Raw genomic sequence first — 50,574 nt, 5'->3', positions numbered from 1 at the left:
GCAGTCATCCGCGGTTCGAATCCGTGCGCCGCCACCAAAAAGAAAGCAAGGCTCCTGAAGAAAAGGGAGTCTTTTTTGTATGCTCAGTTGGCGACAAAGGCATTAGAGGCGCTGGATAACAAGGAACAGCGAGGCTTGCGAAGCGAAGGCGTACTGGAAGTACGTCGAGCAAGCAAACGAAGCTGCGACGCAGGAAGACAGCGTCAATAATGACTTTGAGAGCATGCGGTTTATACCCGCAGTCATCCGCGGTTCGAATCCGTGCGCCGCCACCAAAAAGAAAGCAAGGCTCCCAATTTTGCTGAAGATAATGTAAATAATAGAACCGTAAACCAAAAGCGCAGGCCGCGAAGCCTGCGCTTTTAATGATTTTATTTTTAGTTTTAGAATGTTACCGGCGTGCCGTAATAAGCGCACAGCAGTACCTGCTTCATTTGTTCTTTATCGATGGGACGCGGGTTGGAGCTGGTGCAGGGGTCGAGTACCGCATTGGCGGCGATAGCGTCGGCGTTTTCCAGCAGCAGCTCTTCGCTGACGCCGTTGTCCTTATAGGTTTGAGCGATTCCCAGCTTTTTGTTGAGCCCTTTGATAGAATCTACCAACGCGGCGGTCAGCTGCTCGTCCGTAGCGCTGGGCAGGCCGATGCGGCGGGCAATTTCTGCATAGCGTGCGCCGCAGGTCTTGGCGTTATATTCGATAACCGACGGCAGCAGGATGGCGTTGCAGCAGCCGTGCGGGATATGGAAAACTGCGCCTGTTTTGTGCGCCAGGCTGTGGGCGATACCCAGCAAAGCGTTGGAGAAGGCCATGCCAGCCAGACATTGAGCGATATGCATCTTATCGCGGGCCGCTTTATCGCCGTGGTAGCTGGCTACCAGACTGTCATAAATATCGCTGATGGCCTGCAGCGCCAGCGCGTCCGAGAATTTGCTGCGGGCGGTAGCCACATAGGCTTCTATTGCGTGGGTTAAAGCGTCCATGCCGGTGTGAGCCGTCAGCATCTTGGGCATGGTCAGCGGGATATCCGTATCCAAAATGGCGATGTCAGGTGTAATTTCAAAATCTGCCAGCGGATATTTGATGTTGGATTTATAATCGGTAATTACCGAGAAGGCTGTAACCTCCGTAGCAGTGCCGCTGGTGGAGGGAATAGCTACAAAAATCGCTTTCTTGCGCAGCTTGGGAATGGTGAAGGGGTCTTTAATATCGTCAAAGGTTTTGTCCGGATGCTCGTAAAATACCCACATAGCTTTCGCTGCGTCGATGGGCGAGCCGCCGCCGATGGCGATAATTACGTCGGGCTCAAAGGCACGCATGGCTGCCGCGCCCTTAAAAACGGTTTCAATGGATGGATCAGGCTCAATGCCGTCAAAAAGTTGGGTTTCTATGCCGATGCCATGCAGTACGTCGGCTACCTTTTGCAAAAAGCCGCCGCGTTTCATTGAGCTGCCGCCGGTCAGAATCATCGCTTTTTTGTGTCCTGCCAAAACCTTCAGCTCGGCAATAGCGCCGGGTCCGTAATAAATATCACGTGGTAAAGTAAATCTAGCCATGGTGCACCTCCTAAAATATGCTGATAAGAAAAATTGTTTCTTATAAACATATTGTAACATCTTTAAAGCTTTTTAGGAAGAGAGTGCATCTGAAAATCTTTACGCAAAAGTGATATTATTAAGACTTTTTAGTGAACTGTACGCGTTGATAAAGAGGTTTGTTTTACAGTGCTGCGTATTGCACCGCATATCCGCATTGTGCCAGCAGCTTTTCTAAAGCGTCGCAGGGCAGCCAAACGGTTTGCGTATTGCCGTCCAAGGGTATGGCTACGGTTCTTCCTTGCAGAGCTGCGTCGAATACTACGGCGACAGGCTGGCTGCTGCCAAGCAAGGCAAGGGGCGTTACTGCTCCCGGCGTTACGTCCAGCATAGCTTGTACGTCCTGCGCCGCCGCCATCGTCAGGCGGCGTGAATGCAGCAGCGCACGCAGCTGCTTTAAATCAAGGCGCTTATCCAGGGGCAGTACCGCTAAATAAAAGCTTTGACGCTTATCGTCAGTGATAAAAAGGCTTTTGGCTGCCGCTTCTATTTCCGGCAGGCCAAGGGACAAGCCTTCGGCCACCGTATAAATAGGCTGATGCCGGCGCACTGTGCAGGGAATATGCTGCCGCTCTAAAAGCTCCAGCAGCTGATTGGCGTTCATTTTCATAAAGACCTCCGTATAAGAAAAAGGTTAGGCGCACCGCCGGGCGGCGTTCCTAACCTTTTGTTAATCAATGCTGCGGTTCATATGGTTGATGCATCAGCTCTTCATCCTCGAAGTAGTTGATGCGCATAGCGGCGCGCACGTCGTGCAAAGTAGCCGCCGCGGCTGCCGCCGCTACCTCGCTGCCCTTGCGTAAAATTTCGTAAACTTCGGGGATGCGCTGCTCCCACATATGACGGCGTTCGCGGATGGGCTCCAGCTCTTCCTCCAAGACCTTGTTGAGGAATTTTTTGACCTTAACGTCGCCTAAGCCGCCGCGTTGGTAATGGGCTTTGAGCTCGTCCAGGCTTTGGTAATCGGGCAGATATTTGGCGAAATGCTCTGGGCGGCAGAAAGCGTCCAGATAAGTAAAGACGCAGTTGCCTTCAATCTTGCCGGGGTCTTCTACGCGGATATGGTCGGGGTCGGTGTACATGGACATGATTTTTTTCTTGACCTCGGCGGGAGAATCGCTTAAATAGATGCAGTTGCCCAGGGATTTGCTCATCTTGGCCTTGCCGTCGATGCCGGGAAGACGCATGCAGGCGTCGTTGCCGGGCAGCGCGATTTCCGGCATGGTCAAGGTTTCACCGTAAACGGAATTAAATTTATGCACAATTTCCTTGCATTGCTCCAGCATGGGCATTTGGTCCTCGCCCACGGGAACGGTAGTGGCGCGGAAAGCGGTGATGTCTGCCGCCTGGCTGATGGGATAAACGAAGAAGCCTACGGGAATGCTGGCTTCAAAATTGCGCATTTTGATTTCTGTTTTAACGGTCGGGTTACGCTGTACGCGGGACACAGTGACTAAATTCATGTAGTAGAAGGTCAGCTCCGTCAGCTGGGGCACCATGGACTGTACGAAAATCGTAGTCTTGGCAGGGTCCAGGCCGCAGGCCAAGTAGTCCAGCGCTACCTCGATAATATTTTTGCGGACCTTTTCCGGATGCTCCGCATTGTCCGTCAATGCCTGGGCGTCGGCTATCATAATATATACTTTATCAAATTCGCCGGAATTTTGCAGGCGCACGCGCTCGCGCAAAGAGCCTACATAGTGGCCTACATGCAATCGCCCGGTGGGGCGGTCGCCGGTCAGGATAATTTTTTCTGCCATATCTCTATACCTCCAGGTGCTGTGAAGCTGGCGGCAGCTTGCCGTCAGCAAAATAATCTACTTTTAATTATACCTTTACTGGCGTGGGCTGTCAATGTAAGCTACTGCTGTCGGAGCGAAAGAAAAAGACCGTCCCCAAATAAGCGGGGACGGCCGTAGCTTATTTTGTAAATAAGGCGTAATAGCCGTTGGCGAAGATGTAGAGTACTACCAGGGGCAGGATATAGGTCGCATAAAAGCGAATCCATTTGGGGAAGCGCACGCCTTCGCCGGTATCCGCTTCGGTGATGAATTTATCCCAGCCCCAGCCGTAGCGGCTGGTACAGAAAGTGAGGTACACTAAGCTACCCAAGGGCAGCAGATTGTTGCTGACTAAAAAATCTTCCAAGTCCAGCACGCAGCTGCCCTCGCCCAAAGGTTGAAATTTGCTCCATTCGTTGAAGCCCAGCACGCAGGGTAGGGACAGCAGAATAATAGCGACGATATTATAGCGGATAACGCGCTTGCGCTCCCAACCAGTCAGGTCGCAAATGCAGGAGGTTATGTTTTCAAAAACTGCGATAACCGTGGACATGGCCGCAAAGAGCATGAAGAGGAAAAAGAGCGTACCCCAGACGCGACCGCCGCTCATGGCGTTGAACACATTGGGCAGCGTTACAAAAAGCAGGTTGGGACCGCTGCCGGGATTGATGCCAAAGCTAAAGCAGGCCGGGAAAATTATCAGGCCGGAAATAATAGCGACAAGAGTATCCAGCGCCATAATCCACATGGCTTCGCCTGTCAGGCGCTGCTCCTTGCCGATGTAGCTGCCGAAAATTGCCAGCGCGCCGATGCCTAGGCTGAGGGTAAAGAAGGATTGGCCCATGGCGGCGAAAACGACCTCGCGGACGCCATGCTCCATAACTTTATTGAAATCGGGGTAAAGATAATATTTTAAGCCTTCGGCGCTGTTAGGCAGGGTAATAGAATTGACGGCTAAAATAATCATGAGGATGAGCAGGCAGGCCATCATATTTTTGGTGATGCGCTCTACGCCTGCCTTGACGCCTAAGTAGCACACGCCGAAGCACAGCAGTACGATAATTACCATGTTGAGGGCCATGGTCAACGGGTCGTTCAGCAGCGCGCCGAAAATCTGGCCTACGCCGTCGGCGTCCAGACCGACAAAGCCGCCCACCGCCATTTTATAGAAATAATACAGCATCCAGCCGGAAACGGTGGTATAGAACATCATCAGAATGATGTTGCCTGCGATAGCGCCGTATTTATACCAATGCCATTTGCTGCCGGGCGGTTCCAGCACGTCGAAGGATTTGGCGGCGCTGCGCACGCTGGCGCGGCCTACGGCAAATTCGGCTACCATAATGGGCAGGCCCAACATCAGCAAGAAGCACAGGTAAATAAGCACGAAGGAGGCGCCGCCGTAAAGCCCGGTAATGTAAGGAAAACGCCACACATTACCTAAGCCGATGGCGCAGCCGGCAGAGATCAGGATAAAGCTGATTCTGGAAGAAAAATTTTCACGTTCCACAACAGTCACCCGTTATTTCTTTTCTTCCTGAGCGGAAGCCTGTGCCGGAGCTTTGTAGGGAGCCAGCGTCAGGTCGGTCATTTTGTTTTTCTTATCAAAAATGAATTGCATGGTTACGACGTTTTCTTTGCTGAAGGAGCCGATATAAGTAATACTGTCGGCTTGGTCAAAGCGTTGGAAGGCGAAGAATTTGGCTTCCTTCAAGATGCCGAAGCGGTCCTGGACTGCTTTTTGCAGCGCGGCAAAGCCCTTTTCACCCATATTTTGATCCAGGGATTTGCTGATTAAGGGCAGCAGAGAGGAATATGCCGGAATAGGCTCGCCGTCCAGCGCGTCGATAACTACTTCCACGGCTTTTTGCTGTTTGTTTAAATCGCCGCCGTCGGCAGCTAAGCACAGGCTGCTGCCTGCTAAAGTGAGCAGAGTGGTAAGCAGTATAACAAATTTTTTCATAAGTAAGCACCTCTTTCAGAAATGTTTTAAGCTATTTACTCTATCATAAGCTTTTTTGCAGCAATAGTAAAGCGGACGCCGGATTTTTTTAGCGGAAAGTTGCCATGGGCGTGCGTTATTGCTTTTAAATATGACTTTTTTGTGTTTTTTCGCTTTGCGGCGCTTTCGTATGCTATACTAAAGACAACGCAAACAGAGCCGTTGGGCTTTGTCTGAAGTTTATACGAGGAGGTTTTAGTATGTATCGATTGCGTCGTTTATGTATGGCTCTATTAGTGATGTGCCTGACAATGCTGGGGAGCGCGGCTGTCTTCGCGGCGGAAAACATTGACCGTGTGACGGTCAACGCCAGCGCGACGATGGAGGTAGCGCCGGATACCGCGTATTTGTATTTTGCGGTTGAAGGGCGCGGCGATAAGGCGGCGGACGCCGTGGCGGAAGCGGCTAATAAGATGGAAGCGGTTCGGCGTTCACTCTTAGGCTTAAATATTGTGGGCGACAGCGTGAGCACCACCAGTTACAGCCTGAACCGCAGCTATGACAATAAGGGTCGCGCCGACGGGTACGTAGCCCGCAACGCCGTGCGCGTCAAGGTTACGGACGTCGCCAAGGTGGGCGGCGTTATCGATAAAATCAGCGGCGCAGGCGTGGACAATATCAGCAATATCAACTTTACTGTCAGCGAAAGCAAGGGATATCGCAACCAGCTGTTAGCGCAAGCCGTAGAAAACGCACGCCAGCAGGCTGCGGTGCTAGCTAACGCCGGCGGCAGAAGCTTAGGGCGTCTGGTGAGCGCCTCAGTCCACAATATTAACGGCTTTGAAAGAAGCTATCCCATAGCCGGAAATATGATGCTGAAAACTGCGGATATGAGCGCAGGCGAAGCGACGCGCATTGAAACGCAAAATATTAAGCTGACCGCGTCCGTGGAAACTGTTTTTGCAATGCAGTAACGCGTTCGCGCTTAGCTTTTAGGCAGCTTGTAGGCGCGCAGGGCTTCCAGCAGCTCTGCGCTGCCTGCGGGATGGGCGGCGCACAAATCTTTAAGGGCGGCGAAATTTTTCAGCTCCACGCCCCACAGGAAGCAGTCGGCGTCGTCATAGGCGGCCGCGACGATAAAGCCTTTTTCATTGACCGGGGTTTTGCCCAAATCGTCGGTTAGCATAACATAAGCGTCATCGAAATCCATTCCGTAAACGGTAATATTTTCTTCGGGAGTAACGTCCTCCCAAAAGCCCAATTTGTCAAAATCAGCAGCAGTAAGCATGATGCACCAGCCTTTCTGTAATAATGCTTTGCTACTATTATACTCGTTTCTGGGATTACAGACAAATTCTTTAGCGTGAAAACGGAATTTTGTTCAAAAGCAGCTCTTGCCGGAAGCTTTTCTTGCAAGGGCTGCTTTTCTTTTAACGCTTTGTATGCTGCCTGCCTTTGCCAAGCAAATTATTTGTGCTATAATAGTTCTGTATTTACAGGGGGGTGGCGCCATGAAAAATAAAGAACGGGGACCGCTGCAAATCGAGTTTATCTGCCCAAAATGCGGCAAGCGGTTGGCCTGGGCGCTGCCAAACTCTGCAATGAACTGTCCTGCCTGCGGCACGTGGGTAACGCAGAAAAACCGCCGCAAAAATCAGGGCGAGGTATTTCTGCCCTTGGACAGCGACCAAACTGTACTTTTTTGAATGGGGGAATATATTGTGGCAAGTATCTGGGAGCAGGCTCAAGCCTTGCGTGAAGAAATGACGGCAAGAAGGCGCAATCTGCACCGGCATCCGGAAACGGGCTGGACGGAATTCCGCACGGCCGGCATGGTTATTAAGGAACTGCGTCGGCTGGGCTACGAGGTAAGCTTCGGCGCCGAGGTGGTGGACGAGGCTTCCATGATGGGCGTACCGTCGGCGGCGGAGCTGGAGCAATACATGGCTCGCGCTGTCAGCGAGGGCGCGGACCCGGAGCTGGTTAAGCAAATGGCAGGGGGCAAAACCGGTGTGGTAGCCGTGCTGCGCAGCGGCAAGCCCGGCAAGACGGTAGCCTTCCGCTTTGATATGGACTGCAACGATGTGGAAGAAGAACGTGGAGCCGGGCACCGTCCGGCGCAGGAGGGCTTTGCCTCCTGCCATACCAGGGCTATGCACGCCTGCGGTCACGACGGCCACGTTACTATCGGCCTGGCCGCGGCCAAGCTTATCGCCGCTAACAGGGAGCAGCTGGCCGGTACCGTTAAGCTGATTTTCCAACCGGCGGAGGAGGGTGTGCGCGGCGCTTACGCTATGGTCAACGCCGGCGTTGTGGACGATGTGGATTACCTTTTCGGCGGGCATATCGGTTTTAAGGCTACTGCCGACAACGCTTTGATTACTATGACCGACGGCTTTTTGGCTACGACCAAGCTGGACGCTGTGTTCAAGGGCGTGTCCGCTCACGCAGGAGCTGCGCCGGAGCAGGGCAGGAACGCTTTGCTGGCCGCCGCGCAGGCTGCCATTTCCCTGAACACTATTTCCCGCCACAGCCAGGGCTCCAGCCGCATTAACGTAGGCGTGCTGAACGCCGGTACGGGGCGCAACGTCGTGCCGGACATCGCTTCCTTGAAGCTGGAAACCAGGGGCGCTACTACGGAGATCAATAATTTTATGGTCAGCGAAGCCCGCCGTATGCTGGAGGCCTGCGCCGCTATGTACGACGTACAGCTGCAGGTTAGTATGGCCGGCGCTGCTCCCGCTTGTCTGGCGGATAAGGAGCTGGGCCACGAGGTTGCGGAGCTTGTGAAGGCTAAGTGCGGCTACGAGCAGGTGTTGGAATATGTGGATATGGGCGGCAGCGAGGACTGCGGCTACTTTATGGAGCGCGTACAGCAAAGGGGCGGTCAGGCTTTGTATATGATGTACGGTACGCAGATTGCCGCCGGGCATCATAACAGCCGTTTCGATTTTCATGAGGACTGCCTGTGGAAGGCTGCCGCTACGCTGACGGAAATCGCCGTGCATTTCACTAATAAATAAGACGCAATAAAGATTCCTTTTCGTTATACTTTCGCCATATTATTCTGTTATAGTGATAGACAAGATATTTCACGGAGGTATGAGCTATGAAAATGATGTGTAAGGCTGCCGCTGTTATGGGCTGTTTGCTGGCTTTAGGTGTGGGTTCGGCGTTGACCGAGGCTCACGGCCATTGGGGGCGCGGCCATGGCGGCTGCGGCGGATATTACTGCGAGCCGCGCGGTTATGGATACGAGCGGCAGGGGGAGCTGTCGCCTGACCCGGAGGTAATGCGCGCGCCCGCTATGCAGCGGTTAAACGGCGTTATCGTTGCTATTGAGGGCCGCAGCGTAGAGGTAAAGGGTGACGATGGTCGCAGCGTAATCGGTTTGCTGAACCGCGACACCTATATTATCGACGGCGCGAAGGGTAATTTGCGCTTGCCGGGCGTATTGCAGGAGGGGCAAAAGATCAGCTTGTATTATTCCAGCCGCATGACGCGCAGCCTGCCGCCCCAGGCAGCAGCTTACGCCATAATTTTGGGCGCTGCGCAGGAGACGCCTTTGTTCTTCCCGGTGGCTCAGGCGCAGCTGGCGGAGGATGGCAAAGCCGTGCGCGTTTTGAACGACAATAACGATATTATAGCTACTATCGACAGTGCGGCCTGTCCGGACTACGAGCAGATTTTGCCGGGCGATATACTTCTGGTGTGGACGAAGGCAATGACAATGAGCCTGCCAGCGCAAATTAACGCCGATAAGGCGGTAATTTTGCCGTAAGCTTACAATAATAGTAAAAGAGGTTGTGTGTATGAAAATTTTTATGGATACTGCTAATGTTGAAGAAATCGCCAAATTCGTCGATTGGGGCGTAGTGTACGGCGTTACGACTAACCCCAGCCTGATCGCTAAAAGCGGACGCACTCAGGCCGAGGTAATTCCTGAGATTGCCGCTTTAGTCAGCGGCCCGGTCAGCGCCGAGGTCATCAGCACCGAATGCGCAGGCATGGTGGAGGAAGCGCGTAAGCTGGCTAAGATTGCCGGTAACGTGGTCGTCAAGATTCCCTGCATTCCCGAAGGCTTAAAGGCTGTAAAGATTTTGAGCGCCGAAGGCATTAAGACTAACGTAACGCTGGTGTTCAGCATGTCCCAGGCCTTGATGGCCGCCCGCGCAGGCGCTACCTATGTAAGCCCCTTTATCGGCCGTCTGGACGATATTGGCGAAAACGGCGTACAGCTGGTGGAAAATATCGTTAAGGCCTTCAAGCTGTACGGCATTGAAACCGAGGTTATTGCCGCCAGCATACGCAATTTGGAGCATGTGGAGAAGGTAATGCTGACGGGCTGTCAGATTGCTACCATCCCTACCAAAGTGTTGGAGCAGATGATTAAGCATCCTTTGACGGATAAGGGCTTGGCGCAGTTTATGCTGGATTACCAAAATTCTTTAAAATAAGGCTTGGCTCCCCCATATGCGGGGAGCTTTTGCTTTGATATGGAGCAGGGTGAATAGAATGAATTGCAGGAACTTACTGCTGGGCGCGGCTTTGTGGCTGGCCTGCGGCGTATTTAACACAGTGGCGGCGCAGTCTGCCGTTACAATTCCGGAGGATTATGCAGCGCGGGAGGTTAAGGCCGATTTTGTTGCCAACGGGCCTAGGCTGCTGTTTTCCGACAGCCCGGAGATGGTTTATCAAACGGGCATTTTGTATCGTGATAAGGTGCAGGGCGCGGTACGCATCTTTTTCCATCATGTCAACGCTATGAACAGTCCTAAGAAGCTGGCGCTGCTACTGCGCAACGAGGACCAGCTGCGCCCGGTGGCTTATACCGTTAAACGCAGGGGAGTCAGCCAGCCGGATTATAATTATATGAACGCCGGTAAAAAAGCGGAACTGGATTATTTTACCGAAGAACAGCGGCAGGAAGGCGGACGGCTGGGCTTTGGTTCCAGCTGCGAGCTGCTGGGCGGGAGCGGCGTTGTGCTGTCGCCTGACGAAATAGTAACGGGAATGATAGATTTGGAGCTGACGCGCCCGGCGCAGATCAGCGTATTGCTGTGCGAGCCGCAGACGGATCTTGAAATCTTTAACGACAGCGCGGCTATTCTGCCCATGGACGAGCATCCGCTGCGGGGAAGCTTTGCTGGCGGCGATTGGCATTATACTCTAAAAAATCCGGTGCAGCGCGACGGTACGCCTTATAAGCTGAAGCTGGCGGGAGCGGACGCGGGCTACGCTAAGGGCGTGGACGCTACCACGGGGCTGGCGGCAGAAAACTACGGCAATTATGGCGTCGTTTATCAGGTGAATTTTACGGTAGCAGGCGATAAGCCGGTAAGCTTGGTGCTGAACCCCATTGGCGGCGCTTTTGCAGGCTACGGCGTACTGCAAAGCGAGAAGGGAAGAAGGTTGCTGGCGCTGCCGGATTATGCTTTATGCTTTGGAGAGCGTTTGGAGGACGCCGTGGATTTAGGCAGGCTGAAGCCGGGGAATTACAGCTTTATCTGGTCGCCGCCGGGAGCTTCCAACCTGCCGGTGGAGCTGATTTGGCGCTAAGCGGCTGCAGCTGCGTTTTTAAGTAATAATCTTAAATAAAAAATAAGCGTGAGGGCTAGGGCAAGGCTTTCACGCTTTGGCTTTTTAGACGGCTTTTTCGCTTGACGGCAGGGTGTTTTGTGCAAGGCAGACAATTATGTATTGTTTGTAAACTGTTGACTATTATCTTTTTAGCGAAATAAGAATTTCTCAATAACATACCGGACAGTTCTTGAAAATTGTACATTTTATTTGTGATATTAGTGTAGCTTGTGCTAAAAAGCACTTGACAAATTCAGTACAAAATGTATAATTCTAATTGAGAATAATTTTTGATAAAAGGATGATGACATGGCTAAAAGAAATACTATCCAAAGGCAACTCGTTATTGCAGCCGTACGTTTTTTAGCAGATCACCCTACTGCTGAAGAAGTGTATGACCGCATCACTATGGAATACCCAGACATCAGCAAAGGTACCGTTTACCGCAATCTGAACAGCTTGGTGGAAAGCGGCCTGCTGGGCAAGGTTTCCGTTCCGAGCGGCGCAGACCGCTTCGACCATATTCTGGCGCGTCATTACCACATTAAATGCACCGAATGCGGCAAATTTATGAATGTGGAAAATTTTGATTACATTCCGGATATGGACGATAAGGTGGCTGCTGTAACCGGCTACAAAATGAACCATCATGATATCGTTTTCAGCGGCGTATGCCCGGATTGCCAAAAGAAAGTACACGACGCGCCTGAAAGCGAAGACGTTTTAGGCGAGGATAAAAACTAACGTCGGGTAGGCAATATTTGCCCAATGTTGCAGAAGTAACGAGGAGGGAAAATCATGGAATTAAAAGGCAGCAAGACTGAGAAAAATTTACAAACTGCATTTGCAGGCGAATCTCAGGCGCATACTAAGTATCAATATTACGCTAGCGCAGCTAAAAAAGAAGGCTATAATCAAATAGGCGCTATTTTCAGCGAAACTGCGGGCAACGAAAAGGAGCATGCTAAGATTTGGTTTAAGGCATTGCATGGCGGCAGCGTTCCCAAGACCATGGAAAACCTGAAGGATGCGGCAGCAGGCGAAAACTACGAGTGGACTGAAATGTACGCAGAATTTGCCCAAACCGCTAAGGAAGAAGGCTTTAACGATTTGGCAAGGCTTTTCGAAGAAGTCGGCAAAATTGAAAAAGAACATGAGGAGCGTTATCGCGCTTTAATCGCCAATATTGAAAACGACCGCGTATTCCAACGCGAGGAAAAGAAAGTTTGGATCTGCACTAACTGCGGCAAGATCGTCGTAGCCGATAAGGCTCCTGCTAAATGCCCGGTTTGCGACCATCCGCAAGGATACTTTGAATTGAAGGTTATCAATTACTAATAATTCCGTATCCCCAAGCATTAAGTAAATATGTAAACAAAGCAGCCTGTGAGTTTTCGCAGGCTGCTTTTAATATATGGAACCGGCGTTAAGGCTGGGGATGCGCGGCGGAAGGCGCAGGTATTGGTTTAGGCAGATTGTGGTATAAAAACTGCTTCCTGCTTGCGCTATTAAAGAGTTGTAGATGATGTCCCAGCCGTATATAATATAAAGAAGAAATGCACCGGATGAAATAATTTATGTTTGCGTCGGTTGACATCAATGGATTAAGCAAGAGCTTTACAAGGAGGCTTCTATGATAAATTTAATGTGCGTACCCTTGGGGTGCAGCCTGCGCCCGCGTTTTTGCGCCGAGCTGGAGGGTTTGCCCCAGGGCGTGTTGGTGCTGCCCAACGGTTTGCTGCTGAACGAGGTGCGGCGGCAGGGCAACGCGCCGTGCCTGGGCATGGACACTTTGGCAAATAAAATTCTGAATCTCAACGGCTATGTGGATTTTCACCAGATTAACCGCCGCAGCCAGGAGCTGGTGGTGGAGGAAATGATCGGCGATTTGCTGGACGCGGATAGAATGGCGTATTTTGGCGATTTGGCAGCGAAACAGGGCTTTGTGAAAGCCATGACTTCGCTTGTCGGCCAGCTGGCGCGCAGCGGCGCGGCGCAGGAAGAAATCAGTCGGGCCTTGTCCGAGTGGGACAGGCCGGGCAATTTGGGGAAAAAGGACAGGGAGATAGCTTTACTGTATCAGTTTTACCGTAATCATTTAAAAAACAAGAATTGGTTTGATTTGGAAGGCAAATATCGTTTGGCTATTTTGGTTTTGCAGGACGAGGACGCGCGCTTGCCGTGGCAGCAGGTGTATTTCAGCGATTTTTACAGCTTCGATAAATTGCAGCTGGATTTTATCAAAGCCTTAAGCAAGCGCTGCCAAGTGACGGTGGGGATGTGCTGGGAGCCGAAGCTGACGGAAGCGGATAAGGACAGGGAGCGCTTTTTCGCGGCGTCGCGGACAACGTACATGGAGCTGGAGGGTATGTGCTACGCCGGCGGCGGTCAGCTGCAAGCGCAGTCTTACCCCGAAGCTTGGGACGGGAGCGCGGGCTGCGAACAGGTACGCCGTAACTTGGGACGCAGGGCGCAGCCGCTGCCGCCGACGGACGACGTGCAGCTGTATTGCTTTAGCGAACGCGAACAGGAAATGCGCTGGACGCTGGCGCAGGTGAAGGAATTATTGCGGCGGGGCGTGCCTGCGGATAATATCGCCGTGGCGGTGCGCGACCTGTCGCTGTACAGCGGCCTGCGGCTGATTGCCGACGAATACGGCTTGCCGGTAACGCTGCCCCAGAGCAGCAGCTTGACGGCGCAGCCTTTAGCGGAAATAATTTTGCTGTCGCTGGCGGCCGAGCCTGACACGGTAGAAGGAGCGCAAGCCTATTTTAAGCTGCTGCTTGCGAGTCGCGCCCTTTTGCATGCGGACGGCGAGGCGGCGGACGAGCTGCGCCGGGAAAAATATTTTACCAGCCGCCGCAGTGCGCAGGAGGAAGCGCGCGAGCTGGCGGGCGACGACGAAGTGTGGCGGTTGCTGGACGCTTTTTTGGAAGCGCTGCCGCCGCAGGCGACGCTGGAGATTTACGGCGAACAGATTATAGAGTTCTTGCAGCGGCTGCAGCTGGAGCAACGCTTAGGCGAACTATATAAAAAAGATATAGCGACGCTGGCGGAGGTCGGCGCCGTTTTACAGTCGCGCGAGGTGATAAGCGCCGCGGTAAGGCAGCTGTTGGACGATTACGCCGCCTGCGGCAGGAGCAAGGCTGTCGTCGAGTTGGGTCGCTGGCGGGAAATCTTGACCGACGCTTTGCGGCAGGTAACAATCACGCTGCAAGGCGGCCGCCAGGACGGCGTGCTGGTGACCGAGGTCGTCAACCTGCAAGGCTTGAGCTTTGATTACGTTTACCTTTTGGGCTTGCGCGAGGGCGAGTTCCCGCGCGTTAATAATGAAAATTGGATTTATAACGATGCAGAGCGCAAAGAGCTGCGCGATATGGGCCTGGATATGCCGACTACGGCCAGCTCCTATGCCGAGGACGCCTGCTTTTTCGGCGCAGCGGCTGCGTCTGCACTTAAGCGTTTGACGCTGACCTTTTATAAGGACGAGCAGGCCGGGGCCAGCCGTTATGTGGAAATGGCGCAAAAGCTTTTTGCCGATGCGGACGGCGGCCTGCTTCCCATCGCCTGCGATCCGCTCAAGCCTGCCGCTTCGCCGCAGGAGCTGGCGCAGCTGGGGAAAAGCTGCGACAAGGGGTGGCTGCGCGGCGCTTTGGGCGAAGTGTGTCTGCATGCGGCGCAGGCGGACGACCGGCGCGCCTGCGAGCCGCGTTATAACGGCGCGCTGCAGGACGAAGCGTTGCTTAAAAAGATACGGAGCAGCGTGGGCAGCAGCTTCAGCGCCAGTATGCTGGAAGTTTACGCGCAATGCCCCTTCCGCTTTTTGGGAGAGCGGCTGTGGAGGCAGCAGGAGTTCGCGGCGTTGGACGACGAGCTGACGCCAGCGGACGAGGGCGATATTTTGCATCAGACCTTGGCGCGGTTTTTAGGCAAGTACCTAGGCGTTAAGCTTTACGAATTCCCCGCGGACGAGCTGCGGCTGGAGCTGGCGCAGGACTTCGCCGATATTTGCCGCGACGCGGAGGAGCGGGGCGTTGTGGTCGGCGGCTTGCTGTGGCAGGCGGAGCGGCCGCGCTTGGAAAAGCTTTTGCAGCAATGGCTGGAGTTTGAGCTGGCAGACCAACGGCGGTGGACAGGCTTTACGCCCTGCGCTGTGGAATGGGATTTCAGCTCGCGCAACGGCAAGCCGCTGCCATTGTACTTGCCGGACGGCAGCCGCGTTACGCTGAACGGGCGCATAGATAGGCTGGACGGCGACGATGGGCACGTTTTTGTGACGGATTATAAACGCAGCGCCGCTCCCAGTAAAAAGGATTTGGAGCAAGGCTTCGATTTGCAGCTGCCAATATATTTGCTGGCGATTGCGGATTTATATAAGGCCGCGCCCGCAGGTGGAACATACTTCGTTTTGAAAAACGGCGAGCGAGCCAGCAGCTTTGTCTTAGAGGACGTGGGCAACGACGATTTGCCGTATAAAATAAATAAGAACGGGCTGAATTCCGGTTGGGAAAGTTTCCGGCAGTTTTGCCGCCAGCTATTGGTTAATTATATAGAAGGAATTTACGGCGGCGATTTTGTCGTAGCGCCGCGTAAAGCGTGCAGCGATTTTTGCCAGCTGAAAAATATTTGCCGCCTGGCTGTAATACCGGGCGTGCGGGAGCAGGGAGGCGCGTCGGAAGATGGAAAAGCTTAAAGAACAACCGCAGCAAACGCAGGCTATCCGCGCTATCGGCTGCAATGTGGCGGTATCCGCAGGCGCGGGCAGCGGCAAGACACGCGTGCTGGTGGAACGCTTTGTGCATATTTTGCAGCAAGGACAGGGAGCGACGTGGGCTTCGGATATATTGGCCATCACCTTTACCCGTAAGGCTGCGGCTGAAATGAAGGAGCGCGTGCGCAAACTGCTGGCGGAGCGCGCCGACGGGGACGCGAGCGGCTTTTGGCGCGAACAGCTGGAGGACTTGGAGCGCGCGCAGATTAGCACTATCCACGGCTTATGCAGCAGAATTTTGCGCGAGAACCCGGTAGAAGCGCAGCTTGACCCCGGCTTTACGCTGGCGGAAGAATTTGAGGGCGAAGAATTTATGGCGCGGTGTTTGCAAAAATATCTGCGCATGAGCCTGCGCCGGCAGGACCAGGCGGTCTGCGCTTTAGTTGAGCTTTACGGCGTGAACGCTTTGCGGGGGCAGCTAACTGAGCTTTTGCCGGAGCTGGAAAATATAGTATCCTGGGGCGATTTAGCCGCGCCTTATCAAAACAGCTTCGCGCTTTACGACGCTAAGCGCGAAGAGCTATGCGCCGTTTTGCAGGATCTGGAGTTGCGGATAGCGGAGCTGGCGGGCAAGGCGACCGCCGCTTTGGCAGCTTTGGCGGAGCAGTTGCCGGAAGCTATGCAGGCCGTTAGCCGTGACGATTACGTTCCTTTGGACAACGCCATGCAGGGAGTAACGGCGCGCGGCAAATTAAAGGACAGCGTCAAGGCTGTGAGAAATTTGCGCGCTGAGCTGGACGCTTTGGCGGCGGATAAGGCGGCCGCGGCGTTACTGCCGCTGTGGCAGGAGGTATTACAGGATTTAGCCGCTTATATAAGAGGACAGAAGCAGGAACGCGATCTCCTGACCTTCGACGATTTGGAGTTATTGACGCTGCGGCTTTTGGAGAACAATCCGCAGGTGCGGCGCAAATATCAGGAGCGCTTTCATTATATTATGGTGGATGAATTCCAGGATACTAACGAGCGGCAGAAGCGGCTGATTTACTTTTTGTGCGGCGACAGCGGCGAACAGCTGCAAGGCGATAAATTATTTATCGTGGGCGACCCCAAGCAGTCCATTTATCGTTTCCGCGGCGCGGACGTAAGTGTTTTCGCCAAAGTGCGGCGCGATATTGCGGCGCAGGGCGGACAGCTGCTGACATTAAGTAAAAACTTCCGCAGCGCCGATAAAATTTTAACGACGGTCAACGTCGTTTTCAAAACGCTGTTGGGCGAGGATACCGGCCGCGACGTTTATTTTGAAGCGCTGGATTTTGATAAAAGCGGCACGACGCGTCCGGAGCTGTTGCTCTTGCCCTACGACAAGGAGTGCGGGCGCAGCAGCTTCGAAGTGGAGGCTGAAGCTTTGGCGCATAAGGTGCGCAGCGTTCACGACGAGGGCGTGCCCTACGGCGAAATGGCCGTGCTGCTGCGCAGCGTGACGCATTGCGGCGAGCTGGCGGAGGCTTTGCAGCGCTGCGGCGTGCCTTACGAGATTATCGACGGCAAGGACTTTTACGAGCGGCAGGAGGTTTTGGATTTACTACACTTGCTGACGGCGCTGCAGAACCGCCGCCGCAGTTTGGAGCTGGCGGGAGTCCTGCGCTCGCCTTACTTTGGCTTGGACGACGAAACGCTGACGAAATTATTTTTAAGCGACGCCGAGTGCCTGTGGGACGCTTTGCAGCAGGCGGACGCAGACGAATTTCCACAAGAGCAGGGTGCTTTGCTGCGGCGGGCGGCTTCTATTTTGGCGGAGCTGCGCAGCTGCGCCGCCTTGTGCGCGCTGCCTGAATTGTGGCAGAGGTTGTGGCAAACGCTTGCGGTGGACGGCGTATTATCCCTACAAGAGCACGGGGCCAATAAGCTGGCGAACGCTAAAAAGCTGCGGCAGCTGGCGCAGGAATATTGCGCGCAGCAAAACGGCACGCTGGGCGGGTGGCTCGACTATGTGCGGCGGCTGCGCGAGGCGGCGGCCAGGGAAACGACGGCCAATTTAAACAGCGTCGACGCCGTGCGCATTATGACGATTCATAAATCCAAGGGCTTGGAATTTAATACGGTCTTTTTGCCCTTTTTGGGCAACGCCGTCAGGAGCGACGCTTCGATAATAAAATTTCTGCCGGACGTCGGCTTAGGGATAACGGCGCCGCTGGCCAACGGGCAGCTGATAATGAGCGGCGTATTGCAGCGTGTTAAAGCGTTGGATAAGGAGCTGGAGCTGGAGGAACGCAAGCGCCAGCTGTATGTGGCTATGACCCGCGCCGAAGGGCGGCTGATCATGTGCGGCGTCACAAGCGGCAAGGAGAAGAACGATAAGCCGCTGGCGGAGCAGAACTGGCTGCAGCAGCTCAAGCGGCTGCTGGAGGACGGGACGGAAGCGGCGGTGCAGGTTTTCGCCAGCGAAGCGCAGTACGCAGGAGCGGCGGCTGTATGTGAGCCTGAGACGGTAACGGAGGAACTGCTGGCGGCTATCGCGCCGCTGCCAGTTTATGCCGAAAGCGGGCGCAGGCAGTTCAGTCCGTCGGCTTTGCAAACGTACCTGCAATGCCCGCGTATGTATTACTACCAGCAGGTTTTGCGTTTGCCGGGGTTGGAAGAAACCGGCGACGGCGCGCGTTTGCCCGCTTATGTGACGGGTCTTATCGTGCATCGCGCTTTGGAAATATATAACGGCGACGAGCAGGAGGCGCTGGCTGCGGGCGTTAAGCAGTACGCTCCCGGTTGCGCCGCGCCGGAAGCGGCAGCCATGCTGCGCAATTATCTAAGCAGCGAGCTGTACCGGTCTTTGCCTGCTAAACAAAGGCGCGAGCTATCTTTCGTTTACCCTGCGGGAGCAGGCTTGAGCGTCGTCGGCGTTATAGATTTAGTCGGCGAAACGGAAGCGGGGCTATTGCTTGTGGATTATAAAACAGGACGCCCGCCTGCGCCGGGGCAAATCCCTCTTGGTTACGCGTACCAATTAGCGTTGTATAGAGCTGCCGCCGAAAAAATTTTGCGCCGTTCGGTCGCGCAGGCGCGGCTGCATTATTTGCAGGACCTTAGCGCGCGCGATTTGCCAAACGACCGCGATTATCTGGCCGACGCTTTGAGCTTGTGCCGCGAAATCAGCGCGAAGGGGCGGGAAGAAGATTTTACCTGCCGCCTTGAGTCCTGCGGCCATTGCCAGTATAATTATTTATGTAAGCAAAAATGAGGGGAGCGATTTGCGTGGATATATTAAGCAAGCTGGACAGCTGGGATTATTTGGCGCTGGTTATGCTGCTTCTTTCCCTGTGGCTGATTCTGGGCGGTGCAGGCAGGCTGAAAGCCGCCAATCCGGAGCAGGTTGACGAGGGTAAGTTGAAAAAGCGCGCCTACGGCGCGGCGGCAGCGGCAGCAGTTTATTTGGCTTGCCGTTATTTTGCCTGAAATAGATGAATACAGTATTTTTGTCGCTTTCGTATGTGCTTTATTAACGAAAAGGATTATAATAGCAATTGTATATTGAAGTAATCCTGTGTGAAGCGCAAGCTTCGCCGCTTTAAGAGGGGGATTGGAAATGAAAATAGCTTTTTATGCCTTTCGCGATTTTGACGAATTGCCCTTTGCCGAAAAGTTCAGCAAACAGTATGGCATAGATTTTGTGTGGACGGAGGAATATCCTAACGAAAATAATTTGGAGCTGGCCCGCGGCTGCGTGGGTATGAGCTGCACGCCCTGCGAGATGAAGGAGGAGTGGGTGCGTAAGCTGCACGATTACGGTGTGCGCTATATGCTGACCCGCGCTATCGGTTACGACCATTTGCCGGGCAAGCTGATTAAAGAGTTGGGAATGCACATTTCTACCTCGCCTTACTCGACCAGCTGCGTGGCGAATTACGCCTTGATGCTTATTTTGCTGACGACGCGCAAATACCAGCAGACGATGATTCGCGCGGCGGCGCAGGATTACACGCTGAAAGGCAAAATGGGACGCGACCTTGGCGATTGCACCGTCGGCGTCGTAGGTACGGGGCATATCGGGCAGCTGTTGATAAGACGTCTGTCCGCTTTCGGCTGTAAAATTTTAGCTTACGATAAATATCCCAACGCCGAGGCCGCCAAGTATGCGGAATATGTGGGGTTGCCGGAGCTTTACGCGCAAAGCGACGTAATTTCGCTGCACGTCCCGGCCAACGCCGAAACCTTCCATATGATAAACCATGACGCTATGGCGCAGATGAAGGACGGCGTAATCATCATCAATACGGCCAGAGGCAGCCTGATAGATTCGCAGGCTTTTATCGCTAATTTGAAAAGCGGCAAGATTGGCGGCGCAGGGCTGGACGTTATTGAAAACGAAGCGGGCTTGTATTACTGCAACCGCATGGGCGACCATATCGACAACGACGAGCTGGCCATGCTGCGCAGCTTTCCCAACGTTATCGTGAGTCCGCATACGGCCTTTTATGTGGAATCTACCGTATCCAATATGGTGGAAAAATCTTTCATTGCTATCGATTATTTTCGCCGGGGTGAGCTCAGTCCCTTTGAAATCAAATTGTAAACTCTTAAACCGTCTCTGCGGGGACGGTTTAATTTTTGTGCAAAAAATGATATAATATGATGTAATTAGTTTTTTTACGGGGTGATTACTGTGATTAACGAAAATAGATTATTGAATGAATTTATCGAACTGGTAAGCGTGCCCTGCCCCAGCAAGGACGAAAAGGCCGAAGCGGAGCTGATTATGGGCAAGCTGCGCGAATTGGGATTAGAACCTGAAATGGACGACGTTCACGCTAAAACTGGCGGCACCTGCGGCAACGTGTGGGCTTACGTTAAGGGCAATGTGCCCGATGCTCCGGTGCTGCTGTTTGAAGCGCATATGGATTCCGTTGCTCCTACGACCGGTACGAAAGTAGTGCGCAAGGACGACGTACTTTATTCCGACGGCACTACCACGCTGGGCGGCGACGATAAGGTGGGCGTCGCTTCCATTTTGGAAGCAGTACGCGCTTTGCAGGAGGATGGAGCAGCCCATGGCGATGTGCAGCTGCTGTTCACTGTCAGCGAGGAAATTGGTTGCTTAGGCGTAGTTAATTTGGATAAATCCTGGATTAAGGCCGACTATGGCTATTGTATGGACATCGGCGGCGATTTGGGCGAAATTACTTATGCTGCCCCCAAACTGTACGATATTTACGTTACCGTGAAGGGCAAGGCCGCGCATGCTGGCATTGCGCCGGAAAGCGGCGTCAACGCGATTATGCTGGCGGCGCAGGCTTTGAGCAAGCTGCCTGCTTACGGACGCATTGATGAAGAAACTACCTTTAATATCGGCTTGTTCAACGCTGGCGTTGGTACAAATATCGTTTGTCCGGAGGCTAAATTTGTTATCGATATGCGCTCTTTGAACGTAGCCAAGCTGGAAGCTTTGAAGGATTCTACCATAGCGCTGATTAGAGAAACGATAGAGGCTGGCGGCGGCCAGGTGGAATTTGACGTAGTCGAGGGCTGTCCGGCAGTAGAAATGGCCAAGGACCATCCCTGCATTCAACTGGCGCAGCACGCTGCGGAAAAGCTGGGGTATCCAGTGGAGCTGAAAACTACCGGCGGCTGCAGCGACGGCAACTATCTGTGCGGCTACGGTCTGCCCTGCGCTTTGCTGGCTACGGGCATGAGCAATGTGCATACTACGGAGGAATATTTAAAGGAAAGCGATTTGTACGGTACTGCGCGCTGGATTTACGAAACTATTAAAACGGCAGCGGCAAAATAAGCGAGGTGAAAGCATGAAATTATTTTCCTGGAATGTGAACGGCCTGCGGGCTTGCATGAATAAGGGCTTTGAGGATTTTCTGGCGCAGGCGGCGCCCGACGTTATTTGCCTGCAGGAAACTAAAATGCAGCGGGAGCAGGCGGCCTTTTCTTTTCCCGGCTATGAGGAATATTGGAACAGCGCGGAGAAAAAGGGTTACAGCGGCACAGCGGTTTTTACGAAGCAAAAGCCGCTGCAGGTTACTTATGGCCTGGGCATTGAGGAACACGATAAGGAAGGGCGCGTCATTACGGCGGAGTTCCCGGATTTTTATTTAGTAACGGTGTATACGCCTAATTCTCAGCGCGGCTTGGCGCGTTTGGAGTACCGCATGCAGTGGGAGGACGTGTTCCGCGCTTATTTGCAGCAGCTGGACGCAGTTAAGCCGGTGGTGGCGTGCGGCGATTTGAACGTGGCCGCCGAAGAAATCGACTTGAAGAACCCCAAGACCAACCGTATGAACGCAGGCTTTACGGACGAGGAGCGCGCTAAATTCCGCGAGCTGAAGGCGGCGGGCTTTGTGGATACCTTCCGCTACCTGCATCCCGACGAAGTGAAATACAGCTGGTGGAGCTATATGTTTAAAGCGCGCGAGAAGAACGCTGGTTGGCGTATCGACTATTTTGTCGTGTCAGAGCGCCTCAAGGATAGGGTGCGGGTGGCCGAAATTCATAACGACGTTTTTGGCAGCGACCATTGTCCCGTAAGTATCGAGCTGGATTTTTAATAATTGTATAATTGCAGTATACCTAAAATAATACGGCAACAAACGCCTATTAAAAATGTTAAGCTTAGCAAAGAAGATTAGTTTAGCAAAAAGCCATTGACAATGGCGAAAAGTTAAGTATACTAAAGAGAAATACTAATAAAGTTGCGGCAGGCAGTCCGTGTGATTGCCTGCTGCTTTTATATGATAGAAAATTTTGGAGGCGCTATGATGACTTTGGATAAAAGCACATGGACGGATTATCAGGCGCTGTATCTGCATGTGCCCTTTTGCCGGCAAAAGTGTTTATACTGCGATTTCGCTTCTTATGCGGGCTATAGCGAGGAGGCCATGGAGCGCTATACTCAGGCCGTGTGTAGGGAAATAGCTGTGCGCTGCGAGGAAGCGCGGCAAATGTCGCCTTCGGCTACGATTTATTTTGGCGGCGGCACGCCCAGCGTGCTTCCCGAAACCTGTCTGGAGCAGCTGGTCGCTGCGCTACGGCGCTATGGCTTTTGGCAGCAGCCGCAGGAAGCGACTATCGAGGTTAATCCCGGTACGGCAAATTTGGATAAGCTGCGTTTGCTGCGGCAGTTGGGCTTTGATCGCATCAGCTTCGGCGTGCAGAGCCTGAATGATAATGAGCTGCGTACTATCGGGAGGATTCATAATGGGCAGCAGGCCTTGGAGGCGGTGGCCTGGGCGCAGCGGGCGGGCTTTGAGCATATCAGCTGCGATTTAATTTACGGCCTGCCGGGGCAAACTCTGGCGTCTTTGCGCGCCAATCTGCGCGGATTGACGGAGCTGGACATCGAGCATCTTTCCGTGTACGGGCTTATTGTGGAGGAAGGAACGCCGTTGGCGAGCTTAGTGGAGCAAGGCAGGCTGCTGTTGCCGGACGAGGATTTATGCGCCGATATGTACGAGCTGGTGCAGCAATATTTGCAGCGGCAGGGATTTAAACGCTACGAGGTATCCAACTATGCGAAAAACGGCCAGTATTCGCGGCATAATCTGGTATACTGGCGTTATCATCCCTATATAGCCTTTGGCGCGGCGGCCTGCGGCTTTGACGGTAAGGCGCGCCGCACGGCTGCGGAAAATGTGGAGGCGTATATTGACGGCGCGCTGCAAAATGCGAAGGCGGATAAATTATATAATACAGAAAGGCTTACGGCTGCGGAAATGCTGGGAGAGTTTATGTTTATGGGCCTGCGCTGCGTGCAGGGAGCCGATTTGGCAGAGGCTCAGGCGCGCTTCGGCGTGGACGTTATGACGCGGTTTGGGCAGGAGCTGAAGCCTTTTCTAGAGCAAAATTTGCTGCGTCTGGAAAGCGACGGACGCTATCTGCGTTTGACGCAGCAGGGCATGGCCGTGGGCAACAGGATATTTGAAATCTTTGTGACAGCTTAAATTTTGCACAAAAAAATGTTGACAATAAATTAGGTCAGTGCTATTCTTATACCAAGATGTTAGCACTCCAATAACGCGAGTGCTAACAACTAAAATGAGGTGGGAATATGTTAAACGATAGAAAGAAAAAAATTCTCCAGCTCATAATTGAGGATTATATTTCGACAGCCGAGCCTGTCGGTTCGCGAACCATTGCCCGCAAGTATGATTTGGGACTCAGCCCCGCGACTATTCGCAACGAGATGAGCGACCTGGAGCTGCTGGGCTATTTGGAGCAGCCCCACACCTCGGCAGGACGCGTACCCTCGGCGCAGGCTTATCGCTTGTATGTGGATTCGCTGATCGAGCCGGACTCTTTAAGCGACAACGAACGTGCGCTTATCAACGGCTGGTTTAACGAACGGCGCAGAAGCATCGACGAGATCTTTCAATCCACGGCAAAGATTTTATCCCGCATGACGCAGAACGTATCCATGGTTTTGGCTAACCGCGATGCAGGCGCCCGGTTCCGTTATATGAAGTTTTTGCCTCTGGATGAGCGTCACGCCATCCTCTGCATTATTACTGACGACGGCAATGTGGACAACTGCGTAGTGGAAATTCCTCTGGGAATGCGCCCCGAAGAGCTGGATTATCTGGCCGGACGCATCAGCCGTATTTTGGAGGGGCGGGAGCTGGCCAATATTTCCGAAGATTTGCTGCAAGCCGTACACAGCAATGTGGCCGATGACGAGGCGCTTTTTACTTCGCTTATGCAGTCCATACGTCAGATGCGACGCAAGCATCAGGAGCAAAGAGTGTTCCTGGGCGGCACTAAGCAGCTGCTGAACCAGCCGGAGTTTCGCGACGTGGAGCGCGTGCGCAGTCTTTTGGGCATTCTGGAGGAGGAGCGCGTAGTGCGCGACCTGCTGAAGGCCGGCGAGGACAGCGGCCTGCGGATTACCATTGGCAGCGAAAATAAATTTTCCGGGATTCAGGATTGCAGTATGGTGCAGGCTACCTACCGGTTGAACGGTCAGATAGTGGGCACGATGGCCGTACTGGGACCCACGCGCATGGAATACGGCAAGGTAATATCCGTGATGGATTACCTGCATAAATATTTGAAAACAATGTTTGAGCATGATCCTAATAAATAGCAGTCAAAGGAGGAAGAGCCTTGCAAGAGAATGATGTAAAAAATACTCAGGCTGAGGAAAATGTCGCTCCGGAAGCCGAAGTAAAGCAGGAACCCGTCGCCCAGGAGGAAGCGACCGCTCAGCAAAACGCTGAGGAAGCTGCCGGTGACGCCGCTAAGGAAGCGGAGCCGGACCCCAGGGACGCTAAGATTGAAGAACTGACCAACCGTCTGCTGCGTTTGCAGGCTGATTTTGAAAATTTCCGCCGTCGCAGCGCAGGCGAAAAGGAACAGCTTTCCACCTTCGTTACCGCCGGCGTGGTAGGTAAGTTTTTGAAAGTATTGGATAATTTTGAACGCGCCGAAGCCAGCGCCGCTAAAGCCACCGATATGGAGGGCGTGATTACCGGTATGCAGAAGATTCGCCGTCAGTTTGAGGATGCCTTTAAGGAGCTGCGCGTGGAAGAAATTCCGGCGCAGAACAAAAAGTTTGACCCCAAGCTGCACGAAGCCGTAATGCGCGGACAAAACCCCGAACTGGAGGACGAAACCATCGACATGGTTTTGGAGAAGGGCTACAGGCTGGGCGACAAAGTAATCCGCCACAGCAAGGTAAGAGTCATCAACAACGATTGAGTTGCGATACTCTTGATATAAATTTACAATTAACTATTTCTGTGAAAGAATTTTAGGAGGAATACAAAATGTCTAAAGTAATTGGTATTGACTTAGGTACTACTAACTCTGTCGTAGCTGTTATGGAAGGCGGCGAACCGACAGTCATCACTAATCAGGAGGGCTCCCGCCTGACTCCGTCCGTTGTGGGCTTCGCTAAAAACGGCGAGCGCCTCGTTGGCCAGCTGGCTAAACGTCAGGCCGTATCCAACCCGGACAGAACCATCAGCTCCATTAAACGCCACATGGGCGAAGCAAATTATCGCGTAACCATTGACGATAAAAAATATTCTCCGGAAGAAATTTCCGCAATGATTCTGCAAAAACTGAAAGCCGACGCAGAAGCTTATTTGGGCGAAAAGGTAACCCAAGCGGTTATCACTGTTCCCGCTTACTTCTCCGACAGCCAGCGTCAGGCTACTAAGGACGCAGGCAAGATTGCCGGCCTGGATGTTCTGCGTATCGTCAACGAGCCTACCGCCGCATCTTTGGCTTACGGCATTGATAAGACCGACGACCACACCATCATGGTTTACGACCTGGGCGGCGGCACCTTCGATGTATCCATTCTGGACGTAGGCGACGGCGTATTTGAAGTAAAGGCAACTAACGGCGATACCCATCTGGGCGGCGACGACTTCGATAAAAAGATTATGGACTGGATGGTTGACGAGTTCAAGAAAGCGGAAGGCATCGACCTGTCCAGCGACCGCATGGCTATGCAGCGTTTGCGCGAGGCTGCTGAAAAAGCCAAGATTGAGCTGTCCGGCGTTATGAGCACCAATATCAACCTGCCCTTCATTACCGCAGGCGCCGACGGCCCGAAGCATTTGGATATGGATTTGAGCCGCGCTAAATTTGAAGCTATGACCGCCGATCTGGTAGAACGCACCATGGGCCCTGTTCGTCAGGCTATGAGCGACGCAGGCTTGTCCAGCAGCGATATCAGCAAGGTAATTCTGGTTGGCGGTTCCTCCCGTATTCCCGCCGTACAGGCTGCTATTAAAAAATTCATGGGCAAGGAGCCTTATAAAGGCGTAAACCCGGACGAATGCGTAGCCGTAGGCGCAGCTATTCAGGCCGGCGTACTGTCCGGCGAAGAAGGCACCGGCAACGTGCTGCTGCTGGATGTAACTCCGTTGTCCCTGGGCATTGAAACTCTGGGCGGCGTCTTCACCAAGATTATTGAGCGCAACACTACTATCCCGACTTCTAAAAAGCAAGTGTTCTCCACTGCCGCCGATAACCAACCTTCCGTTGATATCCACGTTCTGCAGGGCGAACGCGAAATGGCTGCCGACAACAAAACTCTGGGCCGCTTCGAGCTGTCCGGCATTCCGGCCGCACCTCGCGGAATTCCTAAGATCGAGGTTGCTTTCGATATCGACGCTAACGGTATCGTCAACGTAAGCGCTAAAGACCTGGGCACCGGCAAGGAGCAAAAGATTACCATTACTTCCTCCGGCACTCTGGATAAGGACGAGGTAGAAAGAATGGTTAAGGAAGCGGAAGCCAACGCTGAAGCAGATAAGAAACGCAAAGAGGGCGTTGAAGTCCGCAACCAGGCCGACAATATGTGCTATCAGGCCGAAAAGACCATGAAGGACATGGAAGGCAAGGGCAAGGACGATTTGATCGCTAAGGTTAAGGCTGCCGTTGATACTTTGAAGGAAAGCCTGAAGGGCGACGATCTGGAGAAGATTAAAGCCGATACCGAAGCTTTGACTAAACCGCTGTACGAGCTGAGCGCAGAGTTGTATAAAGAGACTGAAGCGCAAAAAGGAGCGGCTGGCGCTGATGCAGGCGCTAAGAAATCCACTGACGACGTAGTAGATGCCGAAGTCGTCGACGACGATAAGAAATGAGAACGGCCATAATACGTCATCTACTTCGTTGCGGCTCCTAGGAGTATTAGTTATACGCCGTCGTCGCCGCGCCTCGTATCTGACGCATTCTAACCGTTCTTGCTAATAATAACAATAAATGGCTTAGCGCCCATCTGTACGGTTTGCCCTGCACCTGGGCGCTACCAGCTTAACTAGAAGATATTAGGAGGCGCCTGTTTTGGCTAAAAAGGATTATTATGAGGTGCTGGGGGTTTCTAAAACGGCCTCCCAGGACGAATTAAAAAAAGCATACCGCAAACTGGCCCTGAAATATCATCCCGACCGTAATAAGGGCAACGCCGAAGCGGAAGAAAAGTTTAAAGAAGTAAACGAAGCTTACGGCGTACTTTCGGATGAAAGCAAACGCGCCCAGTATGATCAGCTGGGGCCGGACGCTTTTGAACAGGCACAGGCTGGCGGCGCAGGCGGCAATCCCTTCGGCGGCGGTTTCGGCGGCTTCAGCGGCAGCGGTATGGAGGATATTTTCGATATGTTCTTCGGCGGTCAGGGCGGCCGCGGAGGACGCAGCGGCAATGCCGGTCCGCAGCGCGGCGCCGATCTGCGCTTTGATTTGGAAATTACCTTTGAAGAGGCGGCCTTCGGCGTAGAAAAGGAAATCAGCCTTTATCGCGACGAGACCTGCGAGCATTGCCACGGCACCGGAGCGGAGCCTGGTTCCAAGGTGGAAACCTGTCCTGACTGTCACGGCGCCGGTTATGTACGCTTCACGCAAAATACCATGTTTGGGCAGATGGTCAACGAGCGTCCTTGCTCTAAATGCCATGGCGAGGGCAAGATTGTCAGCAGCCCGTGTAAGGAATGCCGCGGCAAGGGTACGCAAAAGAAAAATAAACGTTTAAAGGTAAAGATTCCGGCTGGCGTGGATAACGGTTCCCGTCTGCGCGTCAGCGGCGAAGGCGAGGCCGGCGCTAAGGGCGGGCCTAACGGCGATTTGTACGTATACCTGTACGTGAAGCAGCATAAGTTCTTCGACCGCGACGGTACTACTGTATTGTGCGAGGTACCTATCAATATCGTACAGGCTACCTTGGGCGCGGAAATTAAGGTTCCTACTCTGGACGGACAGGTAACGATGAAGGTGCCTGAGGGTACGCAGCCCGGCCGTGTGATGCGCTTGAAGGGCAAGGGCATTCCCAGCCTGCGCGGCGGTACTCGCGGCGATCAGCTGGTAAAAATTAAGGTTGTTATACCTACGAAGCTGAACGATAAGCAAAAGGACGCGCTGCGCGCTTTTGAATCCATCAGCAAGGATAATATCAATCCTGAGGAAAAAAGCTTCCTCAACAAAATAAAAAATTTGTTTAAATAAAGCGAAGCCGTGCCGCCAATTAAGGCAGCACGGCTTTCGTGACTTTTGAGCCTACGGAAAACGAAAAGGGACTGTGCGCTTTTGGCGTGCAGTCCCTTACGTTTTAGAGAATTATTTATTTGCTTCGGCTTCGGCAATAACCTTGTTGATGTCTTCGATGAGAGCGTCAACGTCGATGCCGTGTGCGCCTGCGCCCTGGCCGATGGTCTCAAAGTGAGCGGCCATGCAGCCGATGCAGCCCAGACCGTATTCTGCAAAAACCTCCATAATTTCCGGATGAGTTTGAACGGCTTCGATAATGCCGGTATCTTTAGTAATCATGTCGCATATCTCCTTTATTGATTCTGTATTGAGCGTACTTATTTGGTACATGTTTATTATAGCATTAGAAGTCTTAAATGCCAAATAGCTTTCGGTAATTTTTTTGCGAATAAATTGTAGAAAGTTTAGATTTTTTATGGGAAATTGCTTTTTGCTCTTGCATAGTCCGGGAAATAACGATATAATGGAGAAAAGTGGCGTAAAGTGGGTAAAAAGGGGGCGACAAGATGCTGTTAGGTGAATATGAACATACTCTGGACACCAAGGGGCGTCTTGCTATGCCCGCTAAGCTGCGCGAGGCGTTGGGCAATAAATTTATTATTACGAAGGGGCTGGACGGCTGCCTGTTTGTGTATGACTTAGAGCAGTGGCAGCAGCTGGAGGCCAAGCTGGCCGCTTTACCCATGAGCCGCAAAACAGCCCGTGATTTTACCCGTTTTTTATTCGGCGGGGCCTGCGAGGGCGAATGCGATAAGCAGGGCAGGGTGCTGTTGCCCGCTAATTTACGCTGTCACGCCGCTTTGACGAAGGATGCGGTGATTGTGGGCGTGGGCAATAGAGCCGAAATTTGGGACGCGCAAAAGTGGCAGGAATATAATGAAGGCAATGCCGATGACGTGAACGAGCTGGCAGAGCAGCTGGCCGATTTAGGCATTTAAACTGGTGCAAAGATGGAATTTAAGCATGTGAGTATCCTGCTTGCTGAAAGCGTGTATTTTTTGATAACAGATAAAAATGGTATTTATGTGGACTGCACCATGGGAGGCGCAGGGCACAGCAGCGGCTTTGCGGCGCAGCTGGAGCCTGGCGGCCTGCTGTTAGGCATCGACCAGGACGACGACGCTATTGCCGTTGCTTCGGAGCGGCTGCTGCATCGCTTTGCCTGCCGCACTGCCGTAGCCAAAGCTAATTTTAAGGATTTTACCCAGGTTTTGGACGGTATGGGCATAGATAAAATCGACGGAATTTTTTTCGATTTAGGCGTATCCAGCTATCAGCTGGACTGCGCGGAGCGTGGCTTTAGTTATATGCACGACGGCCCGCTGGATATGCGCATGAACCGCGAGGCTAAGCTGGACGCGGCCTATGTAGTGAATAATTATAAGGAAGAAGAATTAGCGGAAATTATTCATAAATACGGCGAGGAGCGCTGGAGCAAGCGCATCGCTCAGTTTATTGTCGCAGCGCGCAAGGAAAAGCCGCTGACAACTACCTTTGAACTGGTGGAGGTTATCAAAAAGGCCATTCCCAAGGGAGCGCGCATCGACGGGCCCCATCCGGCCAAGCGCACTTTTCAGGCGATTCGCATTGAGGTGAACAACGAGCTGGGAATTTTAGCAGACACGATGGAGCAGGCCGTGGACAGGCTTAAAAGCGGCGGTCGTATCGGCGTGATAACCTTTCATTCATTGGAGGACAGAATTATTAAGCAGACCTTTGCCAGGCTGGCTAAGGGCTGTACCTGTCCGCCGCAGCTGCCGGTGTGCGTGTGCGGCAAAAAGCCGCTGTTGAAAAAAACGGGCAGCATCGTTCCGTCCGCAGCGGAAGTGGAGGATAACCCCCGTTCCCGCAGCGCACGGCTGCGTTATGCTATTAAAATTTAGGAAAGATTTAAAGGGCGTGGAAGCATGTTAGCAAGAAAATATGATAATTACGCATGGGAGGAGCAGCAGACAGAGGTCAGCCAGCCTGTGCGGCGAGTAAAAATCAATACCGACCCTTACCGCAGACTGCGTTCACGCTTGATGATTTTTGCAGCAGTAGTTTTGGGAACCTATTTGCTGACGGTATTTCGCAGCGAAGCCATGGTGCAGTATGGCAATCAGCTGGTGAGTATGCAGCAGCAGGAAGCGCAGCTGATAGATAAAAATAATGAGCTGAAAATAGAGGTGGAGCAGCTGAAGGGACCGGAACGCATTATCGGACTGGCGGAGCAGCGCTTGGGTATGAGCGTGGCGCGCAGTAATATTTATGTGAAGGCTGCCGGCCAAAAAAATCCGGGCAACTCTTTTACAGTAGCGGCTAAATAAGCGTAGCTATTGCGAGAGACTTGTGATATAATTTGAATAAGATTTTTGGGAGGAGGCAGCCATGGCGGCTGCCCTTTCAATTTAGGAGGCAAGTTTTATGGAAAAGCGATTGGCTGAGCTCCTCAATTTGCTGCCCCAGGCCCAGGCGACCGGCAGCGTCGATAAAATTATTACCGATATTACTGCCGATTCTCGCACAGTAAAGGCAGGCAGCTTGTTTATCTGCTTGAAGGGCGCGACGGTTGATGGACATAAATTTTTGCCCATGGCGGCTGCCAAGGGCGCCGTGGCCGCTATTGTGGAGGATATGCCTGCCGAGGCTCCTGCCGGCGTTACGCTGATTAAGGTGCAGAACACCCGCGCCGCTATGGAGCTGGTAACGCCCTTCTTTTTCGATTATCCCGGCAAGCAGCTGCGCATGATAGGCGTGACCGGTACAAACGGCAAGACTACGACGACTAATATCATTCGTTTGATTCTGCGTAAGGCCGGTTATAAGGTAGGACTGATCGGCACCATCAATATTATGATTGAGGATGAGATTTCTGAATCTCACAATACTACGCCGGACGTAGTGGATTTGCAGAAAGCGTTGTACGCTATGCGCTGCGCGGGCTGCGATTACTGCGTGATGGAGGTCTCCAGCCACGCGCTGGCCTTGAACCGCGTGGCTGGCATCGAGTACGACTGCGCTGTTTTAACCAATATTACTCAGGATCATCTTGATTTTCATAAAACCATGGAAAATTACCGCGACGCTAAAAGCCTGCTGTTTGAGCATTTGACGGACGGCGATAAGCCGAATAAAAACGCGGTGTTTAATATGGACGATCCCAGCTCCGCGATTATTAAAGCAAGAACAAAAGCTAACGCGCTGACCTACGGCGAAGGGCATGATAACGATATTTATCCTTTGAGCTTTACGGTAGAGCCTAAGCATATGCAGCTTTTGCTGCACACGCCGGTGGGCGAAATGGATTTGGAGCTGAAAATTACCGGCGAGTTCAATGTTTATAATGTTATGGGCACAGTGGCCGCTATGCTGGCGGAAGGGATAGATAAGGAAATTATCCGCTCCGTGCTGGACGGCTTCGACGGCGTGCCCGGACGCTTCCAACTGGTGGAAGCAGGGCAGCCCTATACGGTAATTGTGGATTACGCGCATACGCCCGACGGATTGGAGAACGTGCTGAAAACGGCCCGCTCCATTACCAAGGGCAAGCTGTGGGTTGTTTTCGGCTGCGGCGGCGACCGCGATAATAAAAAGCGTCCGATTATGGGCGCGCTGGCCTTGGAGCTGGCTGATAACGTGGTAGTAACCTCCGATAATCCGCGTACCGAAGACCCGGAGCTGATTATCGACGAGATTTTCACCGCTTTGCAGAAGATTCCTCAGGGCAAGCAGGTGGCGCGTTTGTCCGACCGGCGCGAGGCTATCGATTATGCTTTGGCTCATGCCGCGGATAACGATGTTATTCTGATTGCGGGTAAGGGGCACGAAAATTACCAGATTTTGAAGGATCGCACGATTCATTTTGACGATAAAGAAGTAGTCATGGAGTATTGGGGTGAGAGAAAATGATAAAAGCCAGCGAAATTATAGCGGCAACCAACGCTGTGCGCGACGATTTTGAATTTGCCGGCGTGACTACGGATTCGCGGGCGGTGAAGCCGGGCGAATTATTTGTGGCTTTAAAGGGCGGCAATTTTGACGGACACGATTATTGCGCTAAGGCCGTGGCCTTGGGCGCTTCCGGCGTAGTCATTTCTCACGACATCGAGCGGCTGCCTGCGGGAGCGGCGGTGTTCAGAGTGCAGGATACGCTGCTGGCCTATCAGCAGCTGGCCCGCGCTTACCGCCGCAGGCAGAAGAGCCTGAAGGTTTTCGCCATTACCGGTTCTAACGGCAAAACGTCGACCAAGGATTTGCTGGCCGCCTGCCTGAGCGTAAAGTATAATGTGGTTAAGACCCAGGGCAATTTTAATAATGAGATCGGATTGCCGAAAACCCTGCTGGATATTAAGCCGGATACGGATATCGCCGTAGTGGAAATGGGTATGCGCGGCTTAGGCCAGATTGAGGAGCTGTGCCGGATTGCCGAGCCGGACAGCGGCTTGATAACCAACGTCGGCGAAACTCATATGGAGCTTTTGGGCAGCATGGATAATATTGCCAAGGCCAAAAGCGAGCTGGTAGTTGACCTGCCTGCGGAGGGCTTTGCCGTGCTGAACGGCGATAACGAATATGTGCTGCGCGCCGCTTCGTTGACTAAGGCGAAGGTAGTATATTTCGGCTTGAGCGAAGGCTGCGATTATCGCGGCAGCGATATTGCCACTTCTGCCGGGGGCACGACCTTCACCTGTACGGAAAAGGCTACGGGCAAAAGTGTGCGGGTGCGTTTGCAGCTGATTGGCGAGCATAATGTGTATAACGCCTTGTCCGCTATCGCGGGCGCCGCCTGCTACGGCGTCAGCATGGAGGACAGCGCCAGGGCGCTGGCGACGGCGCGGCTGACCGGCAGCCGTCAGGAAATTATTTACATTGGCGATATTACTTTTATCAACGACGCTTATAACGCCAGCCCCGCTTCTATGGAGGCTGCTTTAAAAACGCTGGCGGAGGCCAAAAAGGCTGTGCGCGGCAAGGGCCGTACTATCGCCGTGCTGGCCGATATGCTGGAGCTGGGCGCAATCAGCGAGGATGCGCACCGCCGCGTAGGCCGCTGGGCCGTGGAATACGGCGTGGATTATGTGCTGACCTATGGGGAGCAGGCTGCCTATATCAGCGACGAGGTGCAGAAGCTGGGCGGCAAGACGCGCCACTGCGGCAGCCGTCAGGAGGCGGCCGATAATCTGAGGCTGTTGGCCGAGGCAGGGGATATTATCCTGCTGAAGGGCTCCAACTCTATGCAGGTGGGACGCATGCTGGAGCTGTTTAAATAAGCCCGGCGGCGTTATGCTTTGGAATTACTAATGATTGTTGAGGGACGTTTATGTTTAAATTAGTTGCAATCCCCGTAACTGCTTTTATCGTGTGCGCGCTGATCGGCCCGGTGCTGATCAAATATCTGCATAAATTAAATTTTGGGCAGTCCATCCGTGAATGCGGCCCTGCCAGCCATATGAAGAAAAGCGGCACGCCGACCATGGGCGGACTGATGATGCTGGCGGCGTTGGCGCTGGCTCTTTTATGGGGTTCGTTTACGCCCCGCGTGGTTATCGCTTTGGTGCTGACCTTGGGTCACGGGGCTATAGGATTTATCGACGATTATATTAAGGTTGTAATGAAGCGCAATCTGGGCCTGACGGCTAAGCAAAAATTTTTGCTGCAATTTATTTTGGCAGGCGCTTATGTGTATTTTGCCGAAACGCATATCGGCAATACGGAGCTGTGGGTTCCGGGGCTGAACGTCACGCTGGATTTTGGCTGGGGTTATTACGCGCTGGCCTTTGTGCTGCTGGTGGGCACGACTAACGCCGTGAATCTTACGGACGGCTTGGACGGGCTGGTATCCTTTGTGAGCCTGCCGGTGACGCTGGCCTTCGCTTTTATCGCCTATATGCAGGGTCTGTTGGATTTGAGCGGCTTTGCTTTGGGTATGGCGGGCGCTTGCCTGGGCTTTTTGCTGTTTAACCGTCACCCGGCGCAGGTGTTTATGGGCGACACGGGCTCGCTGGCCTTGGGCGGCGGCGTGGCGGCGCTGGCGCTGCTGACGCGCACGGAGCTGCTGCTGGTGATTATCGGCGGCGTTTATGTGGCCGAAGCTTTGTCCGTTATTATTCAGGTAGGCTACTTCCGACTGACCGGCGGCAAGCGGTTCTTCCGCATGGCGCCTGTGCATCACCATTTTGAGCTGGGCGGCTGGCGCGAGGTTAAGGTGGTGCGCGTCTTTACGATTTTCAGCCTGGCGCTGTCCGCTGCGGGATTGTGGCTGTGGCTGACCGCTGTTTTATAGGAGGCATCCATAATGATGCAAAAGGCTGTAATAGTCTACGGCGCAGGTATCAGCGGCCGCGGCGCGGCGCAGGTGCTGGCACAGCGTGGACAACAGGTGTTTTTATATAACGACGCTCCCTGCCAAATAGATGCAGAGCTGGCGCAGGAGCTGGCTGCCTGCGGCGGCGCTTTGGTTTGTGGGCAGAAAAGCTTTGACGGTTTGCTGGCTGAGGCGGGGCAGCTGGTGCTGTCGCCCGGCGTGCCTTGCGATGCGCCCCATGTTTTTGAGGCGGAGACCCGCGGGCTGGAGGTTATTAGCGAAATTGAATTAGGCTACCGTTTATACGGCGGGCATATAGCCGCTATTACCGGTACTAACGGCAAGACTACGACTACGACTATCGTGGGAGAAATGTTCAAGCGCCTGTCCGTGCCCAGCGCGGTGGGTGGCAACATCGGCCTGGCTTTGTCCAAGGAGGTGGAGCACCTGCCTGCTAACGGCTGGCTGGCGGCGGAGCTGAGCAGCTTTCAGCTGGAAAAGGTGAAGGACTTCTGTCCCGATATTGCCGTAGTGCTGAATTTAACGCCCGATCATTTGGAGCGCCATCATACGATGGAGGCTTACGGCGAGGCTAAGAAAAATATTTTCCGCAGGCAGGGGCCGCAGCAGATCACCGTGCTGAATTACGACGATCCGATTGTACGCGGCTGGGCCGCCGCAAGCAGAGGGCAGATCTGCTATTTCAGCAGAAAAGTCTGTCTGGATGCGGGAATTTTTATGCAAAATGGTAATTTTGTGATAAAATGGAATAATACAACAAATGTTGTTTGCAATATAGACGAGCTGCACTTATTTGGCGGGCACAACGAAGAAAATGTGCTGGCAGCCATTGCCTGCGGTTATTTTGCCGGCGTGTCCATTGAGGATATGGCGGATGTGCTGCGCAACTTTCACAGCATCGAGCATCGCCTGGAATATGTAAGAACCATTAAAGGCGTGCCCTATTACAACGATTCCAAGGCAACCAATACGGATTCGGCTATTAAAGCTTTGGAGGCCTTTAAGGACGGGCATATTATTTTGCTGGCCGGAGGCCATGATAAGCTGACGGAGCTGGAGCCTATGATGCGGCTGGTTAAGGAAAAATGCGACGCGCTGATCCTTTTGGGCGAGGCGAAGGAGCGCTTTTATCAGGCAGCCGTGGAATGCGGCGTGGAGCATATCCTGCTGGCGTCCTCCTTTGAGGATGCTGTGCGGCAGGCGTATGCAATGGCGCGGCCGCCCCAGACGGTGCTGCTGTCTCCGGCCTGCTCGTCTTACGATATGTTTAAAAACTACCCTGAGCGCGGCCGCTGCTTTAAGCAGCTGGTAAACGATTTGCCGCAGTAAGGGAGGAGGAAAAATTGTGAAGGTCATTCTTTCCGGCGGCGGTACCGGCGGGCATATTTACCCGGCGCTGACTATCGCCGACCAGATCAAAAAGCTGTGTCCTGACGCCGATATCAGTTTTGTCGGCACGCGGCAGGGTTTAGAAAAGGATATTATTCCCCGCTACGGCTATCCGCTGCAATTTATCGAGGTGGCGGGCTTTAAACGCAGCTTAAGCTTCGATACGTTGCGCAGCGTCGGCAAGCTGTTTACGGGCCTGTGCGACGCTTACAAAATTATCAAGGAACAGCGTCCCGACTTGGTTATCGGTACGGGCGGCTATGTCTGCGGGCCCATCGTTTTGCTGGCGGCGCTGCATAACATTCCCTGCTGCATTCAGGAGCAGAACGCTATGCCCGGCGTGACTAATAAGATTTTGGCCCGTTATGTGCGCAAGGTCTTTTTAGGCTACAAGGAGGCCGGCAAATATTTTCACGGCAAGGCGGAGCTGGTCTATACCGGCAATCCTATCCGCAGCGAAATTCTGGAGCATACGCGGCAGGAGGCTGTGAAGAAGCTGGGTCTGGACCCGGAAAAGAAGACGATATTAGTTTCCGGCGGCAGTCGCGGCGCACGCAGCATCAATCAGGCGATGCTGGAGGCGGAGCTGGCGCTGTCGGGTCGCCTTGAGGTGCAGGTGCTGCACGCTACCGGCGACGTAAATTATGAGCAATATATGGAAGCGGTGCGCAAACGCGGCGGCGTGGCTGCTAATATTATTATTAAGCCGTATCTGCATAATATGCCCATGGCTTTGGCCGCGGCAGATCTGGCCGTATTCCGCGCCGGAGCTATCGGCCTGGCGGAGCTGACGGCCAAGGGCGTGCCTGCGGTGCTGGTGCCATACCCCTACGCAACGGCCAACCATCAGGAATTTAACGCCAGAGCGGTAGAAGCCCGCGGTGCGGCGCAGGTTATTTTGGATAAGGAGCTGACGGGAGAACGTATCCTGGAGGCTATCGAACATTTGCTGTTACACGAAAAGGATTTGGAGAAGATGCAGGCGGCGGCTAAAGCGCTAGGGCAGCCGCAGGCGGCGGAAACCATCGCTAAGCAGGCCTTGGCGTTGGCGAAGAAATAGGAGGGTGTCCAGTGGCGGAAAATAAGTTAGCTAATCTGCATAATATACACTTTATCGGCATCGGCGGCGCGGGCATGAGCGCGGTCGCCTATGTGCTTATTAAACGCGGCTATGATGTGAGCGGGTCCGATTTGAACGCTGGCCATATGTCCGCGCATTTGGCGGAGGCTGGAGCGATGGTTTTTATGGGACATGACGCCTGTCAGGTGGACGACGCCGACGCAGTGGTTATTTCCACGGCAATACATCCCAATAACCCGGAGCTGGTGGCTGCTAAAAAACGCGGGATTCCGGTGCTGCACCGCAGCGACGTTCTGGCCGCCGTTCTGAACGCCGACGACGCTAAGGGAGTCGCGATAGCCGGGGCTCATGGCAAGACTACGACCAGCGCTATGATTTCCTGCATTGCCGCAGCCAGCGGCGTCGACCCTACGGTGGTTATCGGCGGCGAGGTAAGTAGCCTGGGCGGTAACGCTTTAAACGGCGCAGGCCCCTGGGTAGTAGCGGAGGCCGACGAAAGCGACGGCTCCTTCCTGAAATTTTATCCTTATCTGGCAGTAGTGACCAATATTGAGGACGACCATCTGGACCATTACGGTACGGAAGAAAATATTTATTTAGCCTTTAAGCAATTTTTAAGCAATATCAAGGAGGGCGGCAAGGCGATTTTATGCGCCGATAACCCAAAGGTGCGGCGCCTGGCTGCCGAAACCGATAAAACCGTCGTTACCTATGGCATGGAGGGCGAGGGCGCCGATTACATAGCTGAAAATGTGAACTACGGCGTCAACGGCACCACCTACGAGCTGTATTATCGCGGCGAGCTGACGGCGAAGGTGCAGCTAATGGTGCCGGGGCGTCATAATGTGCTTAACTCCCTGGGCGCTTTTGCGGCAGCCCGCGAGATGGGCATTGACGTGCCGGTTATTTTGGAGGCTCTGAAAAAATTCGGCGGCGCTAAACGCCGTTTTGAAACTAAGGGCAAGGTGAACGGCGTTTGGGTAGTGGACGATTACGCCCATCATCCTACGGAAATCGGCGTGACCTTGAAGGCTGCCCGTCAGACGCGGCCGCAGCGCCTGCTGTGCGTGTTCCAGCCTCACCGCTATACGCGTACGCAGCTGCTGTTCGACGAATTCTGCCAGAGCTTTACCGAATGCGACGAGCTTATTCTGACGGATATTTACGCCGCCAGCGAGGAGCCGATTCCCGGCGTGTCCAGCGCTAAGCTGGCCGAGGGCATTCAGGCGGCGACGGGGCAGAAGGTTTTATATATTCCGCGTTTGGATAAGGCGGAGGAATATCTGGAGCGTCAGGCTCAGCCCGGCGATTTGATTATGACCGTCGGCGCGGGCGACGTTTTTAAAATTGGCGAAGAATTAGTGAGAGAATTGGAGCGTAAAGCAAAATGAATAAACAAGATGTAGTGGCAGTAGTTTTGGGAGGACCTTCCTCCGAAGCGGAAATTTCGCGCATTACCGGCGGCGCTATTGCCGCCGCTTTAAGAGAAAAAGGCTATAACGCCAAAGAGGTGGAGCTTGTTCCCGACAGATTATTGAGCCAGCTGCACGCTATGAACGCCAAGGTCGTTTTTAATGCGGTGCATGGCAAGTACGGCGAGGACGGACGCTTGCAGAGCCTTTTGGAGGCTGCAGGCATTCCCTATACCGGCTGCGGCGTTTTAGCCAGCGCTGTGAGCATGGATAAATCCGCTACCAAACGCTTTTTGCAGTCCGCGGGCATCGCTACGCCCCGCTGCCTGATTCTGCATAAACGCGAGTGCGGCGATTTAGCCGCCGTCAAGGAGCAGGTGCTGCGGGAGTTTGGCGTGCCAGTCGTTATTAAGGCTGCGTCCCAGGGCTCCAGCATCGGCGTATATATGATTAAAAACGAAGCTGAGATCGAGCCTGCCTTAAAGGAAGCCTTCGATTATTCCGCTAACGTATTGGTAGAGGAATGTATTGTGGGCAAGGAGCTGACAGTGGCCATTATGGAGGAAGCAGGGCAGCCTAAGCCGTTGCCTGTTATCTGGATTGCCCCGCATTCCGGCGCGTATGATTTCCATTCCAAATATACTAAGGGCGCTACCGACTACCATTGTCCGGCGCCTTTGGGCGAAGCAATTACCGCTCATGTGCAGCAGCTGGCAGTCGCCGCTTATAATGTGCTGGGCCTGAGCGGTGTGGCGCGCATTGATTTGATGCTGGACGAGCAGGGCCAGGGCTATGTTTTGGAGGCCAACACTGTTCCCGGCATGACGGCTACCAGCCTTGTGCCCAAGGCGGCAGCTGCCGTGGGCATCAGCTTTCCTGAGCTGTGCGAGCGCATTTTGCTGAGCGCTAAATAATCATCGTTGGTAAACGCGCCGCCGGGCGGCGTGCCGCGTACTGATAAAGGAGATGCAAGCCATGGCGACAATCAAGGAACGCCTGCGGGCTCACAAACGGCGCAAACGCTTAAGGGCGTTGGGGATGCTGCTGGCTCTGGGCGCTGCGGCCTATGGCTTGCAGTTCGGCTGGAGCTATATTCATCAGCCCGGCTTGGCCTTTGGCAGCGTCGTTATTCATGGGACTAATCTGCTGACCGAGGAAGAAGCTATCAAGCTGGGAGGCAGCGAGCCGCCCTTCAACTTTTTCAATGTCAGCGCCGGACGGCTGCAGGACGCTTTAAACCACGATATCCGCTTTCAAAACGCCAGAGTCGTTTATCGCTGGCCCGCAGGTTTGGAGGTAACGGTGGAGGAACGCCAGCCGGCTTTGTATGTGGCCAACTCTTACCGCAGCTATTTGCAGCTGGATTATAACGGCGTAGTGATGAACGTCACTACGGGGATCCCCGACGCCCGCGCGCCGCTGCTGGTGGGCGTGCAATGCGGCAATGTTTTCCTGGGCGACCCTGTGGGCAACGACAGCGTAATGGAAATACTGCAATTTTTGCAGCAGCTGGACGGCGACGCCCGCGACCGTATCGCCGAAATAGGCGTGGACGACAGAAACGAAGCGAAGCTGCGCCTGCGCGGCAGCTTTCCCATCCTGTTGGGGCCTGTGACCGAGCTGCCGCACAAAGCGCAGGTGTTTATGACGGTGTTTAACGAAATAAAAAATAAAAATATCCAAGCCGAATATATTGATTTAACCTTTGCTAAACCATACATTAAACTGGTGCCTGGAAAAGAAAAATGAGGGTGTAAGTAATGAAAGAATTAGTTGCTATGGATTTAAAGGGCAAGCTGGTCATTGCCTTTGTATTCATGGTTTTAGGCTTTATGCTGTCGGTGCAGTATAAAACCACGGAGCAGCAAAGGTCCATTCGGATGGATCGCGTAGAGGATTTGTCTGAACGCCTGAAGCTGGCAGAGACGGAGAATCAGCGTTTGCTGGCGGAAATAGATAATCTGCGCCAGCATGGAGCCGATAATCCTGATGATCCGGGGCAGGAGCGGCTGGAGCTGCTTGCCGGTACTACGGAAGTGGAAGGACAGGGTATTGAGGTTGTTTTGGACGACAGCAATATTCCCAAAAAAGCTAACGATAATCCTAATTTATATATTATCCACGACGAGGACCTGCTGCGCGTACTCAACGAGCTGCGCGCTGCTGGAGCCGAAGCCATCTCTCTTAACGACCAGCGTATCGTGGCCATGAGCGAGGTGCGCTGCGCCGGGCCGACAGTGTCCGTCAATAATGTCCGCAGCGCGCCGCCCTACGTAATTAAAGCCATCGGCGCGCCGAAAACGCTGACCAGCGCTTTGCGTTTGCGCGGCGGCGTGGTGGAAACCTTTGAGTTTTGGGGTATTCAGGTAAAAATAAAAACCGTAGAAAATCTGCGTGTTCCCGCGCTTAAGGCACCGCGTAATTTTGAATATGCCAAAGCCGTGGGCGAAAAGGAGGGGCAGAAATGATTTACTATGCAATACTTGGCCTGCTGGTCGGTTTTGTGGGCGGCATTTACTGTCCCTTCAGCCTGCCGCCTGAGTACGCCCGTTTGCTGGCCGTGGCGGTAATGGCCGGTATGGACGCTGTGCTGGGCGGCGTGCGCGCGTCCATGGAAAGTAAGTATGATACGCAGGTCTTTATTTCCGGCTTTTTTATCAACGGTATTTTAGCCGCGTTTTTATGCTATGCCGGTAATATGATCGGCATCGACCTGTATATTGTGGCCATTCTGATTTTTGGTATGCGTATCTTTCAGAATATGGGCGTCATTCGTCGGCTGTATATGGGAAAATAAATTTATTAAGGCAGCAGGAAAATAGCTCCTCGACGTTGAACTTATACTAATCAATGATTTTGTCAATAATGATACCCAGTAATTAAGGGGGACGTGGAATATGTTTGATGATGTAGAAACAACCTTCGATAACCTGGCCAATATTAAGGTTATCGGCGTAGGCGGCGGCGGCAACAACGCTGTCAACAGAATGATTGCGGCCGGAGTCCGCGGCGTGGAGTTTATCGCAGTTAACTGCGACGCTCAGGCCTTGCTGCTTTCCAAGGCTGAAACAAAAATTCAGATTGGCGAAAAGCTGACGAAGGGCTTAGGCGCAGGCGCTAATCCGGAAATCGGCGAAAAGGCTGCGGAGGAATCGCGCGAGCAGATCGTGGAAGCGCTGAAGGGCGCGGATATGGTTTTCGTTACCGCAGGTATGGGCGGCGGTACCGGCACCGGCGCAGCCCATGTAGTAGCGGAATGCGCTAAAGAGGTAGGCGCGCTGACTGTCGGCGTAGTTACCAAGCCCTTTATGTTTGAAGGACGCCGTCGTATGAACCAGGCCGAAAACGGTATAGTTAATCTGAAAGAAAAAGTAGATACTTTAATTACCATTCCTAACGACCGCTTGCTGCAGGTCATCGACCGCCGCACTTCTATGCTGGACGCCTTCCGCATTGCCGACGACGTTCTGCGTCAGGGTGTGCAGGGTATTTCCGATTTGATCGGCGTACCCGGTTTAATCAACGCCGACTTTGCCGACGTGAAAACCATTATGACTAACGCAGGCAGCGCTTTGATGGGCATTGGTACGGCTAAGGGCGAGGGCGGCGCTAAAGCTGCCGCCGAAGCCGCTATTAAGAGTCCGCTGCTGGAAGCTTCTGTGGACGGCGCTCAGGGAGTGCTGTTCAATATTACCGGCGGCAAGGAGCTGTCCTTGTTCGACGTAACCGAAGCTTCGCAGATTATTACGGACGCTGTGGACCCCAACGCCAATATTATCTTTGGCGCCGTTATCGACGAAGCGTTGGAGGACGAGATTCGCGTTACCGTTATCGCCACGGGCTTTGAAAAGAAGAACCCGGCTTTGAAGAGTGCGGCGCACGGACAAATGGGAATTAAAAATCCGGAAGCCGATAAGAAAAGCAGCTCCGTAATCACCGGCTTTAACGGCGGCAACGAAATTCCGCCTTGGCTGCGCAGATAAGCTTTGAGCCTGTTAATTTAATATTTGCTGTAAGAGGCCGCCGCAGGGCGGCCTTTTTATATGTACTGTTCTAAGAGTTATTCAAAAATAACTTTTAGGGCAGTTTTTTGTTTTACAGCGGCAGGTGCGACAGAATATTTTTGTTAGAACGGGCATTGGTGTAGCCGGCACGTTAGTGCTGCAACGCAAAAGTGCTCGATGCACTTTTGCTTGACTGGGGGGGACAAGGGGCTATAATTATATATGATATTATTTTTGATATTCATGATATTTGCTTGTGATTTGCATAAAATAACTTCGGAAAAAGTTGCGATGCAAAAGTAAAGCCTAAAGAGATGGGGAGTAGGTTTGGTGAAACGGTATTACGGAGCTGTGCTGATGCTGCTGTTCGTGCTGATGGATTATGCAGCGTTGATTATGGCAGAGCAAGGCGCTTTTATATTACGTAATATAATAACGCATTCGCAAAATCTGCATATTTCCTGGCTCAATTTCTGGATAGTATTTCCCAGCCTGTTCCTGCTCTTTATTCATCTGGGACAGCTGTACAGCCGCCGTATGCCCTTCTACAAGGAAGTGGAAAAACTGTTCCACGCCTGCTGCTACGGTACGCTGGCCGTAATTTTTGTTTTGTACGTGGCGCGCATCGCCGCCACCACCAGCAGAATGTTCGTGGGCTTATTCGGTATTCTGGCTTTCGTTTTCCTGACGCTGTTGCGGTACGGCGCTAAGCGTTTGCTGCTGCATTGGGATTTGCTGCAAGCGCCGACGATTATCATCGGCGCGGGCAAAACGGCGGAGCTGCTGGCGAAAAGCATTACGCAGGACGCGGGCATGGGCTATAAAATCGTCGGCCTTTTGGAAGATAACAAAGTGCAGCCGGGAGTCTTGCAAAAATATCCGGTTCTGGGTAAATTTGCCGACGCGGAAAAAGTGATTAAGGAAACGGGCGTCAAGCGGGTCTTTATCGCCGCGCCGGGGCTGGAAGAACGCAAGCTGGGGATGTTAATCTATCGCATCCAGCCGCTGGTAAAAAACATCGGCGTGATTCCCAATTTAGTGGGCGTGCCTTTGGGCGCTGTGGAAGCGGAAAGCATTTTCAACGAAAAGCTTTTAATCCTGCGTTTGAAGAATAATCTGGCGCGGCCGCTGAACCGCTGGCTGAAAACAATTTTCGATTACACGCTGACGATTGTTGGCACGATTTTGATTTCTCCGGTTTTACTGTTTATCGCCGCTTGGATTTATAAGGATTCGCCGGGGCCGGTGATTTTCAAGCACACGCGCGTCGGGAAGAACGGCAAACCGTTCCCCTGCTATAAATTCCGCAGTATGTGCGTGGACGCGAAAGAAAAACTGGCGGAACTGCTGGCTAACGACCCGGCAGCGCGGGCTGAGTGGGAAAAAGACTTCAAGCTGAAAAACGACCCGCGCATTACCAAAAGCGGCGCGTTCTTGCGCAAGACCAGCCTGGACGAGCTGCCGCAAATCTTTAACGTGCTGCGCGGCGAGATGAGCTTAGTAGGGCCCAGGCCGATAATCAAGGAGGAGCTGGCGCGCTACGGCGAGTACGTGGGCGATTATCTGATGGTGAAGCCTGGCATTACCGGTATGTGGCAGGTCAGCGGCCGCAGCGACACGACGTATGAAGAAAGAGTGCAGTTAGACAGCTGGTATGTGCGCAACTGGAGCGTGTGGCTGGACGTAATGCTGCTGTGGCGGACTTTTGCCGCGGTGTTGGGTAGAAGGGGAGCGTATTGAAATGTTAGAAGAATTATGTTCTGTAATCATGCCAGTATATAATTCAGAAAGTTATGTTACTTATTCAATTCGCTCTGTTCTTGAGCAAACGTATAGAAATATAGAATTCATTATTATTGATGACTGTTCTCGTGATAAAAGCCAGGCTATTATAGAAGCATTTGCTAAGCAGGATAAGCGAATCAAATTTATTCATAATAGTACCAATTTGGGTTGTGCAGCTACAAGAAATAAAGCAATTGCTATTAGCAAGGGAAAATATATTGCATTTATTGATAGCGATGATATTTGGTCGAAATGTAAACTTGAATTAGAAATCAATGAAGTTAAGCTGCGAAAATGCGATTTGGTATATACTTCTTACACCATCATTGATAACAATAATAAAATTATTAAACATAGGCCGGTTCCTGAGACAGCGCCGATAGATTCATTGTTAAAAGAAAATTCCATATGTTTTTCAAGCGTATTACTTAAGGCCGACGTAGCTAAAAAATATAATATGGATAGTCGATACTTCCATGAAGATTATTGTTATCTGTTGGATTTACTGCGTGATGGAATAGTTTTTCATGGATTGAATAATTGTTTAGTTAGGTATAGGGTGTCTGATCAAAACCGTTCAAAGAATAAGATCAAGTCGGCAAAGTATAGATGGAAAATCTATAGGGAGTATCTAAAATTAAATTTGATAGATTCTTGTAAATACTTTATTTCGTATTTTTTTAAGGGGATAAAAAAATATTATGTTTAAAGTGGTGCTTAGATGATACGAGTATTACATATTCTGCAAACACTGAATGTTTGTGGTGGCATAGAAAACTTTGTTATGAATTATTATCGTCATATTGATAAAAAGAAAATACAGTTTGATTTTCTGATACATGAATTGAGTGATGATAATTTTGTAGACGAAGTGGAAAGTTTAGGCGGAAGAGTATACTTAATGCCTAAGTTTACCATTAGTAATCTTTCTAAAATTATGAATAAGCTACAGTCTTTTTATAATGAGCATAAAGAGTATGATATCATTCACTGTCATATGGCTAATGCTGCTCCTTTTCATTTTTATTTCGCTAGAAATGGAGAGATAAGAATACTACATAGTCATCAACCATCTGGGGCAGATAGGCTTATCCATAGAATTAGAAACTACTTCTTGCTTAAAATGGCCAATGCTATGACAAATGTCAGATTTGCGGGCTCTCAAGATTCAGGATTTTTTTTATTTGGAAGTTACCCATTTACTATTATAAAAAATGCCGTAGAAGCAGATATTTTTAAAAATTCTGTTGTGTTTAGGGATTCTACAAGAAGACGCTTAGGATTGAATGATAGATTTGTTTTGGGGCATGTAGGTCGATTTGCACCTGTAAAGAACCATGTATTTTTGTTAGATATTATTCAAAAGCTAATAATTTTAAGACCCAAGGCAGTGCTTTGCTTGGTTGGTGAAGGAGAAAAAAAGAAAGCTATAATCAACGAGATTGCAAAGCGAGGATTACAAGATAATGTTATTATGCTCGATACTTGTAAAAATGTTGAAGAACTGTATTCTTCTTTCGATGTGTTTCTATTGCCATCTTTTTACGAAGGCTTTGGCTTGGTTGCAGTAGAGGCACAATATGCAGGTATTCATGTAATTGCCAGCAAGAATCGTGTGCCAGTAGAATCGAAGATAAGTAACTATCTTGAATTCTTGCCTTTAGAAAATGGTGCAGATGCTTGGGTTCAAAAGATAATAGAAATATGTGAAAACAAAGAGTCTATTGTTTTCGAAAGAGAGGATTATGATATTAGAATTCAGGCAAAGAGTTTAGAGAATATGTATTTGGAGCTGTATTCAAAAAATGAAAAAAACTGATAGTCCGCTTATAAGCGTTATAATACCATGTTTTAATCTGGAAAAGGTAATTGGAAAGTGTATTGATAGTATTGTGAATCAAACATATAAGAATCTTCAAATCATTGTTGTCAATGATGGGTCTTTAGATAATAGTAAAAGTATTATAGATACTTATGCAAAAAGTGACAGTAGAATTATGCCTATACATCAGGGTAATGGTGGAGTTGGGTGTGCGTATAACCAAGGCTTAAAAGCAGCAATTGGGGAATATATATATATTTTAGATGGTGACAATTATGTGGATTTGGATTTTCTAGAGACTTTGTTGTGCAGAAGTATTGAGGATAAATGTGATGTTGTTGTTTGTGATTACTGTTTAGAAAATTATTGTGACGGTCAATATGTACATTTTGGGAGTTTGGAATATCCTGCATTGAAAATGTATGGGAAAGAAGAAATTGCCACTTGCCTATTTGATATGTATAAAAAATATATATGGCAGTCTCCTTGTAATAAGTTGTATAAATCATGTCTTTTGAAGAATTTATATTTTGAAGAAAATAGAAACTACATGATGATTGTAGATAGTGATTTCAATATTCGTTTGTTAAATCGCATAAATAGTGTTGTTACTATAAATCAACCCCTTGTGCATTATGTACAATATGACTTGGACTTTAGAAAGCAAATTACTTCTATGTGGAAGTATAGATATGAGAGCAGGGCCTTAGAGTGTGAAGAGCGGCTTTTCCATTACTTAATAAATTACTTTGAAGCAGTTGGCGATGATAAAAAGATAGATAGACTAGAAGAAATTACGAACTATTTTGTTGGACGCTTTTTAAAGATTGCTCAGGTGTTGTTTTTGGATAAGCGTATTATAGGAAAAGTAAGAAAACAAGAGCTTAGGTATTTAAATAACAAAATTCAACTATTGTTTGATAATAAAAAAATTACATATATTCCGTATCGCATCCTGTACAATATGATTAAAAATAAGCGATGGATGCTTTTAAGAGTAATTTATGTAGTACTAAGCTATTGCCAAGGTTATTTACCAAGATTGTTTAAGATGATGAAAGCAGGTTAAGTATAATGGTGAACGTATTTCAGTTTTTTAAGAATATTATATTGTCTAGAAAGATACTATGTAATTTAGCAAAGAATGATTTGAAAGAAAGATATTCTGGATCCGTATTGGGACTGGCCTGGGCTATAGTTCAGCCGCTTTTTACTATCTGTATTATGTGGTTTGTTTTTAGCTTCGGGTTTAGATCTGTCCCAATTGATGACATACCATTTATTCTATGGTTATCAGCAGGGATGATTCCGTGGTTCTTTATGTCCGAAGCGTTTATTGCTACAGCCAACTGCGTTGTAGAGAAGTCTTATTTAGTAAAAAAGGTAGTATTTAATATAACTTTACTTCCGATAGTCAAGATAGTTTCCTTGCTATTTATTCATATTTTCTTTATAGCTTTATTGATTTTAATGTTTGGAATATATGGTTACTATCCCAATGCCATGTACTTACAACTGGCCTATTATGTTGTGGCTGCTGCTTGCTTTATTCTAGCACTATCCTACATTACTTCTTCAATTGTAGTTTTTTCCAAGGATTTTGGGCAGCTTATTGGTATAGTGGTTCAGTTTTTATTTTGGGCTACGCCTATTTTTTGGAATTTAACTCTCATACCAGCTGGGTATAGGTGGATTTTTAAGTTAAATCCTTGTTGGTATGTTGTTAATGGGTATAGGGATACTTTAATTTATCAAAAGTGGTTTTGGCAGAGCCCTGTTGAAACCATCATATTTTGGTGCATTACTTGCTTAGTAGGCGTGGTTGGAATAATGCTATTTAAGAAATTACGTCCTCATTTTGCAGATGTATTGTAGGGAGAATATTATGGAAGAAATTGCGATTGATATACAAAATTTATCGAAAGTGTATAAATTATATGAAAAGCCGATTGATAGGCTTAAAGAAACACTTTCTTTGACTGGTAAAAGTTACCATAAAGATTTTTACGCTTTGAATAATATTAATTTGCAAATAAAAAAAGGAGAAACAGTTGGTATTATTGGCAAGAATGGTGCGGGTAAGTCAACCTTGTTGAAAATAATTACTGGTGTGCTGTCACCTACAACTGGCAGTGTAAAAATTAATGGGCGAATTTCTTCTTTGCTGGAGCTTGGCGCTGGCTTTAATCCTGAATATACCGGCATTGAAAATATCTATTTAAATGGCACGATAATGGGAATGACTAAAGAAGAAGTAGACGAACGAATGCAGGATATTCTTGATTTTGCTGATATAGGAGATTTTGTTTACCAACCGGTTAAAACCTATAGTAGCGGTATGTATGTAAGACTTGCATTTTCTGTAGCTATCAATGTTAAACCGGATATTTTAATAGTTGATGAGGCTTTGGCTGTGGGTGATGCCAGGTTTCAGTTAAAGTGTTTTAAGAAATTGGACGAAATTAAGGAACACGGTACGACTATACTATATGTGTCACATGATATTGATCAAGTAAAATCATTTTGTAGTAGGGGTATCCTAGTTAATGACGGATTAATATTATATCAAGGAAGTACTAAAGAAGCAGCCGTAAAATATTTTGAGTTGATTTTTCCAAGGGAATTAAAAGAAAAAGAAGATATTATAAAAACAAACTTAAATGAATTCTCAAAAGGTGATGAATATTATTTATTAGAACCTGAAAAAGACAATAGGCTTAAAACTTTTGGAAAAGGTGGAGCCCAAATAGATTGGGTAAAAATATATGGTACCAATGGTACAAATGTTATCAATGGAGGTGATAATTTAGAGATAAATATAAAATACTCATGGAATAAAGAATTCGTAAGAATTCAACAAATAGAGAATAATCTTGCAAATGATTTAGGGATATCAGTCGCTTTAGCTGATGATAAAGGAAGCTATATATTTGGATGCAACAATTTTGATGCAAAAGTGAATGTAAATTTCAAAGAAAATGATCATGCTGTGGTGAAATTTATATTGAAACTTCCTTATCTAAGGTCCGGTACATATTTTTTAACATCTGCTATAGCACTTGGTACTCAAAATAAGCATATTCAATTAAGATGGTATGATTATTATGCTGAATTAAAATGTATATCGTGTAAAGAAAATGTATATGGGATTATACACTTGGATTACAATTTGATGATTATAAAAGGAGAAAATGAGAGATGAAAAAAATAATTCAAACTAGCAAAGATGATTTTTTAAATATTGCATTCGGATTATTAAAACATAGCAACACGTTATTAGATATTGGATGCGGAATTGTTCCACATGCCTATGTTCATCATAATGTGTATATAGCATGTGAGCCATTCGAAGAATATGTAAATATTCTTCGAAAGAATAGAGAGGAATTGTCAAATGCTGTCTATCTGGATAGTTGTGTAATAATTTTAAATGAAGACTGGAAATCAATGTTAGAGAAGTATGAAAATTATACAGTAGATAGTGTTTATCTTATTGACGTAATAGAACATTTACCAAAAGAGGAAGGAAGATACTTGCTTAGAAAAACTGAGAAAATGGCAAAAAAACAGATAGTAATTTTTACTCCTTTAGAATACATTGAACAAAAAACACTTCCTGGAAAGAAAGATGCATGGGGATTGAATGGTGCTGATTGGCAAGAACATAAGTCAGTTTGGACACCAAGTGATTTTGATAGTGATGATTGGACTTTTGTGGTATGCAAAGATTATCATGAAAAAAATAATATAGGAGAAGTGTTAGATAAACCTGTTGGTGCTTTTTGGGCAATCAAAGATATTAAGGAAAATAATAATCATAATGATATATTAGAAAATAAAGATATACGGGAAATGTATGAGGTGACTTTAAAAGAATCCTTGTTAAAAAAAGAAATATTAATAAATAAAATTAATGACGTCAAACAAGAGAATATAAACTTAAGGAAAGAGATAACTATGTTGTCAGAACAGAATTTGGAAAAATTGAAAGTATTATCTAAAACTATTGACGAGCAATCAAAAATAATATATTCTCTGGAAAATTCTAGAGGATATAAATGTTTAAAAATATACTGGAATATTAAAGAAAAGATAAAGAAATTTATATAAAAATTTTTACGGTTGATTGTAAAATGAAGTTGAACATGTAGAAAAAAGAAAATCCATAGAGCATT

At 50.6% G+C, this 50,574-nt stretch carries 48 protein-coding genes; 41 read left to right on the top strand and 7 right to left on the bottom strand.

Going from position 1 to position 50,574, the window contains the following annotated elements; translation table 11 throughout:
* The coding region (locus Q4E64_RS09940; protein ID WP_303167747.1) for a hypothetical protein at positions 1-210 on the top strand (210 nt) is incomplete at its 5' end.
* A 173-nt stretch (positions 211-383) separates the two neighbouring features.
* On the opposite strand, the gene Q4E64_RS09935 is transcribed toward Q4E64_RS09940, so the two are convergent.
* From Q4E64_RS09935 to Q4E64_RS09915, 5 genes are all read right to left on the bottom strand, one after another.
* Entirely contained in the window at positions 384-1,553 is a 1,170-nt protein-coding gene (locus tag Q4E64_RS09935) for an iron-containing alcohol dehydrogenase (RefSeq protein ID WP_303167746.1), read from the bottom strand.
* Between the two features lie 163 nt (positions 1,554-1,716).
* On the bottom strand, positions 1,717-2,202 hold the full coding sequence (locus Q4E64_RS09930) for a YbaK/EbsC family protein (protein WP_303167745.1): 486 nt from the start codon (positions 2,200-2,202) through the stop codon (positions 1,717-1,719).
* A 64-nt stretch (positions 2,203-2,266) separates the two neighbouring features.
* Complete coding sequence (gene trpS, locus Q4E64_RS09925) at positions 2,267-3,352, bottom strand: tryptophan--tRNA ligase (RefSeq protein ID WP_303167744.1); 1,086 nt, start codon at positions 3,350-3,352, stop codon at positions 2,267-2,269.
* Between the two features lie 160 nt (positions 3,353-3,512).
* Entirely contained in the window at positions 3,513-4,883 is a 1,371-nt protein-coding gene (locus tag Q4E64_RS09920) for a sodium-dependent transporter (RefSeq protein WP_303167743.1), read from the bottom strand.
* Positions 4,884-4,895: 12 nt separating this feature from the next.
* Positions 4,896-5,336, bottom strand: a complete 441-nt coding sequence (locus tag Q4E64_RS09915; protein ID WP_303167742.1) for a hypothetical protein — start codon at positions 5,334-5,336, stop codon at positions 4,896-4,898.
* A 239-nt stretch (positions 5,337-5,575) separates the two neighbouring features.
* Here Q4E64_RS09915 and Q4E64_RS09910 point away from each other — a divergent pair, with 239 nt between their 5' ends.
* Positions 5,576-6,289 carry an SIMPL domain-containing protein gene (locus tag Q4E64_RS09910; protein WP_303167741.1) on the top strand — a complete coding sequence of 238 codons (714 nt, stop codon included), beginning with the start codon at positions 5,576-5,578 and terminating at the stop codon, positions 6,287-6,289.
* Between the two features lie 11 nt (positions 6,290-6,300).
* On the opposite strand, the gene Q4E64_RS09905 is transcribed toward Q4E64_RS09910, so the two are convergent.
* Positions 6,301-6,603: a hypothetical protein gene (locus Q4E64_RS09905; protein WP_303167740.1), complete on the bottom strand. Its 303-nt coding sequence runs from the start codon at positions 6,601-6,603 to the stop codon at positions 6,301-6,303.
* 223 nt (positions 6,604-6,826) lie between these two features.
* Here Q4E64_RS09905 and Q4E64_RS09900 point away from each other — a divergent pair, with 223 nt between their 5' ends.
* The 18 genes from Q4E64_RS09900 (at position 6,827) to dnaJ (ending at position 28,557) form a co-directional block, all read left to right on the top strand.
* The gene (locus Q4E64_RS09900) at positions 6,827-7,021 is read left to right on the top strand and encodes a hypothetical protein (protein WP_303167738.1); all 195 of its coding nucleotides are present in this window, start codon (positions 6,827-6,829) and stop codon (positions 7,019-7,021) included.
* Positions 7,022-7,036: 15 nt separating this feature from the next.
* A complete protein-coding gene (locus Q4E64_RS09895; protein ID WP_303167736.1) occupies positions 7,037-8,338 on the top strand; it encodes an amidohydrolase in 1,302 nt (433 codons plus the stop codon).
* An 86-nt stretch (positions 8,339-8,424) separates the two neighbouring features.
* Positions 8,425-9,096: a hypothetical protein gene (locus Q4E64_RS09890; protein WP_303167735.1), complete on the top strand. Its 672-nt coding sequence runs from the start codon at positions 8,425-8,427 to the stop codon at positions 9,094-9,096.
* 31 nt (positions 9,097-9,127) lie between these two features.
* Positions 9,128-9,772, top strand: a complete 645-nt coding sequence (gene fsa / locus Q4E64_RS09885) for a fructose-6-phosphate aldolase (RefSeq protein WP_303167734.1) — start codon at positions 9,128-9,130, stop codon at positions 9,770-9,772.
* Between the two features lie 58 nt (positions 9,773-9,830).
* Entirely contained in the window at positions 9,831-10,874 is a 1,044-nt protein-coding gene (locus tag Q4E64_RS09880; protein ID WP_303167733.1) for a copper amine oxidase, read from the top strand.
* Positions 10,875-11,204: 330 nt separating this feature from the next.
* Positions 11,205-11,639 carry a Fur family transcriptional regulator gene (locus Q4E64_RS09875; RefSeq protein ID WP_303167732.1) on the top strand — a complete coding sequence of 145 codons (435 nt, stop codon included), beginning with the start codon at positions 11,205-11,207 and terminating at the stop codon, positions 11,637-11,639.
* A 54-nt stretch (positions 11,640-11,693) separates the two neighbouring features.
* The gene (gene rbr, locus Q4E64_RS09870; protein ID WP_303167731.1) at positions 11,694-12,233 is read left to right on the top strand and encodes a rubrerythrin; all 540 of its coding nucleotides are present in this window, start codon (positions 11,694-11,696) and stop codon (positions 12,231-12,233) included.
* 295 nt (positions 12,234-12,528) lie between these two features.
* On the top strand, positions 12,529-15,588 hold the full coding sequence (locus Q4E64_RS09865) for a PD-(D/E)XK nuclease family protein (RefSeq protein ID WP_303167730.1): 3,060 nt from the start codon (positions 12,529-12,531) through the stop codon (positions 15,586-15,588).
* A complete protein-coding gene (locus Q4E64_RS09860) occupies positions 15,575-18,844 on the top strand; it encodes an exodeoxyribonuclease V subunit beta (protein ID WP_303167729.1) in 3,270 nt (1,089 codons plus the stop codon). Before Q4E64_RS09865 ends, Q4E64_RS09860 begins: the two co-directional genes overlap by 14 nt.
* Before the next feature lie 14 nt (positions 18,845-18,858).
* Positions 18,859-19,059 carry a hypothetical protein gene (locus Q4E64_RS09855; RefSeq protein ID WP_303167728.1) on the top strand — a complete coding sequence of 67 codons (201 nt, stop codon included), beginning with the start codon at positions 18,859-18,861 and terminating at the stop codon, positions 19,057-19,059.
* A gap of 130 nt (positions 19,060-19,189) precedes the next feature.
* Positions 19,190-20,176, top strand: coding sequence for a D-isomer specific 2-hydroxyacid dehydrogenase family protein (locus Q4E64_RS09850; RefSeq protein WP_303167727.1), 987 nt, complete (start codon positions 19,190-19,192; stop codon positions 20,174-20,176).
* A gap of 90 nt (positions 20,177-20,266) precedes the next feature.
* Positions 20,267-21,391, top strand: coding sequence for a M20/M25/M40 family metallo-hydrolase (locus Q4E64_RS09845; protein ID WP_303167726.1), 1,125 nt, complete (start codon positions 20,267-20,269; stop codon positions 21,389-21,391).
* Positions 21,392-21,404: 13 nt separating this feature from the next.
* A complete protein-coding gene (locus Q4E64_RS09840; RefSeq protein WP_303167724.1) occupies positions 21,405-22,157 on the top strand; it encodes an exodeoxyribonuclease III in 753 nt (250 codons plus the stop codon).
* Between the two features lie 183 nt (positions 22,158-22,340).
* Positions 22,341-23,549, top strand: a complete 1,209-nt coding sequence (gene hemW, locus Q4E64_RS09835) for a radical SAM family heme chaperone HemW (protein ID WP_303167722.1) — start codon at positions 22,341-22,343, stop codon at positions 23,547-23,549.
* 107 nt (positions 23,550-23,656) lie between these two features.
* Positions 23,657-24,688, top strand: coding sequence for a heat-inducible transcriptional repressor HrcA (hrcA, locus tag Q4E64_RS09830; RefSeq protein ID WP_303167720.1), 1,032 nt, complete (start codon positions 23,657-23,659; stop codon positions 24,686-24,688).
* Between the two features lie 20 nt (positions 24,689-24,708).
* Positions 24,709-25,302, top strand: coding sequence for a nucleotide exchange factor GrpE (grpE, locus tag Q4E64_RS09825; RefSeq protein ID WP_303167719.1), 594 nt, complete (start codon positions 24,709-24,711; stop codon positions 25,300-25,302).
* 68 nt (positions 25,303-25,370) lie between these two features.
* A complete protein-coding gene (gene dnaK / locus Q4E64_RS09820) occupies positions 25,371-27,206 on the top strand; it encodes a molecular chaperone DnaK (protein ID WP_303167717.1) in 1,836 nt (611 codons plus the stop codon).
* Between the two features lie 199 nt (positions 27,207-27,405).
* Positions 27,406-28,557, top strand: coding sequence for a molecular chaperone DnaJ (dnaJ, locus tag Q4E64_RS09815; RefSeq protein ID WP_303167715.1), 1,152 nt, complete (start codon positions 27,406-27,408; stop codon positions 28,555-28,557).
* Between the two features lie 111 nt (positions 28,558-28,668).
* Here the strand turns inward: dnaJ and Q4E64_RS09810 are convergent, their stop codons facing one another.
* On the bottom strand, positions 28,669-28,878 hold the full coding sequence (locus Q4E64_RS09810) for a DUF1858 domain-containing protein (protein ID WP_293727903.1): 210 nt from the start codon (positions 28,876-28,878) through the stop codon (positions 28,669-28,671).
* Between the two features lie 227 nt (positions 28,879-29,105).
* Between Q4E64_RS09810 and mraZ the strand changes: the two genes are divergently transcribed.
* The 21 genes from mraZ to Q4E64_RS09705 all read left to right on the top strand — a co-directional run bounded on the left by mraZ (position 29,106) and on the right by Q4E64_RS09705 (position 50,509).
* Entirely contained in the window at positions 29,106-29,537 is a 432-nt protein-coding gene (gene mraZ / locus Q4E64_RS09805) for a division/cell wall cluster transcriptional repressor MraZ (protein WP_303167713.1), read from the top strand.
* Between the two features lie 12 nt (positions 29,538-29,549).
* Positions 29,550-30,482 (top strand): 16S rRNA (cytosine(1402)-N(4))-methyltransferase RsmH, encoded by a 933-nt coding sequence (rsmH, locus tag Q4E64_RS09800; protein ID WP_303167712.1) that lies wholly within the window; start codon positions 29,550-29,552, stop codon positions 30,480-30,482.
* Between the two features lie 24 nt (positions 30,483-30,506).
* Entirely contained in the window at positions 30,507-30,908 is a 402-nt protein-coding gene (locus Q4E64_RS09795) for a septum formation initiator family protein (protein WP_303167710.1), read from the top strand.
* Between the two features lie 97 nt (positions 30,909-31,005).
* Positions 31,006-32,490, top strand: coding sequence for a UDP-N-acetylmuramoyl-L-alanyl-D-glutamate--2,6-diaminopimelate ligase (locus Q4E64_RS09790; RefSeq protein ID WP_303167709.1), 1,485 nt, complete (start codon positions 31,006-31,008; stop codon positions 32,488-32,490).
* A complete protein-coding gene (gene murF / locus Q4E64_RS09785) occupies positions 32,487-33,851 on the top strand; it encodes a UDP-N-acetylmuramoyl-tripeptide--D-alanyl-D-alanine ligase (protein WP_303167707.1) in 1,365 nt (454 codons plus the stop codon). The genes Q4E64_RS09790 and murF overlap by 4 nt, the downstream gene beginning before the upstream one ends.
* Positions 33,852-33,901: 50 nt before the next feature.
* Positions 33,902-34,864: a phospho-N-acetylmuramoyl-pentapeptide-transferase gene (gene mraY / locus Q4E64_RS09780; protein WP_303167706.1), complete on the top strand. Its 963-nt coding sequence runs from the start codon at positions 33,902-33,904 to the stop codon at positions 34,862-34,864.
* A 12-nt stretch (positions 34,865-34,876) separates the two neighbouring features.
* Positions 34,877-36,235, top strand: coding sequence for a UDP-N-acetylmuramoyl-L-alanine--D-glutamate ligase (gene murD, locus Q4E64_RS09775; protein ID WP_303167705.1), 1,359 nt, complete (start codon positions 34,877-34,879; stop codon positions 36,233-36,235).
* Positions 36,236-36,251: 16 nt separating this feature from the next.
* Entirely contained in the window at positions 36,252-37,355 is a 1,104-nt protein-coding gene (gene murG / locus Q4E64_RS09770; RefSeq protein WP_303167704.1) for an undecaprenyldiphospho-muramoylpentapeptide beta-N-acetylglucosaminyltransferase, read from the top strand.
* Between the two features lie 74 nt (positions 37,356-37,429).
* A complete protein-coding gene (gene murC, locus Q4E64_RS09765) occupies positions 37,430-38,767 on the top strand; it encodes a UDP-N-acetylmuramate--L-alanine ligase (RefSeq protein WP_368501566.1) in 1,338 nt (445 codons plus the stop codon).
* A complete protein-coding gene (locus Q4E64_RS09760; protein WP_303167702.1) occupies positions 38,764-39,702 on the top strand; it encodes a D-alanine--D-alanine ligase in 939 nt (312 codons plus the stop codon). The genes murC and Q4E64_RS09760 overlap by 4 nt, the downstream gene beginning before the upstream one ends.
* 61 nt (positions 39,703-39,763) lie before the next feature.
* Entirely contained in the window at positions 39,764-40,537 is a 774-nt protein-coding gene (locus Q4E64_RS09755) for a cell division protein FtsQ/DivIB (protein ID WP_303167701.1), read from the top strand.
* Between the two features lie 11 nt (positions 40,538-40,548).
* Positions 40,549-41,256: a DUF881 domain-containing protein gene (locus Q4E64_RS09750; RefSeq protein WP_303167700.1), complete on the top strand. Its 708-nt coding sequence runs from the start codon at positions 40,549-40,551 to the stop codon at positions 41,254-41,256.
* On the top strand, positions 41,253-41,585 hold the full coding sequence (locus Q4E64_RS09745; RefSeq protein WP_303167699.1) for a small basic family protein: 333 nt from the start codon (positions 41,253-41,255) through the stop codon (positions 41,583-41,585). Before Q4E64_RS09750 ends, Q4E64_RS09745 begins: the two co-directional genes overlap by 4 nt.
* A 100-nt stretch (positions 41,586-41,685) precedes the next feature.
* Positions 41,686-42,771, top strand: a complete 1,086-nt coding sequence (gene ftsZ, locus Q4E64_RS09740; RefSeq protein ID WP_303167698.1) for a cell division protein FtsZ — start codon at positions 41,686-41,688, stop codon at positions 42,769-42,771.
* A 351-nt stretch (positions 42,772-43,122) separates the two neighbouring features.
* Positions 43,123-44,532, top strand: coding sequence for an undecaprenyl-phosphate galactose phosphotransferase WbaP (gene wbaP, locus Q4E64_RS09735; protein WP_303167697.1), 1,410 nt, complete (start codon positions 43,123-43,125; stop codon positions 44,530-44,532).
* Position 44,533: 1 nt separating this feature from the next.
* The gene (locus Q4E64_RS09730; protein WP_303167696.1) at positions 44,534-45,286 is read left to right on the top strand and encodes a glycosyltransferase family 2 protein; all 753 of its coding nucleotides are present in this window, start codon (positions 44,534-44,536) and stop codon (positions 45,284-45,286) included.
* Between the two features lie 12 nt (positions 45,287-45,298).
* Positions 45,299-46,396 (top strand): glycosyltransferase, encoded by a 1,098-nt coding sequence (locus Q4E64_RS09725; protein ID WP_303167695.1) that lies wholly within the window; start codon positions 45,299-45,301, stop codon positions 46,394-46,396.
* Positions 46,383-47,468, top strand: coding sequence for a glycosyltransferase family 2 protein (locus Q4E64_RS09720; protein WP_303167694.1), 1,086 nt, complete (start codon positions 46,383-46,385; stop codon positions 47,466-47,468). Before Q4E64_RS09725 ends, Q4E64_RS09720 begins: the two co-directional genes overlap by 14 nt.
* Before the next feature lie 5 nt (positions 47,469-47,473).
* Positions 47,474-48,274 (top strand): ABC transporter permease, encoded by an 801-nt coding sequence (locus Q4E64_RS09715; RefSeq protein ID WP_303167693.1) that lies wholly within the window; start codon positions 47,474-47,476, stop codon positions 48,272-48,274.
* A gap of 10 nt (positions 48,275-48,284) precedes the next feature.
* Complete coding sequence (locus Q4E64_RS09710) at positions 48,285-49,601, top strand: ABC transporter ATP-binding protein (RefSeq protein ID WP_303167692.1); 1,317 nt, start codon at positions 48,285-48,287, stop codon at positions 49,599-49,601.
* The gene (locus Q4E64_RS09705; RefSeq protein WP_303167691.1) at positions 49,598-50,509 is read left to right on the top strand and encodes a hypothetical protein; all 912 of its coding nucleotides are present in this window, start codon (positions 49,598-49,600) and stop codon (positions 50,507-50,509) included. Before Q4E64_RS09710 ends, Q4E64_RS09705 begins: the two co-directional genes overlap by 4 nt.
* The last annotated feature ends 65 nt before the right edge of the window (positions 50,510-50,574 follow it).

The sequence above is a fragment of the Phascolarctobacterium sp. genome, assembly GCF_030531065.1.
Lineage (GTDB): Bacteria > Bacillota > Negativicutes > Acidaminococcales > Acidaminococcaceae > Phascolarctobacterium_A.
This window is presented reverse-complemented; position numbering and strand designations above follow the sequence as displayed.

Excerpts from the sequence above, each read along its gene's own strand:
- Q4E64_RS09935 (WP_303167746.1), bottom strand. The coding sequence starts at position 1,553 with ATGGCTAGATTTACTTTACCACGTGATATTTATTACGGACCCGGCGCT.
- Q4E64_RS09930 (WP_303167745.1), bottom strand. The coding sequence starts at position 2,202 with ATGAAAATGAACGCCAATCAGCTGCTGGAGCTTTTAGAGCGGCAGCAT.
- trpS (WP_303167744.1), bottom strand. The coding sequence starts at position 3,352 with ATGGCAGAAAAAATTATCCTGACCGGCGACCGCCCCACCGGGCGATTG.
- Q4E64_RS09915 (WP_303167742.1), bottom strand. The coding sequence starts at position 5,336 with ATGAAAAAATTTGTTATACTGCTTACCACTCTGCTCACTTTAGCAGGC.
- Q4E64_RS09910 (WP_303167741.1), top strand. The coding sequence starts at position 5,576 with ATGTATCGATTGCGTCGTTTATGTATGGCTCTATTAGTGATGTGCCTG.
- Q4E64_RS09905 (WP_303167740.1), bottom strand. The coding sequence starts at position 6,603 with ATGCTTACTGCTGCTGATTTTGACAAATTGGGCTTTTGGGAGGACGTT.
- Q4E64_RS09900 (WP_303167738.1), top strand. The coding sequence starts at position 6,827 with ATGAAAAATAAAGAACGGGGACCGCTGCAAATCGAGTTTATCTGCCCA.
- Q4E64_RS09890 (WP_303167735.1), top strand. The coding sequence starts at position 8,425 with ATGAAAATGATGTGTAAGGCTGCCGCTGTTATGGGCTGTTTGCTGGCT.
- fsa (WP_303167734.1), top strand. The coding sequence starts at position 9,128 with ATGAAAATTTTTATGGATACTGCTAATGTTGAAGAAATCGCCAAATTC.
- Q4E64_RS09880 (WP_303167733.1), top strand. The coding sequence starts at position 9,831 with ATGAATTGCAGGAACTTACTGCTGGGCGCGGCTTTGTGGCTGGCCTGC.
- Q4E64_RS09875 (WP_303167732.1), top strand. The coding sequence starts at position 11,205 with ATGGCTAAAAGAAATACTATCCAAAGGCAACTCGTTATTGCAGCCGTA.
- rbr (WP_303167731.1), top strand. The coding sequence starts at position 11,694 with ATGGAATTAAAAGGCAGCAAGACTGAGAAAAATTTACAAACTGCATTT.
- Q4E64_RS09865 (WP_303167730.1), top strand. The coding sequence starts at position 12,529 with ATGATAAATTTAATGTGCGTACCCTTGGGGTGCAGCCTGCGCCCGCGT.
- Q4E64_RS09860 (WP_303167729.1), top strand. The coding sequence starts at position 15,575 with ATGGAAAAGCTTAAAGAACAACCGCAGCAAACGCAGGCTATCCGCGCT.
- Q4E64_RS09850 (WP_303167727.1), top strand. The coding sequence starts at position 19,190 with ATGAAAATAGCTTTTTATGCCTTTCGCGATTTTGACGAATTGCCCTTT.
- Q4E64_RS09840 (WP_303167724.1), top strand. The coding sequence starts at position 21,405 with ATGAAATTATTTTCCTGGAATGTGAACGGCCTGCGGGCTTGCATGAAT.
- hemW (WP_303167722.1), top strand. The coding sequence starts at position 22,341 with ATGATAGAAAATTTTGGAGGCGCTATGATGACTTTGGATAAAAGCACA.
- hrcA (WP_303167720.1), top strand. The coding sequence starts at position 23,657 with ATGTTAAACGATAGAAAGAAAAAAATTCTCCAGCTCATAATTGAGGAT.
- dnaK (WP_303167717.1), top strand. The coding sequence starts at position 25,371 with ATGTCTAAAGTAATTGGTATTGACTTAGGTACTACTAACTCTGTCGTA.
- Q4E64_RS09810 (WP_293727903.1), bottom strand. The coding sequence starts at position 28,878 with ATGATTACTAAAGATACCGGCATTATCGAAGCCGTTCAAACTCATCCG.
- mraZ (WP_303167713.1), top strand. The coding sequence starts at position 29,106 with ATGCTGTTAGGTGAATATGAACATACTCTGGACACCAAGGGGCGTCTT.
- rsmH (WP_303167712.1), top strand. The coding sequence starts at position 29,550 with ATGGAATTTAAGCATGTGAGTATCCTGCTTGCTGAAAGCGTGTATTTT.
- Q4E64_RS09795 (WP_303167710.1), top strand. The coding sequence starts at position 30,507 with ATGTTAGCAAGAAAATATGATAATTACGCATGGGAGGAGCAGCAGACA.
- Q4E64_RS09790 (WP_303167709.1), top strand. The coding sequence starts at position 31,006 with ATGGAAAAGCGATTGGCTGAGCTCCTCAATTTGCTGCCCCAGGCCCAG.
- murF (WP_303167707.1), top strand. The coding sequence starts at position 32,487 with ATGATAAAAGCCAGCGAAATTATAGCGGCAACCAACGCTGTGCGCGAC.
- mraY (WP_303167706.1), top strand. The coding sequence starts at position 33,902 with ATGTTTAAATTAGTTGCAATCCCCGTAACTGCTTTTATCGTGTGCGCG.
- murD (WP_303167705.1), top strand. The coding sequence starts at position 34,877 with ATGATGCAAAAGGCTGTAATAGTCTACGGCGCAGGTATCAGCGGCCGC.
- murC (WP_368501566.1), top strand. The coding sequence starts at position 37,430 with ATGAGCGCGGTCGCCTATGTGCTTATTAAACGCGGCTATGATGTGAGC.
- Q4E64_RS09760 (WP_303167702.1), top strand. The coding sequence starts at position 38,764 with ATGAATAAACAAGATGTAGTGGCAGTAGTTTTGGGAGGACCTTCCTCC.
- Q4E64_RS09755 (WP_303167701.1), top strand. The coding sequence starts at position 39,764 with ATGGCGACAATCAAGGAACGCCTGCGGGCTCACAAACGGCGCAAACGC.
- Q4E64_RS09750 (WP_303167700.1), top strand. The coding sequence starts at position 40,549 with ATGAAAGAATTAGTTGCTATGGATTTAAAGGGCAAGCTGGTCATTGCC.
- Q4E64_RS09745 (WP_303167699.1), top strand. The coding sequence starts at position 41,253 with ATGATTTACTATGCAATACTTGGCCTGCTGGTCGGTTTTGTGGGCGGC.
- ftsZ (WP_303167698.1), top strand. The coding sequence starts at position 41,686 with ATGTTTGATGATGTAGAAACAACCTTCGATAACCTGGCCAATATTAAG.
- Q4E64_RS09730 (WP_303167696.1), top strand. The coding sequence starts at position 44,534 with ATGTTAGAAGAATTATGTTCTGTAATCATGCCAGTATATAATTCAGAA.
- Q4E64_RS09725 (WP_303167695.1), top strand. The coding sequence starts at position 45,299 with ATGATACGAGTATTACATATTCTGCAAACACTGAATGTTTGTGGTGGC.
- Q4E64_RS09720 (WP_303167694.1), top strand. The coding sequence starts at position 46,383 with ATGAAAAAAACTGATAGTCCGCTTATAAGCGTTATAATACCATGTTTT.
- Q4E64_RS09715 (WP_303167693.1), top strand. The coding sequence starts at position 47,474 with ATGGTGAACGTATTTCAGTTTTTTAAGAATATTATATTGTCTAGAAAG.
- Q4E64_RS09710 (WP_303167692.1), top strand. The coding sequence starts at position 48,285 with ATGGAAGAAATTGCGATTGATATACAAAATTTATCGAAAGTGTATAAA.
- Q4E64_RS09705 (WP_303167691.1), top strand. The coding sequence starts at position 49,598 with ATGAAAAAAATAATTCAAACTAGCAAAGATGATTTTTTAAATATTGCA.